Consider the following 57,671-nt stretch of genomic DNA (forward strand, 5'->3'; position numbering starts at 1 on the left):
TTGAATCTCAAGGAGTTTTCCGTTTCGACTGCGCCGGAAGTGGGGCGAATTATAGAGACTCAGAATCTGCCGTCAACACTTAATTGCGGATCGCTATCAGAAAATGAAAAAGACCTCTGCTATATAGAGGTGCACCACTGAGCACGCACTATTTTGCCCAACACTCGCCTGATTTCTGCGACACATCGGTTATCGCTGTCACGGAGTGCCGAGCCCGCCAGCAATCAGCCAATCACCTTCGCATACACCATCCGGTCAATATTCCCCCCGGACAGAATCACCCCGACCTTTTTCCCCTCCATCCGTCCACGCTCCTGCATCAACGCCGCCAGCGCCGCTGCGCCCGCCCCTTCGGCAAGGTTGTGGGTATCGGTGTAATAGACGCGCATGGCCTCGGCGATCTCGCTTTCGCTGACAGCGACAATCCTCGCCGCACCTTCCTTATAGATGTCGAATGCCTCAGCAATCGGCTTGCGCACCGCAAGACCGTCGGCAAAGGTATTGGCCGAGGCCGTCTCGCAGATCGTTTTCGCTTCGAATGAGCGTTTGGCAGCTGCGGCTTCCGTGGATACCACGCCCACTACCTCGGTGCTCAAGCCCAATGTATTGCGGGCGGCAATCACGCCACAGATTCCCGAACCACAGCCAATAGGTACGTAAACCGTATCCAGATCCGGCGCCGCACTGAACAGCTCCAGCGCATACGTCGCCACTCCCTTGACCAGCTCGACGTGGAACGGCGGCACCAGATAAAGATCATGCTCCCTCGCAAGTCGAGCTGCCTCTTCACGCGCTTCGTCGAAATCACGTCCATATTCGACCACCTCACCGCCAAAACCGCGCATGGCGTTGTTCTTTTCCAGCGAGTTGCCCTGCGGCACCACGATCAACGCCCTCAGCCCTGCAGCATTTGCCGCCAGCGCCAGGCTCTGGCCGTGATTGCCACGCGTCGCGGAAACAATGCCTTTGACGTTCGGATGCTCCCGGCGCAGCCAGTGCATGAAGGTAATACCACCACGGACCTTGAAGGCACCGGTTGGCGTGTGGTTTTCGTGTTTGACCCAAACAGTGCATCCCAACCGCTCGGCCAGCAATGGCCAACGATACTGGGCGGTGGCCGGCATCACCTGGTAAACCTGGCGGGCAGCGTGTTCGATATCGTCGCGGGTGATTGCGTGCATAGCTGTCTCCTTGGTCTTTGCCCAAGTCTAGGCAGCCGTGCGTGACGTCGGCTTTCAAAAAACCGACCTGACTTTTACCCGCCCTCTTCACTACTATGCCGTTCATGAGCCAGCGAAAGCGTCAACATCCCACAGTCGTCCCTGAACCGGTACGTCGTATCGTGGCTGGCCCGTGGATGATCGAATTACTGCCCGGCGCGGCCTACTCGGCGCGATACGTCGCCAGCCAGTCGGCGATCGGCTTCGCCTTCGACAGTCAGCGCGGCATGCATGCCATCGGCACCGACCGGGTACGCCCCTTCAACGCGCTGCCTAATGGTCTGGCGTTCGTCCCGTCCGGCTGTGACGTCTTGTCCGAGTCGCCAATGGGCGGTGAGTACCTGCGAGTCATCCGCACCGATGGCGTCGAGCTGACGGGTGATCGTCCGTTCAACAATCGCATCGACACACAGGCTATTTACCTCGCACAGCGAATACGCAGCGCACTGCTGCGACCTGGATGGGACGATGACTGGGAGACCTGGGCACTCAACCTCGCTGATCGAGCTGCTGGTTATGTGAGGCCGGCGCCACAAGGCTCGATCACCGACAGCCGAATGCGCCTGCTGGATGAGTTCATTGACGCTGGCCTCAACGGCCCGCTCGATGTGAAAACCATGGCACAACTGCTCGAATTGTCCGAAGGCTATTTCATGCGCGCCTTCAAGCAGGCGACGGGCAAAAGCCCCCATAGCTACCTGATTGATCGACGCCTGGCCAAGGCGCGGGCGATGTTGCGCGACTCAACCGAAAGCCTGGCGCACATTGCCCTCGCCTGCGGCTTCAACTCCCAGGCGCACATGACGAGCGCCTTTACGCAACGATTGGGTATCAGCCCGGCGCAACTGCGTACAAACTCCGCCCCTGGCAAAAAACAACATGGGTTGTGAATTTTTTCGTGTCCTCGTGTATCTGAACTGAAAGAAGCCGTGCCACTAAAAGGATGGCAACGACCAAGGCAACCTCTCTAGGCCGTGCAGTTGCGGACCCAAAGGATTGCATAAAGACAGATCAGTTGCAGAGTGCTCCGCATGAAATCACGCAAGAAACGCGTCAGTCCGATCGGACTGCAAGACATCACCATCGTTGACGACGCCAAGATGCGCAAGGCGATCACCGCCGCCGCGCTGGGCAACGCGATGGAATGGTTCGACTTCGGCGTCTATGGCTTCGTCGCCTACGTGCTCGGCAAGGTGTTTTTCCCGGGGGCCGATCCTGGTGTGCAAATGATCGCCGCGCTGGCCACTTTCTCGGTGCCCTTCCTGATCCGGCCGCTGGGCGGTCTGTTCTTCGGCGCGCTGGGCGATAAATACGGTCGACAGAAAGTGCTCGCGGCGACCATCGTCATCATGTCGCTCAGCACTTTCGCCATCGGTTTGATTCCGTCTTATGCCTCGATCGGCATCTGGGCACCGATCCTCCTGTTGCTGGCGAAAATGGCCCAGGGTTTTTCGGTCGGTGGCGAATACACCGGTGCTTCGATTTTTGTCGCCGAGTATGCGCCGGACCGCAAGCGCGGCTTCCTCGGCAGCTGGCTGGACTTCGGTTCCATTGCAGGCTTCGTTCTCGGGGCCGGCGTGGTGGTACTGATTTCCACGATCATCGGCGAAGAAAAATTCGAGGAATGGGGCTGGCGCCTGCCCTTTTTCCTCGCCCTGCCGCTGGGCATGATCGGTCTCTATCTGCGGCATGCCCTCGAAGAAACACCGGCGTTCCAGCAGCATGTCGAAAAACTCGAACAAGGTGACCGCGAAGGCCTGGCCGGGGGCCCGAAAGTGTCTTTCAAGGAAGTGGCGACCAAACACTGGCGCAGCCTGATGACCTGCATCGGCGTGGTGGCCGCCACCAACGTCACCTACTACATGCTGCTGACCTACATGCCAAGCTATCTGTCACACAACCTGCACTACAGCGAAAATCGCGGGGTGCTGATCATCATTGCGATCATGGTCGGCATGCTGTTCGTGCAGCCCATGATCGGTTTCATCAGTGACAAGATCGGCCGTCGCCCTTTCATCATCTTCGGCAGTGTGGGTTTGTTCATTCTCGCCATTCCGGCTTTCATGCTGATCAACAGCGGCAAGATCGGCCTGATTTTCTCCGGTCTGCTGATCCTCGCCGTGCTCCTCAATTTCTTCATCGGCGTCATGGCCTCCACTCTGCCGGCGATGTTTCCCACCCATATCCGCTACAGCGCGCTGGCCGGTGCTTTCAACGTCTCGGTGCTGATTGCCGGCCTGACCCCGACTGCCGTGGCCTGGCTGGTGGAAAGCACTCAGGACCTGTACATGCCGGCCTATTACCTGATGGTCATTGCCGTGGTCGGGCTGATCACCGGGGTGACGATGAAGGAAACCGCGAACAAACCGTTGCGCGGCGCAGCACCGGCGGCATCCGATATCGAGGAAGCACGCGAGCTGTTGCAGGAACACCACGACAACATCGAACAGAAGATCGAAGACATCGACGCCGAAATCGCCGAACTGCAAGCCCGTCGCGAACACCTTGTGCAGCAACATCCGCGGATTGAATAGCACAGCCCAATGGCTGAGCCCCAGGGTGGAATTCAATCACCCTTCTGTGGTGTCCTGTCCGGCAGGTGCCCGCCGTTGTGCATGACGGGCTAAGGAAATTCCGGCAAGCAACCGAAGAGGTCCGTTTCATGAGCGACACGTCTTACGTACCACCCAAGGTCTGGAAACATATCGCACCATCCGGCGGCCAGTTCGCCAGCATCAACCGCCCGATCGCCGGGCCGACTCATGACAAGACACTGCCAGTCGGCAAGCATCCGTTACAGCTGTATTCGCTGGCCACGCCCAATGGCGTGAAGGTGACGATCCTGCTGGAGGAATTGCTGGCACTCGGACACACCGGCGCCGAATACGATGCCTGGCTGATTCGCATCGGCGAGGGCGATCAATTCTCCAGCGGTTTTGTCGAGATCAACCCCAACTCGAAAATTCCGGCGCTGCTGGATCGCAGCGTGGAACCGGCCATTCGCGTGTTCGAGTCCGGCTCGATCCTGCTGTATCTGGCGGAAAAATTCGGCGCCTTCCTGCCCGCCGATCCGGCAGGTCGCACGGAGACCCTGAACTGGTTGTTCTGGCAGATGGGCTCGGCGCCCTACCTGGGTGGTGGCTTCGGGCATTTCTATGCGTATGCGCCAGAGAAGCTTGAGTACCCGATCGATCGATTCACCATGGAAGCCAAGCGTCAGCTGGATGTCCTCAATCGGCGCCTCGGCGAAAGCCCTTACCTTGCCGGCGACACTTACACCATCGCCGACATCGCGGTCTGGCCCTGGTACGGGCAGCTGGTGCGCAACAACGTGTACTCGGCCGCCGAGTTTCTTTCGGCTCACGAGTACACCCACGTGCAACGCTGGGCGCAGGACATCGCCAATCGGCCGGCGGTGATTCGCGGGCAACGGGTCAACCGGACCTGGGGCGATGAAGCGAGTCAGGTGCCGGAGCGGCATCAGGCGGCCGATCTGGCCTGACAGACTGCGGGCCGCTACGCTTTACTTCACGGAGTGGGCGGCCCGGTCATGCTTGTGCGGCACCCGACCTCCAATAACGACAAAGGAGGGTCGTCCACCGATCATGAACATTCTCTACAACGAACAGGTTGACGGCGTCCTGCCGGAGGTCGACAGAGCTGCGCTGCTGCAAGCCTTGCAGCGCCAGTGTCCGGATCTGGAAGTCCTGCATCAGCGTGAAGAACTCAAGCCGTACGAATGCGACGGCCTCTCGGCGTATCGCACCACTCCGCTGCTGGTGGTGCTGCCACGGTATATCGATGAGGTACAGGCAGTCTTGCGGCTTTGTCATGAACGAGGGGTGCCGGTGGTCGCCCGGGGCGCCGGGACCGGTTTGTCCGGCGGTGCCCTTCCACTGGAAAAAGGCGTGTTGCTGGTCATGGCGCGCTTCAACAACATATTGCACATCGACCCCGCCGCCCGCACGGCCCGCGTTCAACCTGGTGTGCGCAACCTGGCGATATCCCAGGCCGCGGCCCCGTTCGGGCTGTATTACGCACCCGATCCTTCATCGCAAATCGCCTGTTCCATCGGCGGCAATGTGGCGGAAAACGCCGGTGGCGTGCATTGCCTAAAATACGGTCTGACCGTACACAACCTGCTCAAGGTCGAGATTCTGACTGTCGATGGCGAGCGGCTGACGTTGGGGTCGGATGCGCTGGACTCACCGGGTTTTGACTTGCTGGCCCTGTTCACCGGTTCCGAAGGCTTGCTCGGGGTGATCACCGAGGTCACGGTCAAACTCCTGCCCAAACCCCAGACCGCAAAAGTGCTGCTGGCAGCCTTCGACTCCGTGGAAAAGGCCGGCCACGCAGTGGGCGACATCATTGCAGCCGGGATCATTCCCGGGGGCCTTGAGATGATGGACAACCTGGCGATCCGTGCTGCCGAAGACTTCATCCACGCCGGTTATCCGGTGGACGCCGAGGCGATTTTGCTTTGCGAACTCGATGGTGTGGAATCTGATGTCCACGATGAATGCAATCGTGTCCGCCAGGTGCTGGAGCGGGCCGGCGCGATTGAACTGCGCCAGGCTCGGGACGAGGCCGAGCGTGTGCGCTTCTGGGCCGGGCGCAAAAATGCCTTTCCGGCCGTGGGCCGCTTGTCACCGGATTACTACTGCATGGACGGCACCATTCCCCGCCGCGAGTTGCCCGGCGTGCTGCACGCAATTGCGCAGCTGTCCTGCGAATATGGCTTGCGGGTTGCCAACGTGTTCCATGCTGGCGACGGCAACATGCACCCGTTGATCCTGTTCGATGCCAATCGTCCCGGCGAGCTGGAGCGCGCCGAAGCACTGGGCGGCAAGATCCTGGAACTGTGCGTCAGGGTCGGCGGCAGCATTACCGGCGAACACGGTGTGGGCCGGGAAAAAATCAATCAGATGTGTGCGCAGTTCAACAGCGACGAGCTGACGTTGTTTCATGCGATCAAAGCGGCGTTCGACCCCACCGGCCTGCTCAATCCGGGCAAGAACATTCCAACCCTGCACCGTTGTGCCGAGTTCGGCGCGTTGCATGTGCATCACGGCCAACTGCCGTTCCCCGAACTGGAGCGTTTCTGATGGGCGACTCCAGAGATGCAGATGAGAGCGGCGCGCTGCTCGAACAAGTCAACCGGGCGCTGGAAAACGCCACGCCACTGCGCATTCAGGGGGCCAACAGCAAAGCGTTTCTGGGGCGCATGGTCGGTGGCGAGATTCTCGACACCCGCGCCCATCGCGGCATCGTCCGCTACGACCCGACCGAACTGGTGATCACCGCGCGCTGCGGCACGCCACTGACCGAATTGTTTGCCGTGCTGGACGCCTCGCAACAGATGCTGGCCTGCGAACCACCAGCGTTCGCCGACGACGCCACGGTGGGCGGCATGATCGCCAGCGGTTTATCGGGTCCGCGCCGCCCCTGGTCGGGCGCGGTACGCGACTTCGTGCTCGGTACACGAATCATCACAGGCCACGGCAAACACCTGCGTTTTGGCGGCGAAGTCATGAAAAACGTCGCTGGATACGACCTTTCGCGCCTGATGACCGGCAGTTACGGTTCGTTGGGAGTAATCACCGAAGTCTCGCTCAAGGTGCTGCCCAAACCGCGAATGTGCCTGAGCATCAGCCTGGAGATGAGCAGCGAACAGGCTCTCTTGCGTCTGGCTGAATGGGGTCAGCAGCCATTGCCGATCAGCGCCGCGTGTCATGACGGCGAACAACTGCATTTGCGCCTCGAGGGTGGACAAGGTTCAGTGACTGGCGCCCATGAACGCCTTGGCGGTGCCCTTCTCGACGCTGGGTACTGGGCCGATCTCAACGAGCACCGCCTGGGTTTCTTCGATGAAGGCCAACCCCTCTGGCGCCTGTCCTTGCCGCACAACACACCGCTGCTGTCCCTGCCCGGCGAACAGTGGCTCGACTGGGGCGGCGCCCAGCGCTGGCTCAAGTCGGACGCCGACGCCGCACTGATTCGCAAGACTGTCCGGGAAGTCGGCGGGCATGCGACCTGCTACAGCCACGGATTGGTTGACGACCCGTTCCAGCCGCTGCCCCCCGCCCTTCTGCACTACCACCGCCACCTCAAGCGACAACTCGATCCGCAGGGCATCTTCAACCCCGGTCGTCTGTACGCGGAGCTTTGAGCCATGCAAACCACCCTCAGCCCGCAGGCCCGACAACTGCCCCGCGCCGAAGAGGCCGAAAGCATCCTGCGCACGTGCGTACATTGCGGATTCTGCAACGCGACCTGCCCGACCTATCAGTTGCTCGGCGATGAACTGGACGGCCCTCGCGGGCGCATCTACCTGATCAAGCAGGTGCTCGAGGGCAATGAGGTTACGCAGAAAACCCAACTGCACCTGGATCGCTGCCTGTCGTGCCGCAATTGCGAAACCACCTGCCCTTCGGGCGTGGATTACCACAACCTGCTGGACATTGGGCGGGCCGTGGTCGATGCCGCCGTTCCACGCCCGCTCGGGCAACACCTCTTGCGCGAAGGGCTGCGCGCCGTTGTGTCCAATTCACGATTGTTCAAAAGACTGGTGAACAGCGGGCAAGTGTTTCGCCCGTGGTTACCTGGTGCTCTACAAGCCAAATTGCCTCGCAATGCGCTGCCGCCCGCGCCACGTCCGGTCGTTCGTCACACGCGGCAGTTACTGATGCTTGAAGGTTGCGTGCAGCCGGGACTGTTTCCCAATACCAATGCAGCGGCGGCGCGTGTGCTGGACCGTCTGGGTATCAGCGTCATTCCCGCCCCCGAGGCAGGGTGCTGTGGAGCGGTGGATTATCATCTCGACGCCCAGGCCGCCGGTCTTGATCGCGCCCGGCGCAACATCGACGCCTGGTGGCCGGCCATCGAGCACGGCGCAGAGGCCATCGTGCAGACAGCAAGCGGTTGCGGCGCATTCATCAAGGATTACGGACACCTGCTCTGCACCGACCCGGCCTATGCCGAAAAAGCCCGGCGTATCAGCACACTGGCCCGGGATCTGGTGGAAGTGCTGCGCGAAGAACCGCTTGAGTCGCTCGACCTCCATCCCGACCAACGACTGGCGTTCCACTGCCCCTGCACCCTGCAACACGCGCAGAAACTTGGCGGTGCAGTTGAAGCGGTATTGACCCGACTGGGTTTCAGCCTTACCGACGTGCCTGACGCCCACCTGTGCTGTGGCTCGGCGGGTACGTGGTCGATCACCCAGCCGGAACTGGCCCGACAGCTGCGCAACAACAAACTCGACGCACTGGAAAGCGGACATCCGCAGATCATCGCCACGGCCAATGTCGGTTGCCAGCTCCATCTCGATGGCGCGGGCCGCACGCCCGTCAGGCACTGGATCGAGCTGGTGGATGCGCATTGCCGGTGAGCACCCGGCCAACCGTTCAGGCATTGAAGCCGGCGCGACTGAACATTGCGTCGTTCCCGGTGTTCTAGATGCTGTAATCACTGGATCAAGGATGAGCGAATGGACATTACCACTCCTGCAGCTGCACTCCCCGCGCCGCAAAGCGCAGCGACCAGGCGTCTGGCTTTTGCCGTCGGCGCACTGTTCGTCACCGGGGTCATCGCGACAGTCAGCACCTTGTTCAGCATTGCGACACAGCTCGATAACGACGATGTGAACGACAACCGGTTCTATTCGAGTCGAGCCCTGGAAAACCGCATCCTCGCTTCGAAAAACTACATCACCAGTTATGCCTACTGGACCACGGCGTATGAGCGGCTGAATGGTCAGGTCGACACAAAATGGGCGTACGTGGATCAGAACATGGGGAAAACCCTGTTCACCAACGACGGCTATGAGGGCGTCTTCGTCCTGGATCGGCAGCACACCAAATATGCGGTGGTTCGCGGGCAACTGGTCGATGCCGACATCTCCGGTTTCCTGCAAGCCCCGGCCTCTTCGCTGGTCGATAAAATACAAACCCAGGCCGATCTGACCAAACCTCTCAACAGCTACTCATTGTTTGAAGACTGGCCGGCTCTGGTGACGACAGCCGCGATCATTCCCAATGACGAACGCCCCACAGCAGAACCGGAAAAAACCTCGGTACTGGTGTTCGTCGACCAGTTGACGCCTACCAAACTGCGCAAGATCGGTAGTGGCTATGGTCTGAACAATCTGACCCTGGCCCCGGACGAAACCATCGACGCAGGCCGGCCCAGGGTGCCGCTCGACAGCACGGGTTACAGCCTTGTCGCCGACCTGGAACGTCCCGGCCAACAGTTGCTGTGGTCATTGCTGCCAATACTCGTGTCTGTTCTGTTCATCCTGATGCTGTTGACTGCGTATTTTTTTCGGCATGCCTTGCGTTCGTCGAAGTACGTGGACAACAGCCTTGAAGCGATGCAAACCTCACACCGGGCCATGGAAGCCGCCAACCAGGCGCTGGAAGCCAGCGAAGAGCGCTTTCGGGCGGTGGCCGAAGCGGCCTCCGACTGGATCTGGGAAGTCGACCGGCATTTGTCCATCACCTATCTCTCGGCGCGCTTCGGCACAGTCACCGGGTATGCGCAGGAGCAATGGCTGGGGCAAGACATTTTGCAATTGCTGTCCTGCGATACCACGCCGCTGGATCTGTGGCTCAGGAAACTCAACGAGGATGCCAACGCCATTGACTTGCGTTGCACCTACCGTGACCGCAACGGCCAACAACGTTACTGTCGCCTGTCCGCCCGGCCGATCCTGGAGAGGAACACAATAGTCGGCTATCGCGGCACCGCCAGCGACATCACTGATGAAGTTGCCGCCCACGCGCAGATCCAGCACCTGTCCATGCACGACGCGCTGACGGGACTGCCCAATCGCAACAAGCTGGCCCGCTATCTGGAGGAGGCGCTGCAACTCAAGGAGCACGCAGCGCCCTTGTCGCTGTTGATGATTGATCTGGACAACTTCAAACCGATCAATGACTCACTGGGCCATCCGGCCGGTGATGCGGTCTTGCAGGAAGTCTCGCGACGCTTGCGAGAATGCACCCGCGACCACGATATCGTGGCCCGGCTCGGTGGCGACGAATTCGTGGTGGTGCTCAACGGCATGGACACCCATCAGGAAATCGACAAATTCTGTACACGTCTGATCGGCAGCCTGCATCAACCGGTGATGTTCGAAAATCATCCATTGCACATCGGTGCCAGCGTGGGCATTACCTTGAGCAGGCGTCACGGTTTCGAACCCGCAGAACTGATTCGCTGTGCCGACATCGCGCTCTATCAGGCCAAGTCGGAAGGCAAGAATACCTGGTGCTATTTCGAAGCCCATATGAGCGATCGGATCCAGACACGCCGGGAACTGGAAGATGATTTGCGCAAAGCGCTGACAGACAACGAGCTGGTGTTGCATTACCAGCCCCGATACAAGGTGGACGGCAAGGAAATCGTCTCGGTCGAAGCCTTGGTGCGCTGGCAGCATCCGACAAAAGGGTTGCTCGGCCCAGACCTCTTCATCCCTCTCGCGGAGCAGACGGATCTGATTGTTCCGCTGGGCCGCTGGGTACTGCGCGAAGCCTGCCGGACGGCCCTTGCATGGCCGGGAGATATCCTGTTGTCGGTCAACCTGTCCCCTGCCCAGTTCGCGCTGAGCGACGTCGTCGAAGACGTACGCGAAGTGCTGGTCGAAACCCGTTTTCCGGCCAGTCGCCTGGAACTGGAAATCACCGAGAACGTGATGCTCAACGACACCGACGGCGCGCTGACAACCATGAATTCGCTCAAGGAACTGGGTGTGCGGTTGAACATGGACGACTTCGGTACGGGCTACTCCTCGCTGGGCTATTTACGCGCCTACCCGTTTGACGGGATCAAGATCGACAAGCGTTTCATCGCCTCGATCACCACCGGTAGCAATGACCGTGCTGTGGTGCAAGCCATCATCGGCCTGGGCAAAGCCATGGGTTTGAATGTGACGGCCGAAGGCGTCGAAACCGAAGAACAACTGGCGATTCTCGGCAAGGACCAGTGCAATGAAGTGCAGGGTTATTTCATGAGCCGGCCGATCGACAAAACAGCATTTTCCCGACTTTTGCAGGCATCGGGACGCCTTTGATACCGGAATCCATTTTGCCGGGCTTCGCTTCAATGGCAGAGCCTGCCCCTCCCCTCGGTGGGTCGATACAGGTTATGAGCTAATAACGCCTTCATTAAACGGTCGCTGAAACGTTGTACTAGGATAGGATCCAATTCCTCGATGCGCTGTCGCAGGCCAAGGAACCCAGGCCGGTGCGTCAGGAACGCAATTTCCCCATTGCAACTCATGGATGAAATACATGAACTCACATCTGTTTCCTCAAATCGGCAAGGTCATCGCCAGCACCGGCAGCCGGCACTTCCCGCGGATGCTGCATGACCTGATCCTCACCCAGTTGGCCGTGGACGCCACACACATCCGCAAGATGCGCGTGGAGCCCGTCGGGCGTGCGCAACCGCGCCCCGAACCTGAATACCCCCGGGAGGCGACATTGACGGCCGAGACGGTGTATTCCGAACTGAGCAGCGATCCCGGCAACAGTGACGTGCCGGCCGCCGAACACTCCACGGTCACCGATGCCTCGCAGTTGCACCTGACCCGGCGAAAGGACGGTTATCGCTACGTGATATCCGTGTACCGCTGCGGCCCGTCCCAACGTTTTTCCGCCCAGGAGCGCAGTCGGCTGCAGGACATCTCTCCGGTGCTGCTGCCGATGGTGGAAAAACATATCCACGCGCTGCAACCGGCGAATGCTGATCCAGAGGCTCAAGAGAGGGCGGCAGAAGCGTCCATGCAAGGCCTGGAATCCCTGCGCCTGAGCTTTTGCGAGCGCGTGGAGCAACTGGGACTGAATCTTTCCAACCGTGAAATGGAAGTGTGTGTAGGCCTGCTCGCCGGGTGCACCGCGCCGGAACTGGCCGAGCAGTTGCAACTGAAGGTCAACACCGTTGAGAGTTACCTCAAGCGCGCCGCGATCAAACTGGGCATCAGCGGCCGCCATTCGCTGATGCGCTGGATGTATTCACCCAAGGACTGCCCGGCAGCCAGCGGCCCGTCGAATGCGGCCTGAGCGCTGAGTCACCACGAGAAAACCGCCGTCCTGTCAGGAATGGCGGTTTTTCCATGGGTGCCCGTCAATCCCGCGCCAGCGCCTCGATAGGATCGAGCCGCGACGCATTGCGAGCCGGCACGAAGCCGAACACGATGCCGATCAACGTCGAACAGACCACCGCAGTAAGCACCGAACCCAGCGAGAACACCATTTCCCATTCCTTGATGAACAGCGAAAACAGGTAGCCGATGGCATAGGAAAGGGAAATCCCGATAGCGCCCCCCAGCAGACAGACCATCGCCGCCTCCACCAGAAACTGCTGACGGATGTCCGACTGCCGCGCCCCCACCGCCATGCGGATACCAATTTCGCGGGTACGTTCGGTGACCGACACCAGCATGATGTTCATCACGCCGATACCACCCACCACCAGGGAAATCACCGCAATCAGCGACAACAACAGCGCCAGTGAGCGACTGGTTTTCTGCACGGTCTGCATCACGCTGTCGAGGTTGTTGGTGAAAAAATCCTTGGTACCGTGGCGCTGTAGCATCAGTTTGTTGACGTTGTCTTCCACCACTTTGCTCGGCTGGCCGTCCTTGATCCGCACACTGATGCTGTCCAGATAACGCTGGCCCAACAGCCGTCCGGCTGCGGTTTCATAGGGCACCCATACGTTGAGCGACTTGCTCGACGAGAAGATGTTCTTGTTCTCCGCCGCCACACCGATCACGGTGCACGGCAGGTTACCGATCAGGATCACCTGCCCCAGCGGATCCACTCCCTCGCCGAACAACCGTTGGCGGGTGTTGTGATCGATCACCACCACTTGCGCCTGGCGCCGGGCATCGCTTTCGCTGAACGGGATGCCCGACTCCATCTTGATGCCGCGTACCTGAAAGTACAGATCGCTGACGCCGTTGACCTGGGCATCGAGATCAATGTTGCGATAGCGCAGCAACAGATTGCGCCCCACCACCGGCGTGGCGCTGTCGACGTAATACAGCTGATTGAGCGCCGTCACATCCGCCGGCACCAGGGTTTCGATGGCCGCCGAACGGCTATCGCCAAAACTGGTGCCGGAATAGATATCGATAGTGTTGCTGCCGATGGCCTGAATGTCCTTCAGCACATAGCGTTTGGCCCCTTCGCCGATGGCCGAAATCGACACCACCGAGGTGATGCCGATAACGATCCCGAGCATGGTCAGCAGGGTGCGCATCCGATGGGAGATCAGCGCGACCCAGGCCATGTTGAACGCTTCCTTGAACAACCCGAGGCTGGCCACCAGGCGTCGCGCAGCATTGGATCTGGGTTGCACTGCGTCCTCGTTGGTCAGTGCAGTTGTATCGCGCTCGTTGCGGCGGTCGCTGAGGATTTCGCCATCGCTGACTTCAATGATGCGCTCGGCGTTGGCTGCAACCTTGGGGTCGTGCGTCACCAGAATCACGGTGTGTCCGGCCGCGTGCAGCTCCAGCAGGATGCGCATTACCTCCTTGCCGCTGGTGGTATCGAGGGCGCCGGTGGGCTCATCCGCGAGGATCACTTCCCCGCCGTTCATCAAGGCCCGGGCAATGCTCACGCGCTGTTGCTGACCGCCCGATAGCTGGCTCGGGCGATGCGTCAGGTGCCCTTCCAGCCCCAGACGCGCCAAAAGCTCACGGGCCCGGGCATGACGTTGCGGCTCCGGTGTGCCGGCGTAGATCGCCGGCATTTCGACGTTGTGCATCGCACTCAGGTGCGGCAGCAAGTGGTAGCGCTGGAAGATGAAGCCGAAATAATCGCGCCGCAATTCGGCCAAGGCCTGAGTGTCGAGGTCGCGGGTCTCCCGCCCGTTGACTTTGTAGCTGCCAGCGGTGGCGTAATCGAGACAGCCGAGAATGTTCATCAGCGTCGATTTGCCGGAGCCCGAGGCGCCGATGATCGCCACCATTTCCCCGGCATTGATTGTCAGGTCGATATTCTTCAGCGCCAGAAATTCGCGATCACCGGCGGTGAAGCTGCGGCTGATGCCGGTCAGTTGCAGCAGAGGCTCGGTCATGCTCATGCTCATGCCCCTGCCACTTTCGACACCGGATCACCGATCACCACCCGGTCGCCCTCGGCCAGGCCGTCGTTGACCTGCACCTTGACGTTGTTGTTGATCCCGGTCTGCACATTGCGCGACTGCGCCTGGCCCTTGGCGTCCAGCACCCGCACCGGGAAACTGCCGTCATTGTTGCGCGGGCCCAGCGCAGCTACTGGAATCGTCAGCACCGACTTGGCGGTGTCCAGCACCACGCGCACCTGGGCGGTCATGGAAATACGCAGGCGGTGATCAGGGTTGGGTACCTCGAACAGCGCATTGTAGAACACCGCCGTGTTCTGCTTCGGCGTGCCGGCGGGCGGGGTTTCCAGGAAGTTCTGCGGTGCAGGCTCGGTGCCGCGCAGCTTGCCGTAATAACGCTTGTCCTCGCCGAGAATGGTGAAATACACCTCCTGCCCCGGCGTAATGTGAATGACGTCAGCCTCCGACACCTGAGCCTTGACGGTCATGGTGTCCAGGTCCGCCAGTTTCAGCAGGATCGGCGCCAGTTGGTTGGCGATCACGGTCTGGCCTTCCTGAGTCACGATGCCCACCACGTCGCCGTCGATAGGCGCGACGATCCGCGTGTAGGCCAGATTGACCTTGGCAGTGTCGATCTGGATGTGCGCGCTCTTGATCTGCGCGTCCAGCGACAACAGGTTGGCCTGCTGCACTTCGTAGTTCGATTGTGCAGTTTCGAAATCCTGACGCGAGATCGAGGCGTCTTCTTGCAGATTCTGATAGCGCTCGTAGATCGCTTTGGTCTGTCGCAGCTGAGCCTGAGTCGCCCGGCGCTGGGCTTGCAGGTTTTCTTCGTCGACCTGAGCCTGACGCAGGGTGTTCTGCAATACCAGCGGATCGATTTCCGCCAGCCACTGCCCCTTCTTGACCTTGTCGCCGACCTTGACCTTGAGCGATTTCAATTGCCCTGAAACCTGGGCACCGACGTCCACCTGCTTGATGCCTTCCAGCAGACCAGTGGCCAGCACCGCATTTTCAATATCACCGCGTTCGACCGTGGCGGTCAGGTATTGCGGTGCTTCCGCCGGCGCCTGCACCGTGTAGAACACCAACCCGGCCACCAGCGTCAACGCGATTCCCAAACCGACTTTGCGCAACTTCGACTGTTCCATAAATGACCACAATTCCGTTCAGGGTTGAGCCCGGCCAGCGGCCGGGTTCCAGGATAAAAGCCTCAATCAGGACAGCACTTGCCCGGCCGGCACTTTGAGCCCGTCATGCCACCACGCCGCGAGACTGAAGACATTGGGCGCCTTGAGAATCGTGAAGTGGTTGCCGGGGCCGTACCACACCGCCAGATCCCTGGCCTCGCGCTGCCAGCCTTCAAGCATTGCTGCCTGCTCGCGCTGGTTGCCCGAGGCGTCCAGCGTCGGGTCGTCCACCAGCGCCAGACGCACCGGCCCGGTGTAGGCCAGCGCCGGCCGATAGACCGTGCGCAGCGCGGTGGCGAAGGTGCGCACCGGGCCCTGCATCGCGTCAGCTGGCGAGCGTTCGGACAGCACACCGGCATGCACCATGCCGTCATGCAGCAAGCGCATTTGCGTAGCGTCATCGGCTTCGGCGAAAGCCAGTGCATCGATCCCCAGGGACTTGCCGCTGGACAGTTGCAGCGACTCGATCAGTCGCAACAACGCCGCCGTCGTGGTGTACGGCTTGCCCACAACGCTATTGCCGCCCGGTGATTCGCTGTCGATCAGGGTCAGGGATGCCACCTCGCGCCCCGCCGCCTGCAACTGCGCCGCCATGGCGTAGGCCACCCAGCCACCGAATGAATGCCCGATCAGGTGCACCGGTCCTCGCGGATACAACGCTTCCAGAGCCTGCACATAGAACGCGGCAGCACTCTCGACCCGGCTGTGCGGCACGCTCGCGCCGTCGAGGCCTCGGGGTTGCAGACCATGAATCGGCCACTCCGGCCCCAACGCTTCAGTCAGGTGGATGAACCCGGTGACACTGTCGCCCGCCCCCGGCACGCAGAAAATCGGCGCATGCCCGGCGTGCCCGGTCTGGATGGTCAGGATCGGCTGATACGCCGCCATCTCAGGCACGCTCGACGCTTCCAGTGCCTGGCCCAAAGCCTGCCCCAGAACCTGAACGTGCGGTGCTTTCATCATGCTCTGGTGGTCGCCCGGTACGTCGATGCAGTGCAGCTCCAGACCTGGCAATTCTTCTGCCCAACCGCGCGTGGGGCTGAGGCGTGACATTGGCGCCGAACGTTCCATGGCCCGCAACAGATGCAACGGCAGACGGACCGGGTTGATCCGGTAATGAGCCAGCGCATGCCCGTGGGCCACTTCGCGATCGAGGTAATGCCAGGCATCCGCCGACGAGACAGCCGCCAGTTCGGGTCGGAGCAACTGCTGTTCCTGACAACGCTGGAACAAATCGGCGAATTCCTGTTGCTCAAGCTCTGTCTGCAAAACGGCCAGGCGCGCAAGCGCTTGCTGCCCCTGGGTCTCGCGCCCCGCCCAATGCGCCGTGCAATGCAGAAGCAATTGGCGCTTGTGTACATGAACATCGTTCCAGCGCGCTTTGTCCGGATCGGCCAGACGTGGCACGTAGGAGTCGATCAGCCCGACAAACTCCACTGGCTCATCCATCCCGAGCAGTTGCGCCGCGATTTCATACGCCAGCACGCCACCGAATGACCAGCCAGCAAGCCGATAGGGGCCATGAGGCTGTCTGGCGCGGATAATCCCGACCAGCCTGGCCGCCAGGCACTCCATGGTGCGCAGTTGCGTCGATCCGGCATCGATACCCGGTAAGCCGTAAATCGGAAATTCACCGCCGATGTGCATACCCAGCGCCGGGAAATACAGGTCCTGACCACTGAACTCATGCACCAGGAACAACGGCGTGCCCCGGTCGCTTGCACGCACCACGACCACCCCGTCCTGGGGTTCCGCCAGGCCATTGCGCTGGCTCAACAGCGTGGCAGCGGCCTCGATACTGGAATACTGGAACAGTTCGGCCAGCGAAATCGCCATGCCGGCCTGCTGCATCAGCGTGACGAGACGCACCGCCAGCAGTGAATGCCCGCCCAGTTCGAAGAAGTTGTCTTGGCGACCTACCTGGGTGAGTTGCAACACGTCGGCCCAGAGCTCGGCCAGAGAGGCCTCCAGAGAATTGGCCGGCGCTTCATAGGCACGACTGAGCAACGCCTGCTGCGTCGGCGCCGGCAATGCCTTGCGATCGACCTTGCCGTTATTGTTCAGCGGCAGGCTCGCCAGCGCCACCCACGCGGTCGGGATCATGTATTCCGGCAACCTTGCTTTGAGCAATGCGTGCAGAGTGGCGCTCTGTACGTCAGGGTCGTGCGCCGTGTAATAGGCCACCAGTCGGGATGGCTCCTGTCCGTCGCGTCGGGCCAGCACCACAGCTTCCTTGACGCCCGGACAGCTCAACAGGCGGTTTTCGATTTCCCCGAGCTCGATCCGGAAACCGCGAATCTTCACCTGATCATCGTTGCGGCCGATGCATTCCAGTTGCCCCGGCGCCTGCCAGCGCACCAGGTCGCCGGTGCGATACATCAAGGCTTGCGGGTCGTCGCTGAACGGATCTTGAAGGAATTTCTCGGCAGTCAGTTGTGGCCGGTTCAGATAGCCCAGCGCAACGCCCTGACCACCGATGTACAACTCGCCGGCGACACCGAACGGCACCGGTTGCTGCCGGGCATCGAGCACATACACGCAAGTGCTGCCGATGGGGCCGCCAATCGAAACATTGTCCGCATCCGGCGCCACCTCACGCACTTCGAAGGTGGTGGCGTACGTCGTGGTTTCGGTCGGGCCATAACAATGCACCAGGCGCAGGTCGGGTGCTTCGGCGAGCAGTTTTCGAAACGCCGCCGGATCGCCACGCTCCCCGCCGCACAGCAGGATGCGCAGCCCTTTGAGCGCTTCGGGAATCAATTGCACGTACTGATTGAACAGCGCGGTGGTGACAAACAGGATCGTCGCCCGGCACCGGCTCAGCTCCCGACCGAATGCCTGCGGATCGAGCAAAACCGCATGATCGATCACGGCCACCTGAGCACCGTTGAGCAAAGCGCCCCAGATATCCATGGTGCTTGCATCGAACGCCGGGTTCGAAGCGAATGCCACCCGGTCAGCCGGGTTGAAATCGGCGTAGCCGCAATCGATCACAAGGCGGGTAATTCCGCGATGCGGCACCATGACCCCCTTCGGCGTGCCCGTGGAGCCCGAGGTGTACATGATGTACGCCAACGCTTCCGAGGACTGCGGCAGATCCGGGTTGTGCGAAGGACTCCCGGCAAGCGCCAAGGTGTCCAGATCAATTCGCCGTACCGGGTAATCGATAGTCTGATCGCTGCCGGTCAACAGCGCGACCGCGGCACAATCCTGCACCATGAATGCCTGGCGCTCGGCGGGTGCGTTGATGTCCAGCGGCACATACGCTGCCGCACACTTGATGATCGCCAACTGCGCGATCAACAGGTCCAGCGAACGTGGCAACAGAATCGCCACGTGATCGCCGGGCCGTACACCTTGAGCGAGGAGGTGATGCGCGAGACGGTTGGCGCTGCAATTCAATTCTCCGTAACTCAACCCCTGCATCCCGTGCACCGCCGCAATGGCTTGCGGTGTTTCTGCAGCATGCGTTTCGAACACGCGCTGCACGGTCAACACTTGCGGACAGTTCCGTGCGCTGGCGTTGAATTCGCCGAGCAATTGTTCGCGTTCCTGATCCTCGATGATCTGCACGTGCTCCAGCAGTGCCTGGTCGTTGTTGACCATTGCCTGCAACAACCGCTTGAAGTAACCGACATAGCGCCGCACCGTCGCCTCATCGAAGAGCGCTGTGGCGTACTCCAGCCAGCCACCCATTGCGTCGGGAGTTTCGCCCAGCGTCAGGGTCAGATCGAACTTGGCGAAGTGACTCGGTTCGGCCACGGCTTCCAGGGTCAGATCCCCCAGCGCCAGTACCGGCCCGTCGCTGTTGCGCCAGTTGAACATGGTCTGGAACAGAGGGCTGTGGGCCAGGCTGCGGGGTGGCCGAACGATTTCGACCACTTGCTCGAATGGCAGGTCCTGATGGGCCTGCGCTTGCAAGGTCAGCGCCTTGACTCTCATCAGCAACGTTTCGGTGCTCAACTCACCGCTGGTGTCGATGCGTAACGCCAGGGTATTGACGAACAACCCGATCAATCCGTCGATTTCGGCCCGGGATCGGTTGGCCACCGGCGAGCCGACCACCACATCGGACTGCCCGGACAAGCGACCGAGCAGCATCGCCCACGCGCTCAGCATCGTCATGTACAGCGTCACGCCATGGCGCTGGCTCAAGGCCTTGAGCCCGGCGCTCAAGCGCTCGTCCAGGCACACTTCGATGCTGCTGCCGGCGTAATCCTGTTGCGACGGCCGCGCTCGGTCGGCAGGCAACGTCAGCAAGGAGGGCGCATCGGCCAGCGTGCGTTGCCAGTATTCACTCTGGCGTTGCAAAACCTCTCCGCTCAGCCAGCGTCGCTGCCAGACGGCATAGTCGGTGTATTGCAATGCCAGCGGCGGTAAAGGGTCCTCGGCGCCCTGACTGAAAGCCTGATACAACGCCATCAGCTCGCGGGTCAGCACCTCCATCGACCAACCGTCGGAGATGATGTGATGCAAGGTGATCAACAGCACATGGTGATCGTCGGCCAGACGGACCAGTCGCCCGCGAATCAACGGATCGTCCTGCAAGTCGAACGGGCCGGAGGCTTCCCCCTGAATCAGTGCCTGCAAGGCTTCACCGGCCAACGGATGCTGGCGCAGATCCTCGACGCGCAGCAGCACGCCGCTGTCAGGCGGGGTAATCAGCACCTGGGCTTCGCCATTGTATGGGGCGAATCGGCTGCGCAGACTTTCGTGCCGCGCGACAATCCGGGCCAGCGCCCGCTGTAGCGCATCGGCGTCGAGCGCACCGCGCAAACGCAGGCCGATTGGAATGTTGTAAGCCGTGTTGGCACCTTCCATCTGCGCCAGAAACCAGAAGCGCTGCTGGGAAAACGACAGCGGTAGCGCCCCTTCACGCGGCACCGGCAGGATGGTCGGTTGCGTAGAGCGCCCCGCCAGAGTGAGCGACTGCGCGACCGCCGCCAGTTCGGCATTGGCGAACAACTCGCCGAGCGCAAGCTCCACGCCCAACCGCTGACGGACTTGCGCGACCATGCGCATGGCCAGCAACGAATGGCCGCCCAACTCAAAGAAATGATCCTGACGCCCTATCCGCTCGACCTGCAGAACCTCGGCCCAGATCTGCGCCAGCGTGCATTCCAGTTCGCCTTGTGGCGCCTCGTATTCACGTGTGAGCAGGGCCGTGCGCTCCGGTAAAGGCAAAGCCTTGCGATCCAGCTTGCCATTGGCGGTCAACGGCAGGCTGTCGAGCCTGACGAACGCCACCGGCACCATGTACTCGGGCAACTGGCCCAGCAAATGCTCGCGCAGTTGCGCTACCGCCAGTGGCTGCACTTGGGCCTGCTCGGTGAAATAGGCCACCAGCCGTGGTTGTCCGGGTTCGTCTTCACGGGCCAGCACAACCACTTCCTGAATGCCGGGAAGCTGCTGCAGACGGCTTTCGATTTCTCCCGGTTCGATACGCATGCCGCGGATTTTCACCTGGTCATCGTTGCGCCCCAGGTATTCGATCGTCCCGTCCGGGCGCCAGCGAGCAAGGTCGCCGGTGCGATACATACGCGCATTTGGCCGTTTACTGAACGGGTCGGTCAGAAAGCGTTCAGCGGTCAGTTGCGCCCGGTTCAAGTACCCGCGCGCCACGCCACTGCCGCCGATGTACAGCTCGCCAGACACACCGACCGGCACCGGACGTTGCTGGTCGTCGAGCAAATACACCTTGGTATTGCTCACCGGTTTACCGATGTGCAAGGCCTCCCCTGCCTCGATCCGTCCGGACGTCGCAACGACGGTGGCTTCGGTAGGGCCATAGTTGTTGATCACGTCGAAATGCTGATTGCGCGAAAACTGTCGCAAGCGGTCGCCGCCGATCAGCAGGGTGCGCAACGTCGGATGCTCGAGATGCCGACTGAAGGCATATTCAGCGACCGGTGTCGGCAGAAAACTCACGTCCAGCGGTTGCCCGCACCACCAGGCCAGCAGCCCGTCGACGTCTTCGCCGCCGTCCTGCGCAGGCGCCAGGTGCAGGGTCGCGCCGACGCACAGGGATGGCCAGACTTCCCATGCCATCGCGTCGAAACCGAAGCCGGCCAGACTCGACGTGTGACGGCCAGCGCACAAGTCAAAGGCGTTGCAATGCCAGTCGACCAGATTGGCCAGGGTCTGGTGTTCGACCATCACGCCCTTGGGCAAACCGGTAGAGCCGGAGGTGTAGATCACGTAAGCCAGGTTCGCATCGGACAGCCCCGGCAGCAGAGGATTGGTGTCATCACCTGAGTGCCATGTGCACGGGTCGAGATCGAGTACCGGCAGCTCTTGCACCGGCAGCCGTGCGAGCAGGTCACTTGAGGTCAGGATTGCCACCGGGGCGCAATCGCCAAGCAGATAATTCAAGCGTTCGGCTGGATGCGCCGGATCGATCGGTACATAGCCGGCGCCTGCTTTAAGGACCGCAAGCAATCCGGCCAGGGTATCCAGCCCTCGACGGGCGACGATGGCGACCCGGTCATCCGGCTGCACACCCAGATCGATCAAGCGATGCGCCAGAAGGTTGGCCTGGCGGTTCAGTTCGTCGAACGTCAGTTGCTTGTCCAGATGCACCGCTGCCAGTGCTTGCGGTCGCGCAACGACCTGCGCCTCGAAACGCTGGTGAATGGTCTGTCCGCGAACGTATTCGACATCGCTGGCATTGAACCCCGTCAAAAGCTGTTCGCGCTCTGCGGCGGGCACCACCGACAGTTGATTCAACGGCGTATGCGGAGCTTGCTCCAATGCCTGCAACACATTTTCCATGGCACACAACATATAACCGCAGATCCGCTGCGCCTCGACTTCACGGGCGGCCAGCAGCGTCAGGCTGAAGTGATCGCCAAAGTCGTCGATGCTCAAGGTCAACGGGTAATTGGTGCGTTCCTCCGCATGCAGGACGCTGATCCCCTCCCACGCCGCGTGAGCTTCGGCACTGGCATTGGCACGCGAGGTGCTGTGCCGATAATTGAGCAGCGAATTGAACAGCGGCGATGACCCGACCACCCCGCTACAGCGCTGGGCCAGAGCCAGCGGTGCGTGTTCATGGCGCAGCAGCGTCGTCAGACGGGCGTGGGTAGCCTTCACCGCCTCGCTCGCGGCCTGCGTGCCGACCTCGACCCGCAGCGGCAAGGTATTGATGAAAATGCCGAGAGCGCGGTCGGTGGACTCCGCTCCCTGCATCCGCCCCATCAGCACCGTACCAAACACAACAGGAGACTTCCCGGTGAGGGCATTCAGAACCTGCCCCCAACCCAGATGGAACAGACTCGCGACACTCACCCCTAGCGAACTGGCTCTGGCTCGCAGGCGCTGCCCCAGCGACGGGTCAAGCGGCACACTGCACTCTTCGATGTCGCTGCCGTCGCCATGCACGCCTTGCAGACCAAACGGTAACGTCGGCTCGTCGATGTCACCGAGCATCTCGCGGAAAAAAGCTTCGTGTTCCGACTCACTGATGCCCAGCCGCGCCTGGGCGACATAATTGCGAAACGGCACCGGCGGCCCAAGTCTGGCACTCAATCCTGAGAGGCAAGCCTGCAATTCTTCGCTGACCACCGCAAGCGCCGAGTGATCCATTGCCATGTGGTGAAACAGCAACATCGCGACAATCCGCCCGGTCCCTGCATCCCGGGCATGGATCAGGCGCAATAGCGGCGCGCGTGTCACGTCGAGGCGAAAATGGCGGGCATCGTATCGCTCGTGCAACTGCTTCATGACATCGCCGTCGGCCGCGTCGAACTGCGCTTCTTCCACAGGCAGTTCGACGTTTCGCAGGACCACTTGCAACGGCGTGTCCAGTCCTTCCCAGACGATGGCGGTGCGCAAAATGTCGTGGCGCTCTATCACGATCCGCAAGGCCTGGACGAATGCCTCCAGCCGTTCGCATCCGCTGAACGCGAAATGCGCTTGCATCACATAGGGATCGCCCTGCTCAGCACTGAAGTGGTGGTAAAGGATGCCCTGCTGCAACGGCGTCAGCGGGTAAATATCCTGGACATTGGCGCCACCGCCGGGCATCTGTGCGACGAGTTGATCGATGGCGTCCTGGCTCAGATCGGCCAGCGTCAGCATCGCCGGGGTGATCCGCGTTGCACCCGGTGGTATGCCATTGGCCGGCACTTCGACCTGCCCTACTCGTGCGGGCGAATAAACACCGGTCTCGATCAGCTCGATCAATGCCGGTTTGTGCTCGCGCAACGCCGCCAGCAAGGCCGGTTCACTCAGGGCCTGCTTGTTGCCATTGACCCGCAATTGGCCGTCCGTGATTGCCAGCTGGATGTCTTTTGTCTTCAGCGTCGCCAACAGTTCATTCAATTTCACAGGACGATCTCCATTCTTTCCGTGATGGCTGCGTAACCAGCCAGAGTCGGTTGCTCGAACAGCGTCCGGACATCGGCTTCGATACCTTCCTGTTGCAGACGCCCGATCAGGCTGACCGCCAGCAGCGAATGCCCGCCCAGCTCAAAGAAATGGTCATGCCGTCCGACGCGTTCGGCTTTGAGCAATTCGCACCACAGCCGCGCGAGGAGGATTTCCATCTCGCCGACCGGGGCTTCATATTCCCGATGACTGGCCGCAGCGGGATCCGCTTCGGGCAGCGCCCTGCGATCCACCTTGCCGTTGGGACTCAGCGGCAGGCTGTCGAGCGCGACGAATGCCGACGGCACCATGTAATCGGGCACGCGTGCGAGCAAGTGTTCGCGCAACGCCTCGATCCCCGGCTGCCCGGCCTGGGCGTGCCAGGTGAAGTACGCCACCAGTCTTTCCTCACGCACCAGTACCACGGCTTCACGCAACGCCGGATGACTGAGCAGTTGCGCTTCGATTTCGCCCGGCTCCAGACGCAGGCCTCGCAGCTTGACCTGGAAGTCGTTGCGCCCGATGAATTCGAGCTGGCCATCGGCGCAGTAGCGCACCAGGTCGCCCGTGGCGTATAGCCGATCGCCGGCCACGAACGGGCTCGGGATAAACCGTTCGGCCATCAACTCGGGCAACCCCAGATAGCCTCGCGCAACCCCGGCGCCGCCAATGAACAACTGACCGATGACGCCCATCGGCACCGGCTGTCCGGCGGCGTCGAGCACATACAGACGGGTGTTGTTGATCGGCCGTCCGATCGGCAATGAGCTTTCCGGCACTGGCATTGACGGCTCCAGCGTCCAGAATGTGCTGTCGACCGTCGCTTCGGTCGGGCCGTAGACGTTGTGCAAGCGCACTTGCGGCAAACACTCGCGCACACGACGAGCCAGCGCAGGCGTCAGGTCGCCGCCGCCACAGAACACGTCAGTGAGGCTGCTGCACTGGCTGACGTCGTCCAGTTCGAGGAAGTGTTGCAGCAGCACCGGCACGAACTGGATCACGCTGATCCGCTGCTCACGAATCACCTGCGCCAGATACGCCGGATCACGATGTCCTTCAGGACGCGCCAGCACCAGTCGCAGACCGGCGCTCAACGGCCAGAACAGCTCCCAGACCGAGGCATCGAAACTGAACGGGGTTTTCTGCAACAGGGCACCGTCCGTCACGGCGGGACACAGCTGCGAACTCCAGCGCAGCAAGTTGCCCACGCCACGATGCTCGACCATCACGCCTTTCGGTGCTCCGGTCGAACCGGAGGTGTAGATCACGTAGGCCAGGCTTGAAGCGTCAAGGTCCGGCACTTGCGGGTTGTCAGCCGGATTGAATGTCCAGTGCGCCTGGTCCAGATCGATCACCAACGCGCTGCTCTCACCCAGCAAATTACGGGTTGCCCCATGCACCAGCACTGCCACCGGAGCGCTGTCCTTGAGCATGTAATCCAGACGCTCGGGAGGGTACGCCGGATCCAGCGGCACATAGGCACCGCCCGCCTTGAGGATGCCGAGCAGACCGACCACCAGTTCCAGTCCGCGCTCGACACAGATCGCCACCCGCGAATCCGGCCCCACGCCCAGTTCGCGCAGATGATGGGCCAGTCGATTGGCCTGTACGTTGAGTTCCGCGTAGGTCAGTTGCCGCTCACCGGCCTGCAACGCAATGGCTTGCGGCGTGCGGTGTACTTGCGCCTCGAACAGCCCGTGAACGGTTTGCTCCAGATTGTCTGCGGTGCCGGTGGCGTTAAGGTCGTACAGCACCTGCTGACGCTCTGCACCGTCGAGGATCGGCAAGCGGTTCAGCGGCTGATCCGGTGCCTGTTCCAGAGCATCCGCCAGTGTCTCCAGCGCGGTCTGCATGTAGTCGCAGATCCGCTGCGAACCAATGCTCGCCGGGGTCATGGCGGTGAGCACAAAGCCGCTGCCCAGATCATCGACCCCCAGGCTCAGCGGATAGTTGGTGCGTTCTTCGCTGCTCAGGGTCTCGATGCCCTGCCAGGCCTGACGCACGCTTTGCTGTTGTGCCTCGTCGGCGCTGTGCCGGTAGTTGAGCATCGAACTGAACAGCGGTGACGGCGCGGCCACGCCGCTGCAACGCTGGGCCAGCGCCAGTGACGCGTGCTCATGGCCGAGCAGCGCACTGAGACGAGCGTGCGTCGCCCGTGCCCCTTCGCGCACCGGAGCTGCCCCCAGATCGACCCGCAGCGGCAAGGTGTTGATGAACATCCCCAACGCCCGGTCGGCCCCCTCGCCGCCCTGCATCCGGCCCATCAGCACCGTGCCGAACACCACGCGCTCCTGCCCCGACGTCGCAGCCAGTACCTGCGCCCACGCGAGGTGGAACAGGCTGGCCACACTAATGCCCAGTTGCCGGGCCAGGCTGCGCAGACGCTGACCCGTCGCAGCGGTCAGGACCTGTCGGGTTTCCTCGATGTCGCGACCGTCTCCCTGCACATCCTGCATGCCGAACGGCAGGGTCGGCTCGTCAATGTCGCCGAGCATGTCGCGGAAAAACGTTTCATGCTCCTGCTCGCTGACACCCAGCCGCGCCTGCGCCACGTAGTTGCGGTAAGGCACGGCCGCGCCCAGTGAGGTTTCGCGCCCTTGCAGACAGGCGAGCATTTCGTGCTGCACCACCTCCAGCGCGGTGTGATCGAGCACCACATGGTGGAACAGCAACATTGCAACCACCCGCTCGTGGACGGGATCACGGGCATACACCAGACGCAGCAACGGAGCCCGACTGATGTCGAGGCGGTAGTGCCGGGCATCGAAGCGCCCGTGCAACTGCTCGAGGACATCGCCATCCGCCGGGTCAAGCACGATTTCCTGCACCGGCAGTTCGACGTGACGCCACACCACTTGCATCGGCGCGGCCAGTTCTTGCCAGATCACCGCCGTGCGCAGGATGTCATGGCGTGCAATGACCTGACGCAGAGCTGCTGCAAAGCTGTCGACACGTTCGAGGCTGTCGAAGGACAACCGCGATTGCAGCAGATAGGGATCTCCTCCGGTCGCCGTGATGTGGTGGTAAAGGATGCCTTCCTGCAACGGCGCCAGCGGGTAAATATCCTGCACGTTGGCCGCGCCGCCCGGCACCGAGGCGACGATCCGGTCGATGCTCGGCTGATCCAGTTCGGTCAGGCTCAGCAAGTCCGGGGTGATGTGGGTGCAACCTTCAGGAATGCGGTTGGCCGGCACTTCGATTTCGCGACCGCTGCCCACCGCTGTGGCCAGCGCTGCCAGAGTTGGCTGGCTGAACAACACACGCACGTCGGTGCTCAGGCCGATCTGGCGCATACGTTCGATCAGGGTGACCGCCAACAACGAGTGGCCACCCAGTTCGAAGAAGTTGTCGTGGCGTCCGACCTGTTCCAGTTTCAACACATCGGCCCAGATCTGCGCCAGCGCGGCTTCCACCGGCCCTTGCGGGGCTTCGTATTCACGGCTTAGCCAGGCGTTCTGATCTGGTTCCGGCAACGCCTTGCGGTCGAGTTTGCCGTTGGCGGTCAACGGCAAGGCGTCTAATCGCACGTAAGCCGCCGGGATCAGGGCTTGCGGCAAACGGGTTTGCAGATGATTGCGCAAGGCTTCGAGATCGGTCGGCGCACGCTCGGTGAACCACGCCAGCAACTGCCCGTCGCGCACCAGCGCCACCGCCTCCTGCACCGCCGGATGGCTGGCCATCGCAGCTTCGATTTCTCCCAGTTCGACCCGCACACCGCGCAGTTTCACCTGATCGTCGTTGCGGCCCAGATATTCGATATTGCCGTCCGCGAGCCAGCGTGCAAGGTCGCCGGTGCGGTACATGCGTCCGTCGTTGAACGGATCCTTCAGGAAGCGTTCGGCAGTCAGCTCGGGACGATTCAGATACCCCCGCGCCACACCTGCGCCAGCCACATACAACTCGCCCGTCACACCCACCGGCACCGGACGTTGCTGGTCATCCAGCAGATAGATACGGGCGTTGGCAATCGGTCGGCCGATGTGCAGCGGCTGGCCGACTTCGACCGGGCCGGAGGTGGCAACCACCGTGGCCTCGGTCGGGCCGTAGTTGTTGATCACGGTGAAGGTCTGCTTGCGACTGAACTGACGCAGCTTGTCGCCCCCGATCAACAGTGTGCGCAGGGTCGGGTGTTGCAGCTCGCGGCTGAACGCGTATTCGGCCACCGGCGTAGGCAAAAAGCTGACTTGCAACGGCTGCGCTCGCCACCAGTCGAGCAGTTCGTCCAGATGCTCGTTGCTCACCGATTCCGGCGGCAGGTGCAAGGTCGCGCCGACGCACAGTGCCGGCCAGACTTCCCAGGCCATCGCGTCGAAACCGAACCCGGCCACGCTGGCGGTGTGGCTGCCGACGTGCAGGTCAAAGGCTTCGGTGTGCCAGTGCACGAGGTTTTCCAGGGTCGCGTGTTCGACCATCACGCCTTTCGGCTGGCCGGTGGAGCCCGAGGTGTAGATCAGGTAGGCCAAATTGTCCGGGGCCAACCCGGCAACATGCGGGTTGGCAACCGACAGGTCTTGCCAGGTCTCGTGGGCGAGATCAATCACCGGCACGCCCGCCTGATCCGGCAGTGTGACGTCGCGAACCAGCACCGCCACCGGCGCACTGTCGGCCAGCATGTAAGCGATACGCTCGGATGGAAAAGCCGGGTCGACCGGTACATAGGCGGCGCCGGCCTTGAGGATCGCCAGCAACCCGACCAGCATTTCCGGGCCACGTTTGAGACAGATCGCCACTCGCGTATCCGCGCCGACACCCATCCCGCACAAATGATGGGCCAACTGATTGGCTCGCTGATTCAGTTGCATGAACGTCAGGCGCTGCGTGCCCGCCTGAACTGCCACGGCATCCGGCGCCCGCAGGACCTGCGCTTCGAACAGTCGATGAACACCTTGCGCTGACGGGTAAACGGCGGTGCTCGCGTTGAAGTCTCCGAGCACCCGTTGGCGCGCCGCCGGTGACAGGACGTCCAGACGATCAAAGGCTTGTTCAGGATTGTCAGTCAGCGCGGTCGCCAGTTCTGCCAGCGCGGTGAGCATCAGCTCGCAGACGCGCTGCGCCCCCACATGATCCGGGGTCAGCACCGACAAGTTGAAGCCATCGCCGAGATCGTTGACGCTAAGGGTCAGCGGATAATTCGTGCGCCCGTCCTGGGCCAGAAATTCGATCCCTTGCCAGGCTTGATCGGCAGCCTGTCGCTCAGTGTCGTGACCGCCGTGTCGATAATTGAGGACCGCACTGAACAGCGGTAACGGCGCGGCAACGGCGCTGCAACGCTGAGCCAGTGCCAGCGACGCATGTTCGTGTCCCAGCAAAGCCGCCAACCGCTCATGAACCACTCGAACCGCTTCGCGCACACTCTGCCCGTCAACTTCCATGCGCAGCGGCAAGGTGTTGATGAACATCCCCAATGCCCGATCCGCGCCCTCGCCGCCTTGCATGCGGCCCAGCAGTACAGTGCCGAACACCACGCTCTGGCGCCCGGAAGTCGCCGCCAGTACCCGCGCCCAGGCGAGATGAAACAGACTCGCGACGCTGACCCCGTATTGCCGCGCCTGACGGTGCAAGTGCCGATTCAAATCCAGCGACAGCGCCAGCGAGTGCTCCTCGATGCTGCGGCCATCACCCTGTACGTCTTGCAAGCCGAACGGCAGGGTCGGCTCGTCAATATCACCGAGCATCTCGCTAAAGAAGTTTTCGTGTTCTTCATCGCTGATGCCCTGGCGGGCCTGATGGACGTAGTTGCGGTACGACGCGGCGGGCGGCAAAGACTCGACCTGTCCCGGCAGGTACAACTGCATTTCGCGGCGAACCACCTCCAAGGCGGTATGGTCCAGGACGACGTGATGAAACAACAGCACGCCCACCACCCGGTCGTGCGCCGGATCCTCGGCATACATCAGACGGATCAGCGGTGCCTGACCGAGGTCGAGGCGAAAATCCCGGGCGTCGAATCGTGCGCGCAACTGCTGGAAGACATCGCCATCCTGCGGATTCAAAGCGACCGACTGCACCCTCAGCTCAGCCTCCCGCCATACCACTTGTTGCGGGCTTGGCAAGCCTTCCCAAGCCAGGCTGGTGCGCAAGATGTCGTGACGCGCAATCACCTTTTGCAAGGCGCTGGCAAAAGCACGCAAGCGCTCGACGCTGGCAAAGGCCAGGCGCGACTGCAACAAATAGGGATCGCCTTCGGCAGCGCTCAAATGGTGATAAAGAATGCCTTCCTGCAACGGCGCCAGCGGGTAAATATCCTGCACGTTGGCCGCGCCGCCAGGCACCGAGGCGACGATCCGGTCGATGCTCGGCTGATCCAGCTCGGTCAGGCTCAGCAAGTCCGGGGTGATGTGGGTGCAACCTTCAGGAATGCGGTTGGCCGGCACTTCGATTTCGCGACCGCTGCCCACCGCTGCGGCCAGCGCTGCCAGAGTTGGCTGGCTGAACAACACACGCACGTCGGTGCTCAGGCCGATCTGGCGCAGACGTTCGATCAGGGTGACCGCCAGCAACGAATGGCCACCCAGTTCGAAGAAGTTGTCGTGGCGTCCGACCTGCTCCAGCTTCAGGACATCGGCCCAGATCTGCGCCAGCGCCGTTTCCACCGGACCTTGCGGGGCTTCGTATTCACGGCTCAGCCAGGCGCTCTGATCCGGTTCCGGCAAGGCCTTGCGGTCGAGTTTGCCGTTGGCAGTCAGCGGCAAGGCGTCGAGACGCACGTAAGCTGCCGGGATCAGCGCTTGCGGCAAACGGGTTTGCAGATGATTGCGCAAGGCTTCGAGATCGGTCGGCGCACGCTCGGTGAACCACACCAGCAACTGCCCGTCGCGCACCAGCGCCACCGCGTCCTGCACCGCCGGATGGCTGGCCATCGCAGCTTCGATTTCCCCCAGCTCGACTCGCACACCGCGCAGTTTGACCTGATCGTCGTTGCGGCCCTGGTATTCGATATTGCCGTCGGCCAGCCAGCGCGCGAGGTCGCCGGTGCGGTACATGCGCCCGCCGTTGAACGGATCCTTCAGGAAGCGTTCGGCAGTCAGCTCGGGACAGTTCAAGTAACCCCGCGCAACACCGGCGCCAGCCACATACAACTCGCCCGTCACACCCACCGGCACCGGACGATGCTGGTCATCCAGCAGATAGATACGGGCGTTGGCAATCGGTCGGCCGATGTGCAGAGGCTGGCCGACTTCGACCGGGCCGGAGGTGGCGACCACCGTGGCTTCGGTCGGGCCGTAGTTGTTGATCACCGCGAAGGTTTGCTCACGGTTGAACTGACGCAACTTGTCGCCACCGATCAACAGCGTGCGCAGGGTCGGGTGTTGCAACTCGCGGCTGAACGCGTATTCGGCTACCGGCGTCGGCAAAAAGCTGACCTGCAACGGCTGCGCTCGCCACCAGTCGAGCAGTTCGTCCAGATGCTCATTGCTCACCGATTCCGGCGGCAGGTGCAACGTCGCGCCGACGCACAACGCCGGCCAGACTTCCCACGCCATCGCATCGAAACCGAACCCGGCCACGCTGGCGGTGTGGCTGCCGGCCTGCAGGTCAAAGGCTTCGGTGTGCCAGTGCACGAGATTTTCCAGGGTCGCGTGTTCGACCATCACGCCTTTCGGCTGGCCGGTGGAACCTGATGTGTAGATCACGTAGGCCAGATGTTCCGGGGTCAGGTTCGGCAACTGTGGATTGCCGTCCGGCAAATGCTGCCAGTCGTCGCTGTCCAGATTGATCACTGGCACGGCGCCCAGCAGGTTGCGGGTGGCCGTTTGTGCCAGCACCGCCACCGGGTCGCTGTCCTGCAACAGGTAAGCGATGCGCTCTGCCGGATGTGCCGGATCGACCGGAACATAACCGGCGCCGGCCTTGAGGATCGCCAGCAGCCCGACCAGCATCTGCGGGCCACGGTGTACGCAGAGTGCGACGCGGTCGTCCGGTTGCACGCCGAGGCTGATCAGGTGATGGGCCAGGCGGTTGGCGCGGCGATTCAATCCGTCGTAGCTCAGGCTTTGCCCGCCCTGTTCCACTGCCACAGCGTCAGGCTGGAGTGCCACTCGCTCTTCAAACAATTGGTGCACCACATGGCCGTGGGCAAAATCACGACCGGTGACATTGAAACCGACCAGCACGCGCTGGCGTTCAGCCGCCGACAGAATCGACACCTGACTCAATGGCGCATTGCGGTCTTGTTCCAGTGCGTTCAGCAAATTGTGCAACGCCGTTTGCAGGTAATCGCAGACCCGCGCGCCGTCCACCTCCGGCACCGCCTGTACCGCGAACCGGAAACCCTGTCCAAGGTCGTCGACGCTGGCCACCAGCGGATAGTTGCTGCGCTCGCGAGAGTCGAGAATCCGGATGCCTGCCCATCTCGGTGCGGCAGACTGCTCCGTACTATGGCGATAATTGAGCAGCGTGTTGAACAGCGGTTCTGACCCCGTCACGCCACTGCAACGTTGAGCCGCCATCAGTGACGCTTGCTCGTGTACCAGCAGTTGCGCCAGTCGCTCATGGGTTGCCCTGACACCCGCCTCCACGGCTGTCGCCCCGACACTGACCCGCAGCGGCAGTGTATTGATGAACATACCCAGCGAACGGTCGGCGCCTTCACCACCTTGCATGCGCCCCAGCAGTACGGTGCCGAATACCACGTCTTCGCGCCCGCAGACCTGTGCAAGCACCTGGCCCCAGGCCTGATGCACCAGGCTCGCCACACTGATGCCCAGCTCGCGGGCCTGTTTGCGCAGACGCCCGGCAAGACTTTCATCCAGTGCCAGCTCACTGTCCACAATGCGGCTGCCATCACCGAGTACGTCGCGCAAACCGAACGCCAGTGTCGGTTCAACGATGCCGCCGAGCATGTCGCGAAAGAATGCTTCCTGTGCTGCCGCATTCGAACCGAGTCGGGCCTGTGCGACATAGTTGCGATATTGCACGGGTGTCGGCAGCGCATCGGCCTGCCCGTGAAGTGTTTCGCCCATCTCGGCCACCAGCACCTCAAGCGCCGTGTGATCGAGAACGATGTGGTGCAACAGCAAGATCCCGACCCAACGGTTTTGCAGCGGGTCCTCGGTGTAGGCAAAGCGCATCAACGGCGCACGTTCGAGGTCCAGGCGATAGTGTCGCGGATCGAAGCGTGCCTGCATTTGCCGCAATACATCGCCGTCCTGCGGATCGGCATCCACCCGCTCCAGCGCCAGCGGCGCCGAACGCCATACCACTTGCACCGGCTCCTCGAGATTCTCCCTGACCACGCTGGTACGCAGGATGTCGTGCCGGGCGATGACGCTGTTCAGCGCGCGGACAAATGCCTTGATCTGTGCCAGTCCGTCGAAGGCGAACTGCGCTTGCAGCACATAGGGGTCACCGTCGGCAGTGGCCAGATGGTGATAGAGAATCCCCGCCTGTAACGGGGCCAGGGCGTAGATGTCCTGTACGTTGTCGATGCCGCCGTCGACGGTTTCGACGACGCGATCGATGGCCGCTTGATCCAGCGTGACCAGTGGCAGCATGTCAGGGGTGATGCGTGTGCAGCCGGGTTCGATGCGGTTGGCCGGCACGCTGACAGTGGCGTCCCCTCCCAACGTCGCGGCCAGTGCCGCCACGCTCGGCTGGCCGAACAGCACGCGAACGTCGCATTGCATGTCTTGTTGACGCATGCGCTCGATCAGCTTGACGGCCAACAGCGAATGACCGCCCAGCTCGAAGAAATTGTCATGCCTGCCCACCCGGTCCAGCCCGAGCAAGGTTTGCCAGATCGCAGCGATGCGGGTTTCGGTCTCGCCCTGCGGCGCTTCGAAACCACGCCGGGCGAAAGCGCCATTGTCCGGCTGCGGCAACGCCTTGCGATCCAGTTTGCCGTTGGCGGTCAGCGGGAAGGCGTCGAGACGCACGAACGCGCCCGGCACCATATAGTCGGCCAGCGACACCAGCAGGTGATCGCGCAATTGCGCAACGCTCGGTTCCAAACCTTCAGCAGCCAGCCAGTACGCCACCAGACGCGTGTCGCCGGGGCTGTCCTCGCGGGCGATCACCACTGCGTCGCGCACGCCTTCGCAGTATGACAGGCGTGCCTGGATCTCGCCCAGTTCGATACGAAAACCACGGATTTTCACCTGATCGTCGTTGCGTCCCAGGTATTCGAGTTCGCCTTCGAGCGTCCACCGTGCCAGATCACCGGTCTTGTACAAGCGCGCTTGGGCATGCCCGCTGAACGGGTCGGCGATGAAACGCTCGGCGGTCAGCGCCTCACGATTCAGATAACCACGGGCAACCCCGGCGCCGCCAACGTACAGCTCACCGACAACCCCGGCCGGCACCGGCTCCCGGCGGGCATCGAGGACGTACAGTTGCAGGTCGGGAATGCGCACGCCGATCGGGCTGCTCGCGGTCAATTGCGCGTCTGCCGCCACCAAGGGTCGATAGGTCACATGCACCGTGGTTTCGGTGATGCCGTACATGTTCACCAGCCGGGTGCCGGCGTTGCCGATCCGCGCGTACCAGGGTTTGAGCGACCCAGGCTCCAGCGCCTCACCGCCGAAAATCACTTCGCGCAACGAATGCTGCAACGGACTGCGCTCCTGGGCGGCGATCAACTGACGGAACGCGCTCGGCGTCTGGTTGAGCACGGTGACGCCCGTTCGGCAGAGCAACGCGTAGCACTCGTCCGGCGAGCGGCTGATGCGCTGCGGCACCACCAGCAGCTGACCGCCGTACGCCAGCGCGCCCCAGATTTCCCAGACCGAGAAATCAAAGGCAAACGAATGGAACAGCGCCCAGACGTCTTGCGCATTGAACCGGAACCAGTCGTGGGTCGCGCCAAACAGGCGTGCCACGTTGCGGTGTTCGACCATCACCCCTTTGGGCAGCCCGGTGGAGCCAGAGGTGTAGATCACATAGGCCAGATGCGCGGGATTCAGGTCCGGGATCTGCGGGTTGAATTCGGGTTCGGTCTGCAAGGCGTGGTCGTCGAGGTCGATCTGCGGCACGGATAGCCCGGCCACCCGATCCAGCGTCGCCGCCTGCATCAGAACGGCTGTCGGTGCGCTGTCTTGCAGGGTGAAGGCAATTCGTTCCAGCGGATAGGCCGGGTCGATCGGCACATAACCGGCACCCGCCTTGAGCACGCCCAGCAGACCGACAATCATCTGCGGGCCGCGCTCGACGCAAATGGCTACCCGGTCATCCGGGCGGATGCCCAGGGCTAGCAAACGATGGGCCACACGGTTGGCCTGTCGGTTGATTGCGTCATAACTGTACGTTCTGTCCTCGAACAACAATGCGACGGCGTCGGGCCGAGCGTGCGCATGTGCTTCGAATCGCTGATGGATCATCGGCGTGTCGGGAAACTTCGCCTGCGGCGTATTGACGCCAGACAACCAGTGCTCACGCTCGGCTGACGGCAAGATGTTCAGGCTGTGCATGGCGGCTTGCGGGTTGTTCTGCAACGCATCGGCGAGATTTTCCAGCGCCGTACGCAGATACCCGGCAATCCGTGAGGCGCCGAGCGTCACGTCGGCCAGCGCCGTGATACGCAGATCCTGACCCAGGTCGTCGATGTTGATGGTCAGCGGGTAATTGGTGCGCTCGCGGGCGCCCAGCACCTGCACCCCCGGCGACAGCTCGATCACCTCGGCGACTTCTTCCACGCTGCTGTGGCGATAGTTGAGCATCGCGCTGAACAGCGGCGTCGGCACCGCCACCGCGCTGCAACGCTGGGCCAGTGCCAGGGACGCCTGCTCATGGGCAAGCAGCGCGGTCAGACGCCGATGCGTCGCCAGCACGCTGTCATGAACGCTCGACTCGCCGACATCCACCCGCAACGGCAAGGTATTGATGAACATCCCCAATGCCTGTTCGACGCCATCCGCGGCGTTCATCCGCCCCAGCAGAACCGTGCCGAACACCACCGCCGTGCGCCCGGACAACTGCCCCAGCACGCGCGCCATGGCCAGGTGCATCAGGCTCGCCACGCTCACGCCCAGTTGTCGCGACTGAGCGCGCAGACGCTGGCTCAGATCGCCTTCAAGCATGCACGAGACTTCCTCGATACCCTGACCGTCACCCTGCACATCGTGCAAGCCACCGGGCAGAGTCGGCTCGTCGATGTCGCCGAGCATCTCGCGAAAAAATGCTTCGTGCGCCTGCTCATCCGACTCCAGACGTGCTCTCGCCAGGTAGTCGCGAAACGGCACCGCCCTCTCGACCCCGGCGTCGCGGCCAGACAGATAAGCCTGAATTTCCCGGCGTACCACATCGAGCGCGAGGTGATCCATGATCATGTGGTGGAACAGCAACAATGCGACCACCCGGTCGTTGACCGGGTCCTCGGCGAACACCAGACGCAGCAACGGGGCCTGTTGCAGGTCGAGGCGAAAGAGTCGTGGGTCGTGGCGTGCCAGCAATTGCGTGAGCACGTCCTCGCGGTCATTGAGTTCAACTTCCTCACAGACCAGCGGGGCTTCGCGCCAGACCACTTGCACAGGTTCGTCCAGACGCTCCCAGACGAACGAAGTGCGCAGAATGTCGTGGCGGTCGATCACCCGCCGCAGCGCGTCGGTGAATGTGTCCAGCCGTTCGCGACTGTCGAACGTGAACCGCGCCTGCGACACGTAGGGATCGCCTTCCGGCGCGCTGAGATGGAGGTAAAGCAGACCTTCCTGCAACGGCGCCAGCGGATAGATGTCCTGCACATTCGCCACGCCGCCCGGCACGGTGGCGACGATACGGTCGATGGCCGGCTGATCCAGCTCCACCAGCGGCAGCATGTCCGGGGTGATGCGCAGCGCCGGGCTCGACCAGTCGCCGCCGTGGCTCGCCACCAGCTCCAGCAACTGCGCCTTGTGCTTGGCGAGGCTGTCCCACAATGCGTCGTCCAGCGCCTCGTCGTTGCCCAGAATGACCAGGTCTTCATCGTCCTGTTGAAGGCGGATCGCATGGGTGGAAATAACAGCCATCAGCTCGCGAAATTGCATGGGGGTAACCTGCTGTAAATTCGGGAAAAAGGAGCGCGCAGCGGCGAGTCCGTGCGGCCGCACGCAGCCTGGAAAAGCTAAAACATCGGGGCCTGGGTGTCTGACATGGGAAGCAGGGACAAGCCATGGTGCTGGGCAGCCCCCACCCTGTGGGAGCGAGCTTGCTCGCGAAGAGGTCTTGTCAGCCGACATCATTGGTGACTGACACACCGCTTTCGCGAGCAAGCTCGCTCCCACAGGTTTGATCCCATTCAGAGCCGGCGTTTGCGGTTGAGCGTCGGTATGGTGGTTTGCGGGACTTCAACCTGTTTGGCCTGCGCCGAGGTTTGCGCGGCCAGCGCGGCCAGGGTCGGCTGGCTGAACAGCGTCCGCGCATCGACGTGCAGCCCGGCCTGACGCATGCGCGCCACCAGACTGACCGCCAGCAGCGAATGCCCGCCGAGTTCGAAGAAGTGGTCGTTGCGCCCGACCTGCTCCAGTTGCAGCACCTCGGCCCAGATCTGCGCCAGCCGGATTTCGACTTCGCCCTCGGGCGCCTCGTAGCGGCGACTGAGCACCGCCTCTGTCCCCGGTGCCGGCAAGGCTTTGCGGTCGACCTTGTCGTTGGGGGTCAGGGGCAACGCATCAAGCTTCACGTAGGCACCCGGTGCCATGTACTCCGGCAAGCGTTCAAGCACATGGGCACGCAAGGTTTCGATGGAAGGCGCGTCGAGGCCTTCACGCACGGTGAAATACGCCACCAGTCGCTCGTCCCTGACCAGCACCACCGCTTCACGCACGGCCGGATGCTCGATCAGCCGCGCTTCGATTTCCCCCGGCTCCAGACGCAGGCCACGCAGCTTGATCTGGAAGTCGTTGCGCCCGAGGAATTCGAGGTTGCCGTCCGCGCGGTAGCGCACCAGATCGCCGGTGCGATACAGGCGATCACCGGCCACGAACGGGCTGTCGATGAAACGCTCGGCTTGCATGTCCGGCAATCCCAGATAACCCCGCGCGACCCCTACCCCGCCGATGTGCAGGTGGCCGCTGACACCGAATGGCACCGGTTGATCATGGGCGTCCAACACATAGAGCCGGGTGTTGCTCAGGGCCTTGCCGATCGGCACCACGGCTTCCGGCACCGGTTGATCCGGTTCCAGCGTCCAGCCGGTGCTGTCGACCGTGGTTTCGGTCGGTCCATAAACGTTATGCAGACGCACCCATGGCAGGCGCTCGCGCACGCGCCGGGCCAGTGCGGCAGTCAGTTCACCGCCACCGTTGAGCAGGTCGGTCAGGCTGGTGCACTGGCTGACATCGTCCTGTTCGATGAACTGTTGCAACAGCGCCGGCACGAACTTGACCACGGTGATCTGCCGTTCGCGAATCACCTGGGTCACATACGCCGAATCACGGTTGCCGTCGGGACGCGCCAGCACCAGCCGCAGGCCGGAACATAGCGGCCAGAAAATCTCCCACACCGAACTGTCGAAGCTGAACGGCGCCTTCTGCAACAGCGCGCCGTGCCCGGTCGGCGGGCTGATCTGCGAGCCCCAGTGGACCATGTTGCAGGCGCTTCGGTGCTCGATCATCACGCCCTTCGGCGTGCCGGTGGAGCCCGAGGTGTAGATCATGTAGGCCAGGTTTGAAGCGCTCAAACCCGGTACGTGCAGGTTGTCGGCAGATGCGTGCTGCCAGGTGCAACGGTCGAAATCGATGACCGGCACACCCGGCTCGCCCAACAGATTGCGGGTGGCCTCGTGCACCAGCACCGCCACCGGGGCGCTGTTCTGCAACATGTAATGCAGGCGCTCCAGCGGATAGTCCGGATCCAGCGGCACATACGCGCCGCCCGCCTTGAGAATGCCGAGCAGGCCGACTATGAGATCCGGGCTGCGCTCGACGCAGATCGCCACCCGCGAATCGGGCTGCACACCGTGCTCGCGCAGATGATGCGCCAGACGGTTGGCCTGTTCGTTCAGTTGACGATAGGTCAGCTGTTGATCCCCGGCCTGCAATGCGATGGCGTCGGGTTGGCGTTGTGCATGTTGTTCGAACAACACTTGAAGCGGCTGATCGATCGGGCAATCGACTTCGCTGGCATTGAACTCGACCAGCAGTTGCTCAAGCTCCGCCGCCGGCAGGATCGGCAAGCGATTCAGCGGCTGTTGCGGGGTTTGCTCCAAGGCATCGACCAATGCGGCCAAGGCGGTTTGCACGTAGTCGCCGATGCGCTGCGCACCGATGCTGATCAGGGTTCGCGTGGTGATCTGCAAGGCGCTGCCCAGATCATCGACGCTCAGGGTCAGCGGGTAGTTGGTGCGTTCTTCGTTCTCCAGGGTCTGAATGCCTTGCCAGGCCTGGTCCGACGCCGATTCCTGCGCCTCAAGATCGGTGTGCCGATAGTTGAGCAACGCGCTGAACAGCGGTGCCGGCGACGCAACGCCGCTGCAACGCTGGGCCAGCGCCAATGACGCATGTTCGTGCCCGAGCAAGTCGGTCAGCCGGGCGTGGGTCAGCAGCACCGCATCGCGCGCGCCACGGTCCATGTCCACTCGCAGTGGCAAGGTGTTGATGAACACCCCCAGCGCCCGGTCCGCGCCCTCGCCGCCCTGCATCCGGCCCATAAAAACACTGCCGAACACCACCTGTTCCTGTCCCGACGTCGCTGCCAGTACCTGTGCCCAGACCAGGTGAATCAGGCTGGCCACGCTGACGCCCGCCTGCCGCGCCTGAAGGCGCAAGCGCCGGTCCAGTTCCGGCGCAAGCGTGCGTACGGCTTCATCGATACCGTGACCGTCGCCCTGCACGTCCTGCAAACCGAACGGCAGGGTCGGCTCGTCGATGTCGGCGAGCATTTCGCGGAAGAACGCTTCGTGTTCCTGCTCGCTGACACCGAGTCGGGTCTGGGCCACGTAATTGCGATACGGCACCGCTGGCGGCAGCGGATCCTCGAGCCCCAACAGGTTGGCGCGCATTTCATGGCGCAGGACTTCCAGCGCGATGTGATCCAGCGCCAGGTGATGGAACAACAGAATCGCCACGATCTGCCCATGGGCCGGGTCTCGGGCATACATCAACCGGATCAGCGGCGCCTGACTGACGTCGATGCGATAGCGACGAGCATCGAAGCGCGCGTGCAGTTGCGCGAGGACATCGCCTTCGGCCGGGTCGAGCATGATTTCCTGCACCGGCAATTCGGCTTCGCGCCAGACTACCTGCACCGGCGTGGTCAAACCTTCCCAGACCACCGCAGTGCGCAGGATGTCGTGGCGCGCCATGACCTGACGCAGCGCGGCCGCATAGGCCTCGACCCGCTCGACGCTGTCGAACGCCAGCTGCGATTGCAGCAGGTATGGATCGCCCTGCGCGGCGGTGATGTGGTGATAAAGAATGCCTTCCTGCAACGGCGCCAACGGATAAATGTCCTGCACGTTGGCCGCCCCGCCCGGCACCGTGGCGATGATCCGGTCGAGGGTGGCCTGATCCAGTTCTACCAACGGCAACAGGTCCGGGGTGATCTGTGTGCAACCTGGCGGAATACGGTTGGCCGGCACTTCGACCTCGCGGCCACTGCCCACCGACGCGGCCAGTGCCGCCAATGTCGGCTGACCGAACAGCACGCGCACATCGCTGCTCATCCCTAGCTGACGCATGCGCTCGATCAGGTTGACCGCCAGCAACGAGTGCCCGCCCAGTTCGAAGAAGTGATCGTGACGCCCGACCTTTTCGACTTGCAGTACGTCGGCCCAGATCTGCGCCAGGAGGATTTCGACGTCGCCTTGCGGGGCTTCGTACTCGCGGCGGATCAACGCCTCCGGCCCCGGCGCCGGCAACGCCTGGCGATCCAGTTTGCCGTTGGCCGTCAGGGGCATCCCCGTCAAGCGCACGTATGCCGATGGCAGCATCGCGCTCGGCAGACGGGTTTTCAGATGGGCGTGCAACTGCGTGATGTCCAACGGCTGGCGTTCGGTGAACCAGGCCAGCAGTTGGCCGTCACGCACCTGCACCACCGCATCGCGCACAGATTCATGGCTGCTCAACGCGGCTTCGATTTCGCCGGGTTCGATACGCACGCCACGGATTTTCACCTGATCGTCGTTGCGGCCCAGATATTCGATAGTGCCGTCCTGGCGCCAGCGTGCGAGGTCGCCGGTGCGGTACATCCGCGCGTTGGGCTGGCGGCTGAATGGATCGTCGAGGAAACGATCGGCGGTCAACTCGGGGCGATTGAAGTAACCCCGCGCCACGCCGGCGCCACCGACGTACAGCTCGCCGGCCACGCCAATCGGCACCGGACGCTGTCGGTCATCCAGCAGATAGGCCGTGGCATTGCTCACGGGTTTGCCGATGTGCAGCGTCCGGCCCGGTTCGATTCGGCCCGAGGTGGCGACCACCGTCGCTTCGGTCGGACCGTAGTTGTTGATCACCGCGAACGTCTGCTCGCGATTGAACTGACGCAGGCGATCACCGCCGATCAGCAGTGTGCGCAAGGTCGGGTGTTCGAGGTGACGGCTGAAGGCGTACTCGGCAATCGGGGTCGGCAGGAAACTCACGTCCAGCGGTTGCGCACGCCACCAGTCGAGCAGCGCGTCGATGTCTTCACCGCCGTCACGGGACGGCGCCAGGTGCAGGGTCGCACCGGCACACAACGCGGGCCAGACTTCCCAGGCCATGGCGTCGAAACCGAAGCCGGCGAGGCTCGAAGTGTGGCGACCGGCACACAGATCGAAAGCCGTGCAATGCCAGTCGACCAGATTCGATAACGTGTGATGTTCGACCATCACGCCTTTGGGCTGCCCGGTGGAGCCGGAGGTGTAGATCACGTAAGCCAGGTGCGCGGTGGTCAGACCCGAGACGTCGGGGTTGAGATCGTTGATCGGCCATCCGCGCCGATCGATGTCGATCACCGGCACGTCCAGCGTCGGCAAGCGCTCGCGCAGATCGTGCTGGGCCAGAACGACAACCGCAGCGCTGTCGCGCAATAGATAGGTCAGCCGCTCCGCAGGATGGGCCGGATCGACCGGCACATAACCGGCGCCGGACTTGAGGACCGCCAGCAGTGCAACCAGTGTGTCCAGCCCCCGGCGAGCGACCAGCGCCACGCGGTCATCGGGTCGCACGCCGAGCGCGATCAAATGATGAGCCAAGGCGTTGGCCTGACGGTTCAGTTCGGCATAGGTCAGCCGCAAGCCCTGGAACTCTGCCGCCACCGCATCCGGTCGCGTCGCCGCTTGCGCTTCGATGCGCTGGTGGATGGTCAGGTCTTTGGGGAATTCAACGCGCGTGTCATTCCACTGCTGCAACAACGCCGTTTCGGCCGGCAGGCTCAGGCTGAAATCGCCCACTGCCAGCGCGGGTTCTTCAAGCCCCTGTTCCAGCACCCACAGCAAGCGGCCGCTCAGCGCCGCGATTTCATCGGCGTCAAAGTAGGCTTCGTTGTACACCATGTACAAACTGTCCTCTTGGTCGCCACGACTGCTCAGCAGGTGCACAGACAAAGGCGTGCCCTCTTCGTGGTTCGACACCTTGACTACCCGCGCCTGCGCCTCGCCATAGTGGTACTCGTGCGCATCTCGTTCGTAGGACACCGTCACTTCGAACAGCTGCGAGCGATCCTCTCGCAGCAGGCCGAGCGCACGGTTCATCTCGCTAAGGGGGAAACGCTGATGGCGAAAATCCTGTTTCAGCTCATCGCCAATCGCCTTGATCAACGCCTCGAACGGCAACTCACGGCCAAAACCCATGCGTACCGCACTGACTTGAGTGAACAGTCCCAGAGTCGACTTGAACCGGGCGCCGGATCGGTTGAGCAACGGCACACCCACCACCCAATCGTCACGCTGGACGCTGCGGCTGAAATACACATGGATCGCCGCCAGCAGCACATGAAACGCCGATGCACCATATTCACGGGCTACCTGTTGCATGCGTTCGTGAAGTCGTGAGGGGAACACCTGCGAGAAAATCCGGGTCGGTGCCGACGCACTGGCAAAGCGTTCCTGATAACGCGGCAACAACAGCGGCTCGGGACAGTGTTGGTATTTGTCCAGCCAATACGCACGGTCGCGGGCATAACGGGCGGATTGAAAATACCGCGCATCGTCACGGATGAAATCGACATAGGACGGCGCCGAATCGGGTGGCTCCTGCCCGAGCGCCAGCGCGTTGTAAATCTCGTCGAGGGACTTGAGCATCTCGCCGAAACCCCAACCATCAACAATCAGGTGATGGGCCTGGAGTGAGAGCCAATGGCGGTCGTCATCGAGCCAGAGCAGACGAAACCGGAACAATGGCCCGCCGTCCAGCATGAACGGCTGTTCGATGCATTCCTGAGTCAGTTGGCGCGCGGCGGAACAAGGATCGGGATGGCTGCGAAGGTCGTTCACCGGCATCGGCACCGGCATGGACTGCACAAAACGCTGCAACGGCAGCCCATGTTCGCCGACCCCAGGCAGCAGGCTGGTGCGCATGGCGTCATGCCGGGCCACGAGCCCTTCAAGCGCTGCCTGCATCAGCGCCGGCTCCAGCGGGCCGGTCAGTTCGACATAACCACCGATGTTGTACATCGGCGAATTTCCCTGACGCAGTTGGTCGAGCCAGATGTCGCGCTGGGCGGCCGTCAACGGGAAGGCCTCGGAAATCGCGGACAGACCGTCCGCCGCGTCGGCAGCAAATTGGTTCATAAGATCCATCTCACGTGATTTGGCGCGTATTCAAGCATCGGCCCCGAAACACGCGTGACACGTGAAACCCGGACAACCCTCCCCACTTCGCACCGTCCTGTGAGCCAACAGGGCCGGACAGGTCAGCGATCCCCCTAAAAGTTCGGAAAGAAATGGCTGAAAATCCTGTAGGACAATCGCCACTTATTGCTACCGACCAGCGTCTCGCAATTGTGGAGCGCGGGGGTCTTAGCCCCGGATTTCGGGGTTCGCACTAGACCGTACAGTCACGGACTACGAGACCTTGCACATTGATCTGACAGAAACGTGACGCCATTTTTTCGGAAATAGTGGCACTTTGTGTCCCTGTTTTCCCCTACAGACGTAGGACAAATGCTTGGGCTTAAATCCCGCTCCAGATCGATTTCAAGGAGAAAAGACTGGGTGGGCGTTTCACGGGTGCATGCACGGCAGACGATTCGGCAATGGCTCTACATCAGGGATGACAAGGATATGAATCTGACCGGCAGTCTTCGCAACATGGAAAATCCGCACTTTTACTGGCAGTTGGGAGAGTTGATCGCCAGTACCGGCAACGAGCGTTTTGCCACGAACATGTTCCAGCTGGTCGACAACCTCGTTCCGGTCAATCGCGTCCATCTCAGTGAGTGGACCCTGGATGAACGGGAGTCCAGCGTAGTGGAGATCAAGGCGTTGGGCAGCGCAGGTTTGCCGGACACCTTCCCGCCCCCGGATCCGTTGCAGCACCCGGACGACCATCCGCTGCTGCAACAGATGATCGAGATGAACGACTCGCTGCTGATACAACTGAAAGCCTCGCTCCAGCAACATCAACCGCACCACAGCGTCCACCAGTGCAATCTGGTGTCCCGCACGTCCAACCGCCGCTGCGTCATCTCGTTCTACCGTCCCCACACGCACCGGGCGTTTTCCCTGCCGGAACTGTCGTTTCTCAAACGTCTGTCAGACACCTTGCTGCCATTGAGCGAGCGCCACGCGCACCTCAGTCGACAGGCCACCGCCCGCCAATCGCACCGGCCACAGGCCGATCAGCAACAGGCGCCGCTCCAACAGGTATTCGACCAACGACTGGCGCTGGGCGACATCACGCTGTCGGTGCGGGAAAAGGAAGTCTGTCTGGGCTTGCTGACCGGCGGCACAGTGCCGCAGATGGCCGAACGGCTCAGGGTCAAGAACAGCTCGATCGAAACCTATCTCAAGCGTGCGGCCGCCAAGTTGGGCGTCAGCGGTCGCCATGGTCTGGCGAAATGGATGGCCGGAGCCTGACCCAGCGTTTTCCCACCAAGGGCGCGTGCCGCCCGCTCTCATTCGTGAACGAGGCTGTTTGATGTCCAGGTTGCCGATTTCCCTGCTGTCCGCCGCGCTGCTGCTGGGCGGTTGCTCGTTGATTCCCGATTACCAGCGACCGGCATCGCCGAGCGCGGCGCAGTATCCGCAAGGTCCGGCGTATGCCGCGCAATCCCCGGCCACACCCCGCGTCGAGGACTGGCGCGCGCTGTTCAATGACCCGGCGTTACAGCAGTTGATTGAGAGCGCGCTGGTCAACAACCGTGATCTGCGGGTGGCCGCGCTGAACGTCGAGGCGTTTCAGGCGCAGTACCGCATCCAGCGCGCCGATCTGCTGCCGGCGGTGTCGGCCAACGCCAACGAACTGCGTCAGCGGGTACCGTCCAGCGTGACCCGCACCAAAGCGGCGATCACCTCGACCTATTCGGTAAACCTGGGCATCAGTGCGTATGAACTGGACTTCTTCGGCCGGGTGCGCAGCCTCAGCGAGCAAGCATTGCTGACGTGGCTGTCCACTGAAGAGGCCCGACGCAGTGCGCAATTGAGTCTGGTGGCCAACGTCGCCAACGCCTACCTGACCTGGCGCGCCGATCAAGAGTTGCTGGCCCTGGCCGAGGAGACGCTGGCCGCCGACGAGCGAAGCCTGCACCTGACCACCCGCAACCGCGAGGCCGGCAAATCCTCGGCGCTGGATCAGATTCAGGCGCAGACCAGCGTCGACAGCACCCGCGCGAGCCTGGCCCGTTATCAGCGTCAGGTCGCCCAGGACCTGAACAGCCTGACGCTGCTGGTGGGTGCGCCGGTGTCGGAAAACCTGCCGGCGCGTCCGCTGAACAGTGATCTGGTGGCAACCGTGCCGGCCGGGTTGCCGTCGGATCTTTTGCAACGCCGGCCGGACATTCTCCAGGCCGAGTACAAACTGCGCGCCGCCAATGCCAACATCGGCGCGGCGCGGGCGGCGTTTTTCCCCAGTGTCAGCCTGACGGCCAATGCCGGGACGTCCAGCCGTGATCTGTCCGGACTGTTCAAGGGCGGCTCAGGTGCCTGGACGTTCCAGCCGCAGATCAACCTGCCGATCTTCAACGCCGGCAGTCTGCGCGCAAGCCTTGATTACGCGAAGCTGCAAAAAGACATCACCGTCGCCGAGTACGAAAAGACTATTCAGACAGCATTCCAGGAAGTATCCGACGGCCTCGCGGCGCGCCAGACCTACGAACAGCAACTCCAGGCCCAACGCGATCTGGTGCAGGCGACCCAGGATTATTACGACATGGCGCAGCACCGCTATCGAAGCGGCGTCGACAGCAGCCTGACGTTTCTCGATGCCCAGCGTTCGCTGTTCAGTTCCCAGCAAGGACTGATTACCGACCGGTTGGCGCAACTGGTGGCGCAAGTGAACCTGTACACCGCGCTGGGCGGTGGCTGGAGCCCGGTTGAACCGCCACCGCTATCACCCTGAGTCATTTTTTCTTACACCTTTTGTCGCCCGATCCGACATTGGCTGGCGTTCAAAAACCGACCTCTCGGTTCATTTTGGTATCATGCGCCGCTTTTACGGTTAACCCGCCCGCCTGTCCTGCCGACTGGCGGGCTCCAAAGGGCGGTATGAAATGACGGCTTTGTTGACTCGCCGCAAGGTGCTTGCGGGAATGGGCGTACTCGGTCTGGGCCTGCTCGCCGGCTGCGACACCCGCGGCAAACTGTCGTACAAGTACGGCAAGGATCTGAGCGACAAAATCCTCGGACGCACCTTCAAGCTCAAGGACACCGAAGGCAACACCGTGTCGCTGTCGAGCTTTCGCGGCCTGATGCCGATGATTTTCTTCGGCTTCACCCAGTGCCCGGCGGTCTGCCCGACGACACTGGCCCGCGCCGCGAAAATCAAGAAGCTGATGGGCAAGGATGGCGACATCCTGCAAGTGGTGTTCATCACCCTCGACCCGGAACGCGACACCCCGGAAATCCTCGACGCCTACGTCAAGACCTTCGATCCAAGCTTCGTCGCGCTGTACGGCACCCTCGAAGAAACCAAGGCCACCGCCAAGGAATTCGACGTGTTCTACGAAAAAGTCCCGGCCGGCGACACCTATACCCTGTCCCACACCGCCACCAGTTACGTCTACGACACTCGGGGCAACTTGCGTGTGGGCCTGTCTCAATCGCTTTCGGCACAAGAGTGCACGGAAGATTTGCTTACCGTCATGGAGGTCTGCTGATGAACCCTTTTCTGAACAACATCAAACGTGCCGCACTGGGCCTGTCCCTGCTGGGCCTGGCGTTCCAGGTGTCGGCGCAGACCAGGGTCGATGACGCCTGGGTGCGTGCGACCGTGCCGAACCAGTCGGCCAGCGGCGCGTTCATGATCGTCACCGCCGACAGCGACAGCAAGCTGCTCAGCGTTGCCTCGCCGGCGGCCAAGGACGTGCAGGTTCATGAAATGACCATGAAAAACGACGTAATGAGCATGGGCCCGGTGAAATCGGTCGACCTGCCGGCGGGCAAAGCCGTCAACTTCGACCCGAATGGCTACCACGTGATGCTGATGGGCCTGACCGCGCAGTTGAAGGAAGGCGACAGCGTGCCGCTGACCCTGACCGTCGAAAACGCCAAGGGCGAAAAGGAAACCGTTGAAGTGAAAGCACCGGTCAAGGCGCTGACCATGGAAGGCCACGATCACAGCAAGATGCATTGATCGCTGACTGACAGATTTACGGCTTCAAAAAACAACAGGGGCGGCATGATCGATGATCATGCCGCCCCTTTTGCATCTGGATGTCAGACCAGTTTCAATTCAACCTCGATATTGTTGCACGTGGCCTTGGAGTACGGGCACACCTGATGCGCCGCATCCACCAGCTGCTGCGCCGCGCCACGCTCCATGCCCGGCAGGCTTACATTCAGTCGCGCCTGCAGGAGATACCCTCCCGAATTAGTGCCCAGGTCCACTTCGGCATCCACCGCCAGGTCTGCCGGCAGGCTGATTTTCTGCTGCCCCGCCACCGCTTTCATCGCGCCGATGAAACACGCCGACCAGCCGGCGCGAACAGTTGCTCCGGATTGGTCCCGCCGCCACTGGAGCCGGGCGACGACAGTTTTACATCGAGGATCCCGTCGGAACTGCGCGATGCGCCGTCACGTCCGCCGGTGGTGTGGGTTTTCGCGGTGTAGAGGACTTTTTCGATCTGACTCATGGCGATCTCCTGGATGAAAAACAGCAGATTGTTCACTCGGCGCCTCCCGTCGCAACCTTGAGGTGCGCCACCCGTTTTAAACAGCCCTCTCACTATAGACGCGGGTTTACCGCTCACCCGGCCGGCGGACGTGCGGACACCCCGACCGTCGACGGCCTCGGCAAAAAACCGTTGCTGGAATCCAGCCTCCTCACCTCGACCTCATGGAAAGCATGCTTTACATCAGCAATAGCTTCAACGACCATGTAAAGCGTCTTTTACATAGGAGTTTGGACATGAACCGATTCAACCGAGAGATGGCCGCGGCCATGGTCCTGTACGCAGTGGTGCTGCTGGCATCGCAATTCGCGCTGATTTACCTGGCGGATGCCAACGCTTACCTGCGCGGCGTCATCGTGCTGATACCCATGATTCCGGTCGGCTTGTTCTGCTGGACGGTCGTACGCGACATGCGACGTCTCGACGAAATGTATCTGCGTATCCAGTTCGAAGCTCTCGGCTTTGCATTCGCCGCGTCGGCCCTGCTCACCTTCACTTACGGTTTTCTGGAAACGGTGGGCGCCCCGCACATCCCGTGGCTTTGGGTCTGGCCGGTGATGGGCGCGATGTGGATGATCGGCCTGCGCATCGCGCGGCGCCGCTACCAATGAAGAACCGCCTCAAGGAACTGCGCGCCGAGCGCAAGTGGTCGCAGGTTGATCTGGCCGAACGCCTGAACGTTTCGCGCCAGACCATCAATGCGATTGAAAACGAACGCTACGACCCGAGCCTGCCTCTGGCGTTCCAGATTGCCCGGGCGTTCGAGATGCCGATTGAAAGCATCTTTCATGACTCGTTGAGTTGATACGAAAAGTCCGCGCGTCAGCGCGTGCTGCCGGGCGGGCTGTTCACAAATGACGAGTGTTCAACTTCCCGACCCGCCATGGGCCTCTTCAAAGAAATAATCCTTCCAGCTGTCCGCCTTGTTTTTCAGCACACCCAGCTCCTGCAATTTCTCTGCATATATATAGGTGCGTTGCGGCACCACGGTGAAATCGATCTCCGGATCGGTGACGATTTTCTCAACCAGCGCCAACGGCAATTTCGACTGTTCAACCCGGATGTAAGCCTGAGCCGCAGCGGGCTTGTCGGCCTTGATGATCTTCTCGGCCTCGGCCAGGGCGTCGTAGAACGCCTTGTAGGTTTTCGGGTTTTCGTCGTGGAATTTTTCCGTGGTGTAGAGCACGTTGAACGTGGCCTGGCCGCCGAGCACGTCGTAAGAACTCAACACTTTATGCACGTTCGGGTTCTGCAGCGCCTGGTACTGGAACGGCGGGCTGGAGAAATGCGCGTTGATTTCCGAGCCGCCGGCGATCAATGCGGCCGTGGCATCCGGGTGCGGCAGGCTGACGGAGATGTCGTCGAATTTCTTGTACTGGTCATTGCCGAATTCCTTGGCCGTTTCGATCTGCAGCGTGCGTGACTGGAATCCCACACCCGCCGCCGGAACGGCGATGCGATCCTTGTCGCTGAAGTCCTTGAGGGTTTTCACGTTCGGGTTATTGGTCAGCAGGTAGTTGGGCATCGAACCCAGCGAAGCGATGGCCTTGACGTTCTGCTTGCCCTTGGTGCGATCCCACACGGTGAGCATCGGCGGCACGCCGGCCGAGACCACGTCCAGCGATCCGGTGAGCAACGCTTCGTTCATCGCGGTGGCGCCGGAAATGCTGTTCCAGTCGACCTTGATGTCCAGACCCTGGGCCTTGCCGTGTTTCTCGATCAGTTGCTGATCGCGCACCACATCCAGAATCAGATAACCGATGCCGAATTGCTGGGCGATGCTGATCTTGCCTTCGGCTTGAGCAGTGTTGCAGAGCAGCGCACCAGCCAGCGAAGCCGCCAGCAGCGTCAGTGCAGAACGTTTGAACGGTAGGGCCATGACAACCTCGCAGTGATCTAAAGGATAATCTGTGAGGCCGGACTCTATCGCTATAAAAAACGGAGTTTAAATACCGTTATCGCATATTGATATCACCTGAACGTCAGCCTTGCAGAAACGCCTGCAAGTCCGCGCCCAAGCTATCGAACACCGCTGAAACCCGCTGCACTCGACGCATGTCCTGATGCATGGCGATCCACACATCCACCATAAAATCCACGTCTCCAGGCAGAACTCGCATCAGTCCATGGCGCTCGGCCAGTTGCCGGGAGCTCACGCCAATCCCCAGCCCGGCACGCAGCGCCGCCCATTGCGCCAGATGATCATCGGTGCGAATGGCCGTGTGCTCGGCTGAACAATCGAAGCCGCGCTCACGCAGAAACTCGATCTCGCCCGCATTGCGATCCGGGCCAATCAGCGAAAAACGGCGCAAGTCCTCAGGCGTTTCAGGTACGCCCTGCTCCGCCAGCAATTCGGGTGTGGCGTACAGGCCGACGTGCAGATCGCCGACCTTGCGCGCCACCACCGAGGCTTCGGTCGGGCGGCGGATGCGCACGGCGACGTCGGCCTCTTGCTGTGAGAGGGTTTGCAGACGATTCGAAACATTCAGTTCCAGCGCCAATTGCGGGTGTTGCTGACGCAGGCGGCGCAACATCGGCGGCAGGATTTCGATGCCCAACAGCTTGCCGGCCGTCAGGCGCACGGTGCCGCCGGTTTGCGCCACGTCAGCGGAAGCGGCGCGGTTGAATGCGTTGGCGGCCAGGGCCATGGCTTCGACATGGCCGATCAACTCCCTGGCGGTCTCGGTCGGCAACAGCCCCGACGGCGAGCGGATGAACAGGCTGACGCCGACGCTCTGCTCCAGCGCCTCGATCCGCCGCCGCGCCGTGGCCTAGGCGATTCCCAGCAAACGCGCGGCGCCCGACAGACTGCCGGTGCGCAGTACCGCAAGAAAGGCGCGCTGGGTTTCCCATTGAAGTTGTGGAGCGTTCATACATTTCCTGTGAGCGGTTGGGCAGTTTTGGCCGATGTTCATTCACCGGGGTCTGCGGCATGCTGCGCGAGCATACCGCACGGGCCTTGCGCCCGGCATCGAACCCGCAGTTGAAGGAGCCTTGCCCATGACACTCACCGGCCAATGTCGCTGCAGTGCCGTCCGCTATCAGTTGAACACCGACGTGCCGCCGGCGATCTACGCCTGCCATTGCACGGATTGCCAGACCTGGAGCGGCAGCGCCTTTGCCCTGCACGCCCTGCTGCCCGCCGACGCCCTGACGCTGAGCGGGCCGCTGACCACTTATGCCTATGATCTCAATGGGCAGCACTCAGAACATCAGGTGTGCAGTGTCTGCCACACGCGTCTGTGCAACACCACGACGGCCGCGCCGGAGATGAAAGTGCTGCGCGCCGGCACGCTCGATGAAAGCCGCTCACTGCAACCGATGGCGCACATCTGGGTCAGTCACAAACAACCCTGGCTGACGCTGCCCGAGGGACTGCCGAGCTGGCCGCAGAGCCCGACCCCGCAGGCCTTCGGCGAAGCCCTCATGGCGTACGCTGGTTGAACCAGGTTTTGACCCCGTCGGCGTTCGACGACAAGCGCTTCGCGGTGTCCACGAACGGCGTGACGATCAGGCTGTACAGCGTCAGATAACGCGTGCGGTCCTGCTCGCCCGTCCCGAAGCGCAGCACTTCAGGCTTTGAAGTGGTGACGTACAGCGTGCCGAACAGCCAGTCCCACAGTGACAGATTGATCGCGAAGTTTTTGTTGAAATGTCGTGGGGCATCACTGTGGTGGATCTGGTGCTGGGCCGGGCTGTTGAGCACATGCTCGACCGCCGGCCCGAACGACAGCCAGACATGGCTGTGCCGCAGATTGGAGCCCAGGCTGTTGATGACCAGCACCAGCCAGGTCACACCAAACAACGTATAGCGGCTGACCTCGCCGCCGCAGGCGTACCAGACCACCCCGGCAAACGCACCGAGGCCGGCGGTGATGACAATCCTTTCGACAATCGATTCGACGATATGAATCCGGCTGGCCGTGGCCGGCACCAGTACCGGCGCCGAATGGTGAACCTTGTGAAACTCCCACAGATAACGGGAATGAAAGGCGCGGTGAATCCAGTAATGCAGAAAATCCCTGAACAGGAACACACCCAGTCCGTAGAACAACGCGATCAACGGATGATCCGGCACCTGCTCGCGAGCGCCCCAGAGCTGGGTGAAAAATCGCGCATAATCGCCCGAACGAAGGATGTGCGGGTCGACGAGGCCAACAACCGGCAATACCAGGGCCACCTTCAGAATCGCCTTGATGAAGTAATAGCGATAATCCAGCCAGGCCGAGCGATGCCCGTGCACACGACCGCCGCCGACGAATTGCCAGAAGGATCGGGCCTGGGTCAGATGTCGGGATTTTCGGTGGCGATAAAGGATGTAAGCCACGCCGTAGGACGTGAGCAGGAACACCACACCAAGGCGTCCGTTCAAATCGAACAGGCCAAGGAACTGCTCGGTGACCGGATCGATCACCCAGCGGCTGAGCTGCGCAAAGAGTTGCGTGAGGACATCCACGGAGCTTGATCTCCATCAGAGGTCGCGCATTGTAAATCGCACTGGTTCGCAAATGCAGCTGGAACAGATCAAAGGCGAATTAAACAGCCTGAAACAATAAAACCCCGTCGCCGTGATGGCCGAAGAGCCGCCGTCACACCTCTGACATGAACGCGGGCCAAGGCCTCAACGGTTTCCCTGAACGCTTGACGATGTCCGGCACCGGATCACTTGTGCGTTTAAAAAAGCGATCAGACCGCCCACCCTTGTTATCATCGCCCACACTTTTATGACGGTTTGATGGCTGGAAGGTCTTTTTTGTGAGCGCTCTTTTTCAACGGCTACGGCAGCTCGATGCTCGCCTTCTCTCTCTGATTTTTTTGGTACTGCTCGTGCCGGTGGGCCTGCGTGCGGTACTCGGTTGGTCGAGCCTGTTCGGTTATCTGTCGGATCTGGCCATCGGCAGCTTGCTCATCGTGCTATTGCATCGCCGTCCCTGGTGGCTGGCGTTGCCGCTGCTGCTGTTCTGGGGATTGCTGGCGGTGGCGACGGCTGAACTGGTCAGCGCGGTCGGCCGCCTGCCGACCGTGGCAGACCTGCATTACCTGATCGATCCGCAGTTCGTGGAGAACTCCACCGGCGGCGGCTTCGCCCATCCCGGCGTGGCGGTTGCGCTGCTGGTGGCTCTGGCCTTTTGGTTGCTGAGTCATTGGACTCGACGCGCGACAACCGCCCCCGCTCTACCCCGCGCAGCCTGGGCGACGCCGGTGCTGCTGTTCTCCGCGTACTGGGGTGCGCAGCACTTGAACCCGAGCGATGCCGACCCGTGGCGTCTGTACAACCTGCCGCACCAGTTGCTGGCCGCGCAGGTTGCCGACGTGCAGATGCAGGCCGAAGAATGGCTGGAGGGCGATACACAAGTCGCTCCGCCGCCCATGGCAGGGCTCACCGATGTCGATCTGAACGGTCACCCGTTGCTGGCCGCCAAGGGCCAGGCGCGCAATGTGCTGATCGTCGCCCTCGAAGGCATTCCCGGCGCCTACATCGGCGCCAATCGCCGGGCCATCGGCAGCCATTATCAGGAAGACCTGATGCCCAACCTCAGCCGCTGGGCCGAGCGCGGCATGAACACCCCGGATTACGTGCTGCACACCCACCAGACCATTCGCGGTCTGTACGCCATGCTTTGCGGTGATTACGACAAACTCGACAACGGCACGCCCAAAGGCGTTGAAATGCTGACCCAGCACGAGCGCAATCAGGCTTGCCTGCCGGCCCAGTTGCGTCAGCACGGTTTTGCCACGCATTACCTGCAAGGCGCAGGGCTGCGGTTCATGGCCAAAGACAAGATCATGCCGCACATCGGTTTCGACGCGACCCATGGCCTGGAATGGTTCACCAACGCCAACTACCTGGAATTCCCGTGGGGCAAGGATGACAAGGCGTTCTTCGAAGGTGCGCTGAAATACGTTGGCGACCTAAAAAAGCAGAAACAGCCGTGGATGCTCACGCTGCTGACCGTCGGCACTCACCAGCCTTACTCCGCGCCCGAGGAATACCTACAACGCTACGACACACCCAAGCAGGCGGCTGTCGGTTATCTGGATGACGCGCTGGAACAGTTTCTCAGCGGCCTCGAACGCCAGGGCGTGCTGAAAGACACGCTGGTGGTGATCACCTCGGACGAATCCCACGGCATCGACGGTGTGCGCCTCGCGTCGTCCTGGGGCTTCAACCTGACCCTCGCGCCGGAGCAGGCGCAACTGCCTCGTTTGAATGCAGGTGTCTATGGCCATGTCGATCTGAGCGCGTCGATTCTCGACTATTTTGACTTTCCCGTGCCGTCGGCCCTGAGCGGCCGCTCGCTGTTTCGCGATTACGATAGCGGCCGTGAAATCATGTCGTTCACCAATGGCAAACTGCGCTACCACGATGGCAACGGCATCCTCACCGAATGCGACATGCCGCGCCGCTGCCGCGAATACGCGAGCACCGGCTTCATAGCCGACAGTGCGACATTCAAGGGCAACGCCAATGGCCTGCATGCCCGGCAGATTGCCGCTCGCGCCAGCGCGCTGGATCTTTCACTGCTGCGCACCCCGCTGAATCAGCGCTATCAATTCGGCAGCGCCAATGTCATCCCGCTGCAAGCGCAGATCAAGGATGACTGGGCCGACAACCTGATCGGCGCGCAATACCTGGAGATGCCAAAAGGCTCCCACACCCGCGTGCGCCTGACCGTGCGTTCGGTGGATCCGCAGCAGGCGGCGTACATTCAGCTCAAGGCCAAGGAGTTCGAACAGGACGTGCAACTGGGCCTGCCGACCGAGATGGTCGCCACGGCGGATCAGCCGCTGGAGATGGATTTCAGCTTCGACAACCCGCAACCGCGCAAGGCGTTCTCGTTTCACTTGTTGGGGTACGGGCTGGGCGCGGTGGAGGTCAGTGATTTCAGCGTGATCACCGAGCTGCCGGGGCAACAGGATCTGCTGGACGAGATCCCGGAAGAAGACACCGCTCAATCGAGTTGAGCTCGACGCCAGCGTCGCAACGACGCTGGCGCCCGTCCGGTGTGAACGATCAGAACGTGGTGCGCAAACCGACCTGAATGCTGCGCCCTTCTGCCGGCGCAATATCCCTCAGGATTGAGCTGGCATAACGCACGGTCTGGTTGGTCAGGTTCTCGGCATTGACGAAAGCCAGCCATTTGCTCTGGCCAACATCAAAGTGATAACCCACATTCGCCCCCAGCGTGGTGTAGCCATCGGTGCTGCTTTCGTTGTCCGGCACGCGGTGCTGGGAGCTGGCGTGCTCCACATCGATCCGCGCCTGCCAGCGATCCAGCTCCCACAGCAAACCGGTGTTCAACCGCAGCGGTGCGATGCGCGGCAAGTCCTGGCCGTTGTCGAGGTTCTTGGCGCGGGTGTAATCGCCCGACAGTTCCAGAGCGAACTTGCCGTAGGCGTTTTCGCCAAGGGTCCAGCGATCCTGCGCTTCGATGCCGCTGAAGCGCGCCCGAACGCCGGAGTAGGTGTATTCCGGAATGCCGTCGGCGTCCTCCTCCCCTTCGTCATTGAGTGTGCGGCCCGTCCCGAGCAGGCCGATGTAGTTGGAGAAATGGCTGTAGAAAACACCGACGCTGCCCTTGTGCGTACCGTTGTCGAACCGCAGGGCAAGGTCACTGGAGACGGCTTTCTCTTTCGACAGCCCCGCATCCCCGACCTCATAAGTGCCGGTGGCAACGTGGGCGCCGTTGGCGTAAAGCTCATAGAACGTCGGCGCGCGTTCGGTGTAGCCGAGCGTGGCGGCGACCGACCAGACCGGCGTCAACGTGTAAACCGCACCGGATGACAGGCTGCCGGCGGTGAAGCTGCTGGAGCGATCGGCATTGGCGAAGCGCTCGTTGCCTTTGGCGTCCGGGTCGACCGTGGTGTGTTCGAGGCGTCCGCCGAGGGTGAACAGCAGGCGATCCGTGGCTTGCAGCTCTTCGAGAATGAACAGTGCACCGGCGTCGGTATCGGTGTGAGGCACGAAGGCTTCTTCGCCCAGCGCCGAGAATTCGTTGCGACTGACTTGCGCGCCAATCACCCCGTTGAACGGCCCCAACGGCTGATGCCGGGCCTCGACCCGCGCCTCGTAGCCCTTGTTCTTGAACGTGGTGCCGACCTCGCCGCCCTCGATTTCCCGGTGCTGGTAATCGGTGTAGCCGGCATCAAATTTGACCGAGCTGAACGGGCCGTCGAGGTTGCGGATTTCCGAGGCGAACGCGTAGTGCTCCTGCTCCATGCGGATCCGCACATCGTCTTCGGCCGGCGAGCCGTAGTTCGAGTCGTAATTGCTGTACGAGAGCCCCGCGTAACCGTCATCCCAGGTGTAAGACCCGCCCACCGCACCGCCGTCCTGACGACCGTCGCTGTTGGCCAGCCGATGTTTCTTTGAATCGCCATCGTCGTTCGCTCGTTCACGGCTGGTCTTGGCGTAGCCGGGAATCTTCAGGTCATTGAATTCGCGGGCGCTGGCGTCAAGGTGCAAGGCGAACTGGCCGTTACCGGCTTCGAGTTTGCCGGCGCCGCTGCGGGTAGTGTCGGCACCGCCGTAGCGCAACTCACCGGCACCGTGAATGCCTTCGATGGCTTCGGTCGGGATACGGTTGTCGAAGGTGTTGACCACCCCGCCGATGGCGCTGCCGCCGTACAGCAAAGCCGCTGGGCCTCGGACGATTTCGATGCGCTCGACGTTGACCGGATCCAGCGGCACCGCGTGATCGTAGGACAGCGACGAGGCGTCCAGCGCACCGACACCGTTGCGCAGGATGCGAATGCGATCGCCGTCCTGCCCGCGAATGATCGGGCGACTGGCACCCGGGCCGAAGTAGGACGATGACACGCCCGGCTGCTTGTTCAGGGTTTCGCCGAGGCTGCCCTTTTGCTGCAGCGTCAGGCTGTCGCCGCTCAACACGGTCGAGGGCGAGGCCAGCGTCTGACTACCCAGAGGATTGCCGGTGATGACTTGCGGTTGCAGTTCCAGCGGGTCGGCGGCGAATGCGGGGGAAGCGATCAGCAGCGCAGAAGCCATGAGCGTCAGGCGGGGTTGGAAGGTGTGGAAACGGGAAGGCATTTCAGGAATCCGTCAGGCAGAAAAGTGAGGATCGATGCCAGCGCTACAGAGGGTGTGTTGCCGGCATCGATCAGATGAAATCATTTTTATGTTATACAATAACATTTCCAATGGCCATCACGTTTCTTCCACACAATTGCAAACCATCGCTCAAGCACGGGCATTTCAGCGCCCTGCCCGGCATACGCTGCCGACACTTCGCGTAAGAGACTGCGCCTATCACGCACCAATAGTCGGCCTATTAGCTGACTCGCCGAGTCGGGTCTAGCCTTACTACTCCGAAGTCGGCACGAGCCGGCCGCAGAAGACCTGATAAGGACCCGAACATGGCAAATGAATCGAAATGCCCGTTCAATCACGCCGCCGGCGGTGGCACGACGAACCGCGATTGGTGGCCGAATCAACTGAACCTGAAAATCCTGAGTCAGCACTCGCCCGCATCCGATCCGCTGGGCAAGGACTTCGACTACGCCAAGGCTTTCAAAAGCCTGGATTTCCAGGCCCTCAAGCGCGATCTGACGGCGTTGATGACCGACTCCCAGGAGTGGTGGCCAGCGGACTTCGGCCACTACGGCCCGCTCTTCATCCGCATGG

At 61.9% G+C, this 57,671-nt stretch carries 26 protein-coding genes and 2 pseudogenes (1 of these 28 running past the window's edge); 17 read left to right on the forward strand and 11 right to left on the reverse strand.

Annotated elements, in window-relative coordinates:
• Nucleotides 1–224: 224 nt before the first annotated feature.
• On the reverse strand, nt 225–1,181 hold the full coding sequence (locus tag N8H71_RS12290; protein WP_262194167.1) for a threonine dehydratase: 957 nt from the start codon (nt 1,179–1,181) through the stop codon (nt 225–227).
• 95 nt (nt 1,182–1,276) lie between these two features.
• On the opposite strand from N8H71_RS12290, the gene N8H71_RS12295 reads away from it, so the two are divergent.
• The 8 genes from N8H71_RS12295 (at nt 1,277) to N8H71_RS12330 (ending at nt 12,283) form a co-directional block, all read left to right on the forward strand.
• The gene (locus N8H71_RS12295; protein ID WP_431768310.1) at nt 1,277–2,110 is read left to right on the forward strand and encodes a helix-turn-helix transcriptional regulator; all 834 of its coding nucleotides are present in this window, start codon (nt 1,277–1,279) and stop codon (nt 2,108–2,110) included.
• A gap of 141 nt (nt 2,111–2,251) precedes the next feature.
• A complete protein-coding gene (gene proP / locus N8H71_RS12300) occupies nt 2,252–3,754 on the forward strand; it encodes a glycine betaine/L-proline transporter ProP (RefSeq protein ID WP_262194169.1) in 1,503 nt (500 codons plus the stop codon).
• Between the two features lie 128 nt (nt 3,755–3,882).
• The gene (yghU, locus tag N8H71_RS12305) at nt 3,883–4,722 is read left to right on the forward strand and encodes a glutathione-dependent disulfide-bond oxidoreductase (RefSeq protein WP_262194170.1); all 840 of its coding nucleotides are present in this window, start codon (nt 3,883–3,885) and stop codon (nt 4,720–4,722) included.
• 103 nt (nt 4,723–4,825) lie between these two features.
• Nucleotides 4,826–6,325: a glycolate oxidase subunit GlcD gene (glcD, locus tag N8H71_RS12310; RefSeq protein WP_262194171.1), complete on the forward strand. Its 1,500-nt coding sequence runs from the start codon at nt 4,826–4,828 to the stop codon at nt 6,323–6,325.
• Nucleotides 6,325–7,389 (forward strand): glycolate oxidase subunit GlcE, encoded by a 1,065-nt coding sequence (gene glcE / locus N8H71_RS12315; protein ID WP_262194172.1) that lies wholly within the window; start codon nt 6,325–6,327, stop codon nt 7,387–7,389. The genes glcD and glcE overlap by 1 nt, the downstream gene beginning before the upstream one ends.
• A gap of 3 nt (nt 7,390–7,392) precedes the next feature.
• Nucleotides 7,393–8,610 carry a glycolate oxidase subunit GlcF gene (gene glcF, locus N8H71_RS12320; protein WP_262194173.1) on the forward strand — a complete coding sequence of 406 codons (1,218 nt, stop codon included), beginning with the start codon at nt 7,393–7,395 and terminating at the stop codon, nt 8,608–8,610.
• A gap of 99 nt (nt 8,611–8,709) precedes the next feature.
• Entirely contained in the window at nt 8,710–11,292 is a 2,583-nt protein-coding gene (locus tag N8H71_RS12325; protein ID WP_262194174.1) for a bifunctional diguanylate cyclase/phosphodiesterase, read from the forward strand.
• 220 nt (nt 11,293–11,512) lie between these two features.
• Entirely contained in the window at nt 11,513–12,283 is a 771-nt protein-coding gene (locus N8H71_RS12330; protein ID WP_262194175.1) for a helix-turn-helix transcriptional regulator, read from the forward strand.
• Between the two features lie 64 nt (nt 12,284–12,347).
• Here the strand turns inward: N8H71_RS12330 and N8H71_RS12335 are convergent, their stop codons facing one another.
• The 5 genes from N8H71_RS12335 to N8H71_RS12360 all read right to left on the reverse strand — a co-directional run bounded on the left by N8H71_RS12335 (nt 12,348) and on the right by N8H71_RS12360 (nt 43,487).
• Complete coding sequence (locus N8H71_RS12335) at nt 12,348–14,306, reverse strand: MacB family efflux pump subunit (RefSeq protein WP_262194176.1); 1,959 nt, start codon at nt 14,304–14,306, stop codon at nt 12,348–12,350.
• 8 nt (nt 14,307–14,314) lie between these two features.
• Nucleotides 14,315–15,463, reverse strand: coding sequence for a macrolide transporter subunit MacA (macA, locus tag N8H71_RS12340; RefSeq protein ID WP_262194178.1), 1,149 nt, complete (start codon nt 15,461–15,463; stop codon nt 14,315–14,317).
• A 66-nt stretch (nt 15,464–15,529) separates the two neighbouring features.
• On the reverse strand, nt 15,530–23,830 hold the full coding sequence (locus N8H71_RS12345; RefSeq protein WP_262194179.1) for a non-ribosomal peptide synthetase: 8,301 nt from the start codon (nt 23,828–23,830) through the stop codon (nt 15,530–15,532).
• The gene (locus N8H71_RS12350; protein ID WP_262194180.1) at nt 23,827–36,825 is read right to left on the reverse strand and encodes a non-ribosomal peptide synthetase; all 12,999 of its coding nucleotides are present in this window, start codon (nt 36,823–36,825) and stop codon (nt 23,827–23,829) included. The genes N8H71_RS12345 and N8H71_RS12350 overlap by 4 nt, the downstream gene beginning before the upstream one ends.
• A 251-nt stretch (nt 36,826–37,076) precedes the next feature.
• Entirely contained in the window at nt 37,077–43,487 is a 6,411-nt protein-coding gene (locus tag N8H71_RS12360) for a non-ribosomal peptide synthetase (RefSeq protein ID WP_262194182.1), read from the reverse strand.
• Between the two features lie 492 nt (nt 43,488–43,979).
• Between N8H71_RS12360 and N8H71_RS12365 the strand changes: the two genes are divergently transcribed.
• The 4 genes from N8H71_RS12365 to N8H71_RS12380 all read left to right on the forward strand — a co-directional run bounded on the left by N8H71_RS12365 (nt 43,980) and on the right by N8H71_RS12380 (nt 47,487).
• Nucleotides 43,980–44,774 (forward strand): helix-turn-helix transcriptional regulator, encoded by a 795-nt coding sequence (locus N8H71_RS12365; protein WP_262194183.1) that lies wholly within the window; start codon nt 43,980–43,982, stop codon nt 44,772–44,774.
• Nucleotides 44,775–44,835: 61 nt separating this feature from the next.
• Nucleotides 44,836–46,254 carry an AdeC/AdeK/OprM family multidrug efflux complex outer membrane factor gene (gene adeC, locus N8H71_RS12370; protein ID WP_262194184.1) on the forward strand — a complete coding sequence of 473 codons (1,419 nt, stop codon included), beginning with the start codon at nt 44,836–44,838 and terminating at the stop codon, nt 46,252–46,254.
• Between the two features lie 151 nt (nt 46,255–46,405).
• Complete coding sequence (locus N8H71_RS12375) at nt 46,406–47,011, forward strand: SCO family protein (protein ID WP_085686515.1); 606 nt, start codon at nt 46,406–46,408, stop codon at nt 47,009–47,011.
• Nucleotides 47,011–47,487: a copper chaperone PCu(A)C gene (locus N8H71_RS12380; protein WP_262194185.1), complete on the forward strand. Its 477-nt coding sequence runs from the start codon at nt 47,011–47,013 to the stop codon at nt 47,485–47,487. Before N8H71_RS12375 ends, N8H71_RS12380 begins: the two co-directional genes overlap by 1 nt.
• Nucleotides 47,488–47,570: 83 nt before the next feature.
• On the opposite strand, the pseudogene N8H71_RS12385 reads toward N8H71_RS12380, so the two are convergent.
• Nucleotides 47,571–47,986: pseudogene (locus N8H71_RS12385) on the reverse strand (organic hydroperoxide resistance protein).
• 275 nt (nt 47,987–48,261) lie between these two features.
• Between N8H71_RS12385 and N8H71_RS12390 the strand changes: the two are divergent.
• Entirely contained in the window at nt 48,262–48,636 is a 375-nt protein-coding gene (locus tag N8H71_RS12390; protein ID WP_262194186.1) for a hypothetical protein, read from the forward strand.
• Nucleotides 48,633–48,830 carry a helix-turn-helix transcriptional regulator gene (locus tag N8H71_RS12395; protein WP_262194187.1) on the forward strand — a complete coding sequence of 66 codons (198 nt, stop codon included), beginning with the start codon at nt 48,633–48,635 and terminating at the stop codon, nt 48,828–48,830. Before N8H71_RS12390 ends, N8H71_RS12395 begins: the two co-directional genes overlap by 4 nt.
• A gap of 60 nt (nt 48,831–48,890) precedes the next feature.
• On the opposite strand, the gene N8H71_RS12400 is transcribed toward N8H71_RS12395, so the two are convergent.
• Both N8H71_RS12400 and N8H71_RS12405 read right to left on the reverse strand, forming a co-directional pair.
• Nucleotides 48,891–49,904: an ABC transporter substrate-binding protein gene (locus N8H71_RS12400; protein ID WP_262194188.1), complete on the reverse strand. Its 1,014-nt coding sequence runs from the start codon at nt 49,902–49,904 to the stop codon at nt 48,891–48,893.
• 103 nt (nt 49,905–50,007) lie between these two features.
• A pseudogene (locus N8H71_RS12405) lies at nt 50,008–50,898 on the reverse strand (LysR family transcriptional regulator).
• A 127-nt stretch (nt 50,899–51,025) separates the two neighbouring features.
• Here N8H71_RS12405 and N8H71_RS12410 point away from each other — a divergent pair.
• A complete protein-coding gene (locus N8H71_RS12410; protein ID WP_262194189.1) occupies nt 51,026–51,469 on the forward strand; it encodes a GFA family protein in 444 nt (147 codons plus the stop codon).
• On the opposite strand, the gene N8H71_RS12415 is transcribed toward N8H71_RS12410, so the two are convergent.
• Nucleotides 51,450–52,481 carry a sterol desaturase family protein gene (locus tag N8H71_RS12415; RefSeq protein ID WP_262194190.1) on the reverse strand — a complete coding sequence of 344 codons (1,032 nt, stop codon included), beginning with the start codon at nt 52,479–52,481 and terminating at the stop codon, nt 51,450–51,452. The two genes, N8H71_RS12410 and N8H71_RS12415, sit on opposite strands and share 20 nt — an antisense overlap.
• 299 nt (nt 52,482–52,780) lie before the next feature.
• Here N8H71_RS12415 and N8H71_RS12420 point away from each other — a divergent pair, with 299 nt between their 5' ends.
• Complete coding sequence (locus N8H71_RS12420) at nt 52,781–54,991, forward strand: LTA synthase family protein (protein ID WP_262194191.1); 2,211 nt, start codon at nt 52,781–52,783, stop codon at nt 54,989–54,991.
• A gap of 49 nt (nt 54,992–55,040) precedes the next feature.
• Here N8H71_RS12420 and N8H71_RS12425 read toward each other — a convergent pair whose 3' ends face one another.
• The gene (locus N8H71_RS12425; protein ID WP_262194192.1) at nt 55,041–57,077 is read right to left on the reverse strand and encodes a TonB-dependent receptor; all 2,037 of its coding nucleotides are present in this window, start codon (nt 57,075–57,077) and stop codon (nt 55,041–55,043) included.
• Nucleotides 57,078–57,403: 326 nt separating this feature from the next.
• Between N8H71_RS12425 and katG the strand changes: the two genes are divergently transcribed.
• A protein-coding gene (katG, locus tag N8H71_RS12430) for a catalase/peroxidase HPI (RefSeq protein WP_262194193.1) crosses the window boundary here: on the forward strand, nt 57,404–57,671 show its start. Its footprint extends 1,997 nt past the window's final position; only the first 268 of its 2,265 coding nucleotides appear in the window; its start codon is at nt 57,404–57,406; its stop codon lies off the right edge, out of view.

It is taken from the genome of Pseudomonas koreensis (genome assembly GCF_025447595.1).
In the GTDB taxonomy this organism is placed as follows: domain Bacteria; phylum Pseudomonadota; class Gammaproteobacteria; order Pseudomonadales; family Pseudomonadaceae; genus Aquipseudomonas; species Aquipseudomonas koreensis_H.

What these genes read in the sequence shown, in the direction of transcription:
- N8H71_RS12290 (WP_262194167.1), bottom strand. Translation starts at nt 1,181, where the DNA reads ATGCACGCAATCACCCGCGACGATATCGAACACGCTGCCCGCCAGGTT.
- N8H71_RS12295 (WP_431768310.1), top strand. Translation starts at nt 1,277, where the DNA reads ATGCCGTTCATGAGCCAGCGAAAGCGTCAACATCCCACAGTCGTCCCT.
- proP (WP_262194169.1), top strand. Translation starts at nt 2,252, where the DNA reads ATGAAATCACGCAAGAAACGCGTCAGTCCGATCGGACTGCAAGACATC.
- yghU (WP_262194170.1), top strand. Translation starts at nt 3,883, where the DNA reads ATGAGCGACACGTCTTACGTACCACCCAAGGTCTGGAAACATATCGCA.
- glcD (WP_262194171.1), top strand. Translation starts at nt 4,826, where the DNA reads ATGAACATTCTCTACAACGAACAGGTTGACGGCGTCCTGCCGGAGGTC.
- glcE (WP_262194172.1), top strand. Translation starts at nt 6,325, where the DNA reads ATGGGCGACTCCAGAGATGCAGATGAGAGCGGCGCGCTGCTCGAACAA.
- glcF (WP_262194173.1), top strand. Translation starts at nt 7,393, where the DNA reads ATGCAAACCACCCTCAGCCCGCAGGCCCGACAACTGCCCCGCGCCGAA.
- N8H71_RS12325 (WP_262194174.1), top strand. Translation starts at nt 8,710, where the DNA reads ATGGACATTACCACTCCTGCAGCTGCACTCCCCGCGCCGCAAAGCGCA.
- N8H71_RS12330 (WP_262194175.1), top strand. Translation starts at nt 11,513, where the DNA reads ATGAACTCACATCTGTTTCCTCAAATCGGCAAGGTCATCGCCAGCACC.
- N8H71_RS12335 (WP_262194176.1), bottom strand. Translation starts at nt 14,306, where the DNA reads ATGACCGAGCCTCTGCTGCAACTGACCGGCATCAGCCGCAGCTTCACC.
- macA (WP_262194178.1), bottom strand. Translation starts at nt 15,463, where the DNA reads ATGGAACAGTCGAAGTTGCGCAAAGTCGGTTTGGGAATCGCGTTGACG.
- N8H71_RS12350 (WP_262194180.1), bottom strand. Translation starts at nt 36,825, where the DNA reads ATGCAATTTCGCGAGCTGATGGCTGTTATTTCCACCCATGCGATCCGC.
- N8H71_RS12360 (WP_262194182.1), bottom strand. Translation starts at nt 43,487, where the DNA reads ATGAACCAATTTGCTGCCGACGCGGCGGACGGTCTGTCCGCGATTTCC.
- N8H71_RS12365 (WP_262194183.1), top strand. Translation starts at nt 43,980, where the DNA reads ATGAATCTGACCGGCAGTCTTCGCAACATGGAAAATCCGCACTTTTAC.
- adeC (WP_262194184.1), top strand. Translation starts at nt 44,836, where the DNA reads ATGTCCAGGTTGCCGATTTCCCTGCTGTCCGCCGCGCTGCTGCTGGGC.
- N8H71_RS12375 (WP_085686515.1), top strand. Translation starts at nt 46,406, where the DNA reads ATGACGGCTTTGTTGACTCGCCGCAAGGTGCTTGCGGGAATGGGCGTA.
- N8H71_RS12380 (WP_262194185.1), top strand. Translation starts at nt 47,011, where the DNA reads ATGAACCCTTTTCTGAACAACATCAAACGTGCCGCACTGGGCCTGTCC.
- N8H71_RS12390 (WP_262194186.1), top strand. Translation starts at nt 48,262, where the DNA reads ATGAACCGATTCAACCGAGAGATGGCCGCGGCCATGGTCCTGTACGCA.
- N8H71_RS12395 (WP_262194187.1), top strand. Translation starts at nt 48,633, where the DNA reads ATGAAGAACCGCCTCAAGGAACTGCGCGCCGAGCGCAAGTGGTCGCAG.
- N8H71_RS12400 (WP_262194188.1), bottom strand. Translation starts at nt 49,904, where the DNA reads ATGGCCCTACCGTTCAAACGTTCTGCACTGACGCTGCTGGCGGCTTCG.
- N8H71_RS12410 (WP_262194189.1), top strand. Translation starts at nt 51,026, where the DNA reads ATGACACTCACCGGCCAATGTCGCTGCAGTGCCGTCCGCTATCAGTTG.
- N8H71_RS12425 (WP_262194192.1), bottom strand. Translation starts at nt 57,077, where the DNA reads ATGCCTTCCCGTTTCCACACCTTCCAACCCCGCCTGACGCTCATGGCT.